This window comes from Pseudomonas sp. (assembly GCF_035554175.1).
Lineage (GTDB): Bacteria > Pseudomonadota > Gammaproteobacteria > Pseudomonadales > Pseudomonadaceae > Aquipseudomonas.
The window spans coordinates 54,468-111,287 of record NZ_DATMIV010000042.1 but is presented as its reverse complement, the minus strand read 5'-3'; the positions used below and the strand labels follow the sequence as shown (position 1 = coordinate 111,287).

Genomic DNA, 56,820 nt, shown 5'->3' with positions numbered 1-56,820 from the left:
GCGACGCTCGTTGGCGTCAGCCAGCACGTAAGCGGCACGCAGGTCGGCGAGGTAGCTCGACGGCGAACCGATGCGCACGGCTTCCGGGTGGTGGAAACGGTGACCACGGGAATCTCGGCCAGCCTTCTGCGCGAGAATCGTGCAGTCGATGACCTGGTCACCGAGCAGCATCACCAGCCACTGGGTCGGACGCACGAACTCATCCTTGCGCGCACCCCAACGCATGCGTTTCGGGATCGGCAGGTCGTTCAGCGAATCTTCGACGATGGTCGGCAGCAGGCTGGCGGTCGGCTTGCCGGCGATGTTCTGGCTGAAGCGCAGTTTCGGACCGCTCTGGTCGATTTCGCTCAGCTCGACGCCGCATTTCTTGGCAAAACCAAGGGCGGCCTGAGTCGGATTGCCGTCAGCGTCGAACGCGGCCTGACGCGGCGGGCCGTCGAGGTTGATGCTGCGATCCGGCTGCTGGGTGGCCAGCGCGGTGATCAGCACGGCCAGACGACGCGGCGCAGCGTAGACGGTTTTGCTTTCGTAGCTCAGGCCGGCGGCTTGCAGGCCTCTGTCGATACCGGCGAGGAACGCCTCGGCCAACGTGTTCAGGGCTTTGGGTGGCAGTTCTTCGGTGCCCAGTTCAACCAGAAAATCTTGCGCACTCATTGTGCAGCCTCCAGCTTGGCCAGTACTTCGTCACGCAGGTCCGGGGTCGCCATCGGGAAGCCCAGCTTGGCACGCGCCAGCAGGTAGGCTTGCGCAACGGAACGCGCCAGGGTGCGCACGCGCAGAATGTATTGCTGACGCGCAGTCACCGAGATCGCCCGGCGCGCATCCAGCAGGTTGAAGGTGTGCGAAGCCTTCAGCACCATTTCGTAGCTCGGCAACGGCAGCGGCTGGTCGAGTTCGATCAGGCGCTTGGCTTCGCTTTCATAGAAGTCGAACAGTTCGAACAGCTTGTCGACGTTGGCGTGTTCGAAGTTGTAGGTGGACTGCTCCACTTCGTTCTGGTGGAACACGTCGCCGTAGGTGACTTTGCCGAACGGACCGTCAGCCCAGACCAGGTCGTAGACCGAATCCACGCCTTGCAGGTACATGGCCAGACGCTCGAGACCGTAGGTGATCTCGCCGGTCACCGGGTAGCACTCGATGCCGCCGGCCTGCTGGAAGTAGGTGAACTGGGTGACTTCCATGCCGTTGAGCCAGACTTCCCAGCCCAGACCCCAGGCGCCGAGGGTCGGCGATTCCCAGTTGTCTTCGACGAAACGGATGTCGTGCACCAGCGGGTCGAGGCCGACATGCTTGAGCGAGCCCAGGTACAGTTCCTGGAAGTTGTCCGGGTTCGGCTTGAGCACGACCTGGAACTGGTAGTAGTGCTGCAGACGGTTCGGGTTTTCGCCATAACGGCCGTCAGTCGGACGGCGGCTTGGCTGCACGTATGCGGCGTTCCAGGTTTCCGGGCCGATGGCGCGCAGGAAGGTCGCGGTGTGGAAAGTGCCGGCGCCTACTTCCATATCGTAGGGCTGAAGTACCACACAACCTTGCTCGGCCCAGTATTGCTGGAGGGCGAGGATCAAGTCTTGGAAGGTACGCACGGCTGGCGTAGGCTGGCTCACGAAATTCACCTGTTTCTTGGGCTGCGATTTAAAGAGCGGGAGTATACCCGATTCGTTGCTGCGCACGCCCCCTGGAGCCTTATGCCACGCTGCTTTTGGTGTACCGAAGATCCGCTGTACATGGCTTATCACGATCAGGAGTGGGGCACGCCGCTACGCGATGCGCAGGGTTTGTTCGAGTTGCTTTTGCTCGAAGGGTTCCAGGCCGGGCTGTCGTGGATCACCGTGCTGCGTAAACGCGAGCATTATCGCCAGGTGCTGTTCGGCTTCGATGTGCAGCGCGTGGCGCAGATGAGCGATGCCGAGATCGACGAACTGATGCTCGATCCGGGCATCATCCGCAATCGCCTGAAACTCAACGCCGCGCGGCGCAATGCGCAGGCCTGGCTGGCGCTGGAAGACCCGGTGGCGTTTCTCTGGTCGTTCGTTGGCGACCGACCGATCATCAATCATTTCAAGGATCGCAGCGAAGTCCCGGCGATCACCCCCGAAGCGCTGGCGATGAGCAAGGCTTTGAAGAAGGCCGGGTTCACCTTCGTCGGCCCGACCATTTGCTACGCACTGATGCAGGCCTCGGGCATGGTCATGGATCACACTCAGGATTGCTACCGCTACGCGCAGCTGGCCAACGGCGGTTAGAATGGCCGCCTCGCGCACCGCACAAGATCAGGAGTGACCTGTGGAAAAGTTTAAAGGCGCCTTGCTGGTAGGCGCTCTGCGGCTGTTTGCCCTGCTGCCATGGCGGGCCGTGCAGGCCGTGGGTTCGGCGATTGGCTGGATCATGTGGAAAACCCCCAACCGTTCCCGCGACGTGGTACGGATCAACCTCGCCAAGTGTTTTCCACAAATGGATCCGGCCGAGCGCGAACGTCTGGTCGGCCAGAGCCTGAAGGACATCGGCAAATCGTTGACTGAAAGCGCCTGCGCATGGATCTGGCCGGCGCAGCGCTCCATTGATCTGGTGCGCGAAGTCGAAGGCCTCGAGGTGCTCAAGGATGCACTGGCTTCGGGCAAAGGCGTGGTTGGCATTACCAGTCACCTGGGTAACTGGGAAGTGCTCAATCACTTCTACTGCAGCCAGTGCAAACCGATCATTTTCTACCGCCCGCCCAAGCTCAAGGCTGTGGATGAATTGCTGCGCAAGCAACGCGTGCAACTGGGCAACAAAGTCGCCGCGTCGACCAAGGAAGGCATTCTCAGCGTCATCAAGGAAGTGCGCAAAGGCGGTGCAGTGGGCATTCCCGCAGACCCGGAACCGGCCGAATCCGCCGGGATCTTCGTGCCGTTTTTCGCCACTCAGGCGCTGACCAGCAAATTCGTGCCGAACATGCTGGCTGGCGGCAAAGCGGTCGGTGTATTCCTGCACGCCCTGCGCCTGCCCGACGGCTCTGGCTACAAAGTGATCCTGGAAGCCGCGCCAGAAGCCATGTACAGCACTGATACCGCCGAGTCCTGCGCAGCCATGAGCAAAGTGGTCGAGCGCTATGTCGCGGCGTATCCGAGCCAGTACATGTGGAGCATGAAGCGCTTCAAGAAACGCCCGCCGGGCGAGGCGCGCTGGTACTGAGCAGCTTCGATCGAGTGACGGTCAATGCAGACGCCTTGCGCTGTCTGTAGCTCAAGGCGCCTGGCGCTCGAGCTTCTTCAGGAACACCGTCATCTCCTTCTCGGCCTGCTTGTCGCCATGGCCGCGGGCCGCTTCCAGACCTTGCTCCCAAGCCTGACGCGCAGCGGCTTGAGCGCCCAGCGCCTGCTGCGCCTTGCCCAGCAATTTCCACGCTGCCGAGTATTTCGGGTCGAACGCGACACAGCGCTGGAAATGCTCGGCAGCCTTGGCGTTCTCGCCCAGATCCAGATAACCCTTGCCCAGGCCGAAGCGCAACAGTGCGTTATCGACACCCTTGGCGAGCATTTTTTCCAGGGATTGGAGCATCAGCGGATTCCTTCCTTTTGTTCGTCAGAGAAAATCTTCGAGGCTGTCAGACCGCTTTCGCGAGCAGGCTCGCTCCCCACATTTGCAATGCATTCCTCCTGTGGGAGCGAGCCTGCTCGCGAAGGGGCCATCACAGGCAGCGTTTCCTCAGGTCAGAAGAAGCTCAACCCCACATGAAACAGCTTCTCCACATCGCGAATATGCTTTTTATCCACAAGGAACAGAATCACATGATCGCCCGCTTCGATCACCGTATCGTCGTGGGCGATGATCACTTGCTCGTTGCGGATGACCGCGCCAATGGTGGTGCCCGGCGGCAGGCCGATCTTTTCGATCGGTTTGCCGATCACTTTGCTCGATTTCGCATCACCGTGAGCAATCGCCTCGATCGCTTCCGCCGCGCCGCGCCGCAATGAGTGCACGCTGACGATATCGCCACGCCGCACGTGGGCGAGCAAGGTACCGATGGTCGCCAGTTGCGGGCTGATGGCGATGTCGATGTCGCCGCCCTGGATCAGGTCGACGTAGGCCGGGTTGTTGATGATGGTCATGACCTTTTTCGCCCCCAGCCGTTTGGCCAAAAGCGACGACATGATGTTGGCTTCGTCATCGTTGGTCAGGGCGAGGAAGATGTCGGCGTCGGCGATGTTTTCTTCCAGCAGCAGATCGCGATCCGAGGCGCTGCCCTGCAGCACCACGGTGCTGTCGAGGGTATCGGAGAGATAACGGCACCGCGCCGGACTCATCTCGATGATTTTCACCTGATAACGGCTTTCGATGGCCTCGGCCAGGCGCTCGCCGATCTGCCCGCCACCGGCAATGACAATGCGTTTGTAGGTTTCGTCGAGACGGCGCATTTCGCTCATCACCGCGCGAATGTCCTCGCGGGCGGCGATGAAGAACACTTCGTCGTCCGCCTCGATCACCGTGTCGCCCTGCGGCAGGATCGGCCGGTCGCGACGGAAGATCGCCGCGACGCGGGTTTCAACGTTCGGCATGTGCTCGCGCAACTGCCGCAGTTGCTGACCCACCAGCGGCCCGCCGTAATAGGCGCGCACCGCCACCAGCTGCGCCGCGCCTTCGGCAAAGTCGATCACCTGCAAGGCGCCGGGATGCTGGATCAGGCGCTTGATGTAATTGGTCACGACCTGCTCGGGGCTGATCAGTACATCGACCGGAATAGCTTCGTTCTGGAACAGCTGTTCCTCGCGATTGAGGTAGGACGCTTCGCGGACCCGGGCGATCTTGGTCGGCGTGTGGAACAGCGTGTGGGCGACCTGACAGGCGACCATGTTGGTTTCGTCGCTGTTGGTCACCGCCACCAGCATGTCGGCGTCATCGGCACCAGCCTGGCGCAGCACCGACGGCAGCGAGCCACGGCCCTGCACGGTGCGGATGTCGAGGCGGTCGCCGAGGTCGCGCAGGCGCTCGCCGTCAGTGTCGACCACGGTGATGTCGTTGGCCTCGCTGGCCAGATGTTCGGCCAGCGAACCGCCGACCTGTCCCGCACCGAGGATGATGATTTTCATCCAGTCACTCCATTGAATCCGTTTAGCCGCGCGCTGCGGCGATCTTGATCAGCTTGGCGTAGTAGAAACCATCATGCCCGCCCTGTTGGGCCAGCAATTGGCGACCATGGGGCTGTTTGATCCCGGCCGCTGTGGCCAGATCCAGTTCCCGCGCACCGGGCGTGCGCTCGAGGAACGCGGCGATGACCTCTGTGTTTTCGGTCGGCAGCGTCGAGCAGGTGGCGTAGAGCAGGATGCCGCCGACCTCGAGGGTTTTCCACATGGCGTCGAGCAGCTCGCCTTGCAGTTGCGCGAGGGCGACGATGTCTTCGGGCTGGCGGGTCAGCTTGATGTCCGGGTGGCGGCGTATCACCCCGGTGGCCGAGCACGGCGCGTCGAGCAGGATGCGCTGAAACGGTTTGCCGTCCCACCACTTATCGATATCGCGACCGTCGGCGGCGATCAGTTCAGCGCTGAGGCCGAGGCGTGCAAGGTTTTCCTTCACGCGCACCAGACGCTTGGCTTCCAGGTCCAACGCCACCACGCCGGCCAGCGCCGGTTCGGCTTCGAGAATGTGGCAGGTCTTGCCGCCGGGGGCGCAACAGGCGTCGAGCACGCGTTGGCCCGGCGCCAGATCGAGCAGAGCGGCAGCCAGTTGCGCAGCTTCATCCTGCACGCTGATCCAGCCTTCGGCGAAACCCGGCAGGCTGCGCACATCAGCGGCCGCTTCGAGGACGATGCCGTCGCGGCTGTACACGCAAGGTGTCGCGGCGATCCCTGCTTCGCCCAGCAGAGCGAGGTAAGCGTCGCGGCTGTGATGGCGACGATTGACCCGCAGGATCATCGGCGGATGCGCGTTGTTCGCTGCGCAGATGGCTTCCCACTGTTGCGGCCAGAACGCTTTCAGGGATTTTTGCAGCCAGCGCGGGTGAGCGGTGCGCACCACCGGATCACGTTCCAGCTCGGCGAAAATCGTTTCGCTTTCGCGCTGGGCATTACGCAGCACAGCGTTGAGCAAACCTTTGGCCCAAGGCTTTTTCAGCTTGTCGGCGCAACCGACGGTTTCGCCGATGGCGGCGTGGGCGGGTACGCGGGTGTAGAGCAGTTGATACAGACCGACCAGCAGCAGCGCCTCGATATCGGCGTCGGCGGTTTTGAATGGTTTCTGCAGGAGCTTGTCCGCCAGGGCTGACAGGCGTGGCTGCCAGCGTGCAGTGCCGAAGGCCAGATCCTGGGTAAAGCCGCGATCGCGATCCTCGACCTTGTCCAGTTGCGTCGGCAGCGAGCTGTTCAGCGAAGCCTTGCCACTGAGCACGGCGGCGAGGGCCTTGGCGGCGGCCAGACGCGGATTCATTGTGCGTCCACCGCTGCACCCAGCACGCTGCCGACGGCGAATTTCTCGCGGCGGCTGTTGAACAGGTCGCTGAAGTTCAAGGCTTTGCCGCCGGGCAGTTGCAGGCGGGTCAGGCACAGCGCCTGTTCACCGCAGGCGATGATCAGGCCGTCCTTGCTGGCGCTGAGGATTTCACCCGGAGCGCCATTGCCTGCGGCCACTGTCGCGGCCAGCACTTTCAACGCTTCGCCATGGAGCGTGCTGTGGGTGATCGGCCACGGGTTGAAGGCGCGCACAAGGCGTTCCAGCTCAACCGCCGGACGGCTCCAATCGATTCGCGCTTCGTCTTTGTTCAGTTTGTGCGCATAGGTGGCGAGTTCATCGTTTTGCACCTCACCTTCCAGCGTGCCGGCAGCCAGCCCGGCAATCGCCCGCACCACGGCGGGCGGGCCCATCTCCGCGAGGCGATCATGCAGGGTTCCACCGGTATCTTCGGCGCTGATCGGGGTGACGACCTTGAGCAGCATCGGCCCGGTATCCAGGCCGGCTTCCATGCGCATCACGGTCACGCCGCTTTCGGCATCGCCGTGTTCGACCGCGCGCTGGATCGGCGCCGCACCGCGCCAGCGCGGCAGCAGGGATGCATGGCTGTTGATGCAACCCAGACGCGGAATGTCCAGCACCGCCTGCGGCAGGATCAATCCGTAGGCGACCACCACCATCAAGTCCGGTTTCAGCGCGGCCAGTTCCGCCTGGGCGTCGGCATTGCGCAAAGTCGGCGGCTGCAACACCTGGATATGGTTTTCCAGGGCCAGTTGTTTGACCGGGCTCGGCATCAGTTTTTGCCCGCGCCCGGCCGGGCGATCCGGCTGGGTGTAGACCGCGACGATCTCGTACGGGCTGCTCAACAGGGCCTTGAGGTGTTCGGCGGCGAATTCCGGGGTACCGGCAAAAACAATGCGCAGTGGCTCAGTCATGAAAGGCGTCTCATAAAAAGAAAAAGGCTTGCCGCAGCAAGCCTTTGAAGAGGGGCATCAAGCGTTCTGGCGGTGCAGCTTTTCCAGCTTCTTCTTGATCCGGTCGCGTTTGAGCGTGGACAGGTAATCGACGAACAATTTGCCGTTGAGGTGGTCGCATTCGTGCTGGATGCACACCGCGAGCAGACCTTCGGCGATCAGTTCATAGGGCTTGCCGTCGCGGTCCAGCGCCTTGATTCTGACCTTCTGCGGGCGGTCGACGTTTTCGTAGAAGCCCGGTACCGAGAGGCAGCCTTCCTGATACTGGTCCATCTCGTCGGTCAGCGGTTCGAACTCGGGGTTGATGAACACCCGTGGCTCGGTACGGTCTTCGGACAGGTCCATCACGACGATACGTTTGTGCACGTTGACCTGGGTCGCGGCGAGGCCGATGCCCGGCGCTTCATACATTGTTTCAAACATGTCGTCGACCAACTGACGCACTTCGTCGTCCACTACGGCCACTGGTTTGGCGATAGTGCGCAGACGTGGGTCCGGAAATTCGAGGATGTTTAAAATGGCCATAGGCTTCGATTGCTGCACACGTTGAGTAAAGTCGGGTCGATGGCCTGGCGGGTCCGAGGATGCAGGCTACCGTTGTGAAGCGTAGCTTCTGAAAAACAGAAGCGAGCCACGGGGGCTCTGACGATTCACGCGAATGCACATGATAAAGGGATTCACTGCATGAGGAAAACACTACTCGCCCTGCTGCTTCTGGCTGCGGCCGGCGCCGCACAAGGGCAAGTGCAACTCAAGGATGGTTTTCCACAGCAATACACGGTGGTTTCCGGAGACACCCTCTGGGACATTTCCGGCAAATACCTGCGCGAACCCTGGCAGTGGCCACAATTGTGGCGGGCCAACCCGCAGGTCGAAAACCCCAACCTGATCTATCCCGGCGACACGCTGACGCTCAGCTACGTCAACGGCCAGCCGCAACTGACCGTCAATCGGGGCGAGTCGCGCGGCACCATCAAGCTCTCGCCACGGATTCGCACCAGTCCGGTGGCCGAGGCGATTCCGAGCATCCCGCTGAAGTCGATCAACAGCTTTCTGCTGAGCAATCGCATCGTCGACACCGCCGAAGAATTCGACAAGGCGCCGTACATCGTCGCCGGCGATGCCGAACGCGTGCTCAGCGGCACTGGTGACCGCATCTTCGCCCGCGGCCATTTCGACCCGGAGCAGCCGGTGTACGGGATCTTCCGCCAGGGCAAGGTCTACACCGATCCGCAAACCCGGGAATTTCTCGGCATCAACGCCGACGACATCGGCGGCGGCGAGATTGTCGCCAGTGAGGGCGACGTCGCCACCCTCGCCCTCCAGCGCACTACCCAGGAAGTGCGCCTCGGCGATCGCTTGTTCGGCGGCGAGGAGCGTTCGATCAATTCGACCTTCATGCCCAGCGCGCCGAAGAGCGCCATCAACGGTCTGATCATCGACGTCCCGCGTGGCGTCACCCAGATCGGCGCGATGGACGTGGTCACCCTGAACAAGGGCAAACGCGACGGTCTGGCCGAAGGCAACGTACTGGTGGTGATGAAAACCGGCGAAACCGTACGCGACCGGGTCACCGGCCAACCGCTGAAGATTCCCGATGAACGTGCCGGCTTGCTGATGGTGTTCCGCACTTACGACAAGCTCAGCTACGGCCTCGTTCTCAACGCGTCGCGCTCGCTGGCGGTGCTCGACAAGGTGCGCAATCCGTAGCTTGCTCAACAAGTTACCAACAGAGTTATCCACAGCTTGTTCCGAATGGTTCGGGGCATAGAACGATCAAGGATGATCCATTCATGTTGTCTGTCAGTACGGCCATTTCCCCGGCGGAACTGGAGGCGCGTATGCGCCTGCACCGCATGCCGGATATCGGCCCCAAGCGTTTTGCCAAATTGCTCGAAGCCTTCGGGTCGGCATCGAAAGCCATCAGCGCGCCGGCCAGTGCCTGGCGCTCGCTGGGCTTGCCGGTGGCCTGTGCCGAGGCGCGACGCTGTCCCTCGGTGCGCGACGGCGCCAGTCACGCAATGCGCTGGCTAGAGCGCCCCGGACAACATGTGCTGATGTGGGATCAAGCGGATTATCCGGCGTTGCTGGCGCAAATCCCCGATCCGCCGCCGCTGTTATTTGTTGCCGGCGATCCGTCGATTCTGGAAAAACCGCAGTTGGCGATGGTCGGCAGCCGTCGCGCTTCGCGTCCGGGGATGGACACTGCGGCGGCATTTTCCCGCAGTCTCGCCGGGGCCGGTTTTGTCATCACCAGTGGCCTGGCGCTGGGCATCGATGCCGCTGCGCATCAGGCCGCACTGGATGTTGCCGGCTTGACCGTCGGGGTGCTTGGCACCGGGCTGGAAAATTTTTATCCACAACGCAATCAACGCCTGGCTGACGCAATGATTGCGTCTGGCAGCGCAGTGCTTTCCGAGTTTCCGCTGGATGCCGGGCCAAGCGCGGGCAACTTCCCGCGCCGCAACCGAATCATCAGCGGATTGTCCCTTGGTGTGCTGGTGGTCGAGGCCAGCGTTGCCAGCGGCTCGTTGATCACCGCGCGGCTGGCGGCGGAACAAGGGCGCGAGGTCTATGCGATTCCGGGATCGATCCATCACCCCGGCGCGCGTGGTTGCCATCAGCTGATTCGAGACGGCGCGGTACTGGTGGAAACCATCGAACACATCCTCGAAGCCCTGCGCGGCTGGCAGCAGCCGTTGTTATCCACAGCGGCGTCGGCGGTCGCTCACCCGTTGCTCTCGCTGCTTCACGCCGCGCCGCACACTAGCGAAGCGCTGGCCGCGAGCAGTGGCTGGGCCTTGTCGAAAGTGCTGGCAACTTTGACCGAGCTGGAGATCGAAGGCCGCGCCGTGTGCGAAAACGGGCGCTGGCTGGCACGCTCGAGCTAGGTTTTGCGAGGAAGATCGGTAAACTGCGCGAAACCTGTTTGTGGAGAGTTTTTTCATGGTCAACAGTTGGCGTGTGCAACAAGCTGCGCGTGAAATTCGCGCCGGCGCGGTGATTGCCTATCCAACCGAAGCCGTCTGGGGGCTGGGTTGCGACCCGTGGAATGAATACGCGGTGGATCGATTGCTGGCGATCAAGAATCGCTCGGTGAGCAAGGGCCTGATTCTGGTCGCCGACAACATTCGTCAGTTCGATTTTCTCTTCGAAGACTTCCCGCAGGACTGGATCGACCGCATGGCCAGTACCTGGCCGGGGCCGAACACCTGGCTGGTGCCGCACCAGAACCTGTTGCCGGAATGGGTGACAGGTGTGCATGACACCGTGGCGCTGCGGGTCAGCGATCACCCGCAGGTGCGTGACTTGTGCTCAATGGTCGGGCCGCTGATTTCGACATCGGCCAACCCGACGGGGCGACCGGCAGCGCGCACGCGCTTGCGGGTCGAGCAGTATTTCCGCGGGCAGGTCGACCTGGTATTGGGTGGCAGCCTTGGCGGGCGCAAGAACCCGAGTGTCATCCGCGACCTGGCCACCGGTAACGTCATCCGTCCTGAGTGACGCCACCGCTTTAATCATCTTTGCGCACTCCTCGTCAGCATGAGCGAGGAGTCTTGCGCATGCCTGCGATTAGTCCTTCAGCCGTTAAACCATTCTCCGTCGCTATTGTTCTTTTTATGTGTGGGATGAATCTCCTGGTTTGCAACATCTGTAAGTTTTCCCACGTGATTATCAGAACCCATGCAGTGGCGAGATTTTTAAAAGCATCCATTCTTTCAATGTGTTTGAAACAACTTCGAAACGTTAATGGCAGCGGAGAAGTAATGGATATTACGGATTTACACCTTAAGGATTATCTGCAGGGCTTTCAGGAAACACTCAAGAATCAACAGGCCGATTATCGCGTGGCCATTCTTGAAGCGGGAGCGGATGCCAGTGAATTTGAACGCTTCATCAATCGGCAATTTCGCCTGCGATTGCAGCATTACATGCTCACCTCCAGAGCCCGGGCACTGGAGACCCGCTTGGCGATCACCTCGCGCAGTACGCACTTTTTGCTGTATCAGCGCGATCAGCTGATTGCCGTCCTGCGAGCCACTCCCGCGCCGTTCGAGTGGGCGTCACTGGCGCAGCATCATGTTTCTCCCACCGTGGCGTTGGCGCGCCACGTCGAATTCAGTCGCCTGATAACCCATTCGCAGCAGCACCGGCCGGTGTCGATCAATGGTCTGCTCGCTACCGCCGCCGAATGGGCAATCGATAGGGGTTATGCAGGGGTGACAGCCTTGTGTCGATCACCGCAGCGGCAACTGTTCCAGCGTTTTGGCCTGTCTCCGATCGCTTCGCAATCACTGCATATCGAACAGCGCGCTCGTGGCGATTACTGGCTGTTGTCGGCAGAGTGGCGGCAAATACTCATGGCCCTTGATCAGCCTGTAAACATGAACGCGCATCAGCCGGAGTATCGAGATGAATATAACCACCCGTATTGATCCGCCCATCATTGATGAGTGGGCGGAAAAGTGGCTTGTTTTTGAGTCGAAGAAGTTTCACAGGAAGTTTGCCAGTCGTCGGCCAGGAGCGAAAAAACTTCACAGGAAGATGTATTTGATTTAGTGGCAAGGTTCTCGGCGAACTTATGGAAAGTTCGCCGAGAACAACCATTGAAACTTTACGGCAATAAAATCGTGGAGCCCGTGGTGCGCCGCGCCGACAGTTCGATTTGCGCCTTGGCGGCATCAGCCAGGGCATAACGTTGGTTGATTTCGACGTTCAGCTTGCCGCTGATGATCATCTCGAACAACTCGTCGGCCATGCGCTGCAGGTTCTCGGCGTTGTTGGCGTAGGTCGCCAGCGTCGGTCGGGTAACGTACAGCGAGCCCTTGGCGGCGAGAATGCCCAGATTGACGCCATCAACGGCGCCCGAAGCATTGCCGAAACTCACTACCAGGCCGCGTGGCGCCACACTGTCCAGGGAAGTGAGCCAGGTGTCCTTGCCGACGCCGTCATACACCACCGGGACTTTCTGGCCATCGGTCAGGGCCAGCACACGCTCGGCAACGTTTTCATGGCTGTAATCGATGGTTGCCCAGGCGCCGTTGGCCTTGGCCAGTTCGGCCTTTTCCGCGGAACTCACGGTGCCGATCAGCTTCACACCCAGCGCCTTGGCCCATTGGCAGGCCAGGGAGCCAACGCCACCGGCAGCGGCGTGGAACAGAATGGTCTCGCCGCCCTGCAGGTCGTAGGTCTGGCGCAACAGGTACTGCACGGTCAGGCCCTTGAGCATGACTGCGGCGGCGGTTTCGAAACTGATTTCATCGGGCAGATGCACCAGATTGTCTTGAGGCAGAACATGAAACTGGCTGTAGGCGCCCAGCGGGCCGCTGCCGTATGCGACGCGATCACCGACTTTGAATCGAGTGACGTCGCTACCCACCGCCTCGACGGTGCCAGCACCTTCGGAGCCCAGGCCGGACGGCAAGGCCGGTGGCGCATAGAGTCCGCTGCGGTAATAGGTGTCGATGAAATTCAGGCCGATCGCCTGGTTGGCCACACGCACCTGATTCGGCCCGGGCGCAGCGGGTTCGTAGTCAACATACTCAAGCACTTCTGGACCGCCGTGGGCGCGGAACTGGATACGCTTTGCCATCTGCCTGCTCTCCTTGGGTCGTAATCAAGCCCCCTATCCAACTCCCCTGCCTGATCTTCGTCAACTGCGGCGCGCCGGTCTGCGATGGTATGCTACGCGCCCATTTGCGCCGCCCGTCTGCCGGGGCGCCGCCCGATTCAAGGTGAAGCCATGACGACCCGCACCGACGCCGTAAAGGCCTATCTGCTCGACCTGCAAGACCGCATCTGCGCCGCGCTCGAAACTGAAGACGGCGGCAAGTGCTTCGTCGAAGACGCCTGGACCCGGCCGGCGGGCGGTGGTGGGCGCACCCGTGTGCTGGAAAACGGCACCCTTATCGAAAAGGGCGGCGTCAACTTTTCCCACGTGTTTGGCAGCGGCTTGCCACCCTCGGCCAGTGCCCATCGGCCGGAACTGGCCGGGCGGGGTTTCGAAGCGCTCGGCGTATCGCTGGTGATTCACCCGCACAACCCGCACGTGCCGACGTCCCACGCCAACGTGCGCTTTTTCATCGCTGAAAAAGAAGGCGAAGAACCGGTCTGGTGGTTCGGCGGCGGCTTTGACCTGACGCCGTACTACGGCAACGAAGAAGACTGTATCCACTGGCACCGCGTCGCCGAGCAGGCCTGTGCGCCGTTCGGTGCGGACGTCTACCCGCGCTACAAAGCCTGGTGCGACACCTACTTCCACATCAAGCATCGGCATGAACCCCGTGGCATTGGCGGTCTGTTCTTCGACGATCTGAACGAGTGGGACTTCGACACCAGTTTCGCTTTCATGCGCGCCATCGGTGACGCTTACATAGAGGCGTACCTGCCCATCGTGCAACGTCGCAAGAACGACGCCTTCACGGCTAGCCAGCGCGAGTTTCAGGAGTTCCGTCGTGGCCGCTACGTCGAGTTCAACCTGGTTTACGACCGGGGCACGCTGTTCGGTCTGCAATCGGGTGGGCGCACCGAATCGATTCTGATGTCGCTGCCACCGCAAGTCCGCTGGGGTTATGACTGGAAGGCCGAGCCGGGCAGTGAAGAAGCGCGCCTGACCGAGTACTTCCTGCAGGATCGCGACTGGCTGGCCGAGGCCTGAGGACTGGTATGGATCGTTACGTCGTTTTCGGTAACCCGATCGGCCACAGCAAGTCGCCGATGATTCACAAGCTGTTCGCCGAGCAGACCGGCCAGCGCCTCGACTACAGCACGCTGCTGGCGCCGCTCGACGATTTTGCCGGCTGCGCCACGGCGTTCTTTCAGCAAGGGCGCGGCGCCAACGTCACCGTGCCGTTCAAGGAAGAGGCCTATCGTCTGGCCAACAGCCTGACCGCGCGGGCACAGCGGGCAGGTGCGGTGAACACCTTGAGCAAACTCGACGACGGTTCACTGCTCGGCGACAACACCGATGGCGCCGGACTGGTGCGCGATCTGACAGTGAACGCCGGGTTCATCCTGACCGGCAAACGCATCCTTCTGCTCGGCGCCGGTGGCGCGGTGCGCGGCGCGCTTGAGCCTTTGCTTGCGCAACAGCCGGCGTCGGTGATCATCGCCAACCGCACGGTAGACAAGGCGGAGCTGCTGGCGGAACTGTTCTGCGACCTGGGGCCGGTGTCGGCCAGTGGTTTCGACTGGTTGCGCGAGCCGGTAGACGTGATCATCAACGCCACCTCCGCTAGCCTCAGTGGCGACGTGCCGCCGGTTGCGCCGAGCCTGATCGAACCGGGTCAGACCCTGTGTTACGACATGATGTACGGCAAGGAGCCCACCGCGTTTTGCCGTTGGGCCAATGAGCACGGCGCGGCGCTGGCGATGGATGGTCTGGGCATGTTGGCGGAGCAGGCGGCGGAGGCGTTCTGCCTGTGGCGCGGCGTGCGCCCGGATACCGCGCCGGTACTGGCCGAGTTGCGCCGCCAACTAGCGCTTTAAAACCTTCGCGAGCAAGCTCGCTCCCACAATGCAATGCGCTCGAATGTGGGAGCGAGCCTGCTCGCGAATGGCGACACCACCGATATCAGCTCAATCCTCAAACCGGATCGGGCATTTCTCCGCCCCTTCCAGCTTCCTCAATTCCTCCACTACCGGCGGCCTTGCCCGGCGCAAGGTCAGGCTGCGACCCTGGCCCAACAAACGCCGCGCCTCCTGATGGAGCATCTCCACCCCTGAATAATCGATGAAGTTGATCTGCTGCGCCTCGATCACTACCCGCGCGCCATGCAGGCGTTGCAGGCGCACTTGCAGGTAATGGCTGGCGCCGAAGAAAATCGAACCGCCAACGCGCAGCACATCGTCGTCACCGTCGCGCCAATGCTGCACCTGTGGTTGCGAGGTGCGCTTGAGGTAGAAGAACAGAGACGCCAGCACCCCGGCGTAAATCGCCGTCTGCAACTCCAGCAACAGGGTCGCGAGGCAAGTCAGGGCCATCACCACGAACTCGGCGCGGCTGACCCGCAGCAAAGCGCGAATGCCGCGGTGATCGACCAATCCCCAGGCGATCAACAGAATGCTGCCAGCCATGGCCGGGATCGGAATGTGGGCGATCAGCCCGGCGCCGAACACCGCGAACAACGCCACCCAGATCGCCGAAAACACTCCGGCCAGCGGCGAGCAGGCACCCGCCTCATAACTCAGTCCCGAGCGGGTAAACGATCCGGCTGACAGCGATCCGGAGAAAAACGCCCCGACAATATTCGACAGGCCCTGTGCGCGGACTTCCTGATTGGCATCGAGCAACTGCTGCGAGCGCGCCGAAATCGACCGGGCAATCGACAGGCTGGTGACCAGTCCGAGCATGCCCACTGCCACGGCGCTCGGCAACAGGCGCAGGATCACCTCTAGATCCAGCGACAAGGCGCTCAGCGGCGGCAAGCGTCCGACGAACGCGCTGACCAGGTGCACATGCCCGAACATCGCCGGCCACGACCACGTCAACAGGCTGGCCAGCACCAGAGTGATCAACAGCGTCGGCCAGCGCGGCAGGAGTTTTTTCAGTAACACCCCGACGATCACCGTTGCGACGCCGAGGGTCAGCGAAGGTTTATCCACAGCCCCGAGGTGTCGCGTCAAGTCCATGAGGCTGGCGAGCGCCGTAGTGTTGGCCGGCAATTCCAGCCCGAGCAGATTGGGCAACTGGCCGATGGCGATCACCACCGCTGCACCCAGGGTGAAGCCGAGCACCACCGAATGCGAAACGAAATTCACCAGCGCGCCGAACCGCAGCAAGCCAAGCAGCCACTGAAAAACCCCGGCGAGGAACGTCAGTAACAGGATCAGCGTGATGTAGTCCTCGGAGGCCGGCACGGCCAGCGGGCTGACGCTGGCGTACAGCACAATCGAAATCGCCGCCGTCGGACCGCAGATCAGATGCCATGACGATCCCCACAGGCAGGCGATCAACACTGGAATGATCGCCGCATACAGGCCGTATTCCGGTGGAAGACCGGCAATCAGTGCATAGGCAATTGACTGGGGTAAGGCGAGAATCGCACCGCTGAGGCCGACGATCAGGTCCCGTCCAACGCTGGCGCGGGTCTGCCGTGGCAGCCAGTTCAGGAAGGGGAAAAATGAGCGACGGCTGGGGAAGGCCATGGGTCCTCGCGGTTGGGGTTTTGCAAAAGAGTAACAGGCCAGCCTCCGTTATTGTGGCGAGGGAGCTTGCTCCCGCCGGGCTGTGTAGCAGCCCCCGAAAACCGGTGACCAGGTACCATCGGTTGACCTGGTCTGCCGGATGAGGAGCGCTTCGCACTCCAGTGGGAGCAAGCTCCCTCGCCACAAGAGTAAGGAGGTGAATTACAGCTTCGCTTTTATTGCCGCCAATGCATCCTTGCCATCTACCGTCTTCACCCCATCCAGCCACTTGTCCAGCACCGCCGGATTCGCCTTGATCCACGCCTTCGCCGCCTCGGTGTTGCTGACCTTCTTGTTCACCACCTCGGCCATGATGCTGTTTTCCATGTCCTGGGTGAACGCCAGATTGGTCAGCAATTTACCCACGTTCGGGCAGGCCTCAGCGTAGCCCTTGCGGGTCAGGGTAAATACGCTGCCGGTGTCACCGAAGTATTTTTCGCCACCCTTCAGATAACGCATTTTCAGCTGCACGTTCATCGGGTGCGGGGTCCAGCCGAGGAAGGTAACGAATTTCTGTTTCTTCACCGCTCGCGAAACTTCGGCCAGCATCGCCTGCTCGCTGGATTCGATCAGCTTCCATTGACCCAGGTTGAAGTCGTTCTTCTTGATGATTTCCTGCAGCGAGATGTTCGCCGGCGCGCCCGATCCGATGCCGTAAATCTTCTTGTCGAACTTGTCGGCAAACTTGTTAAGGTCGGCAAAATCATGCACACCCGCTTCCCAGACATAGTCGGGAACGGCGAGGGTAAATTCGGTGCCTTCGAGATTCTTCGCCAGTTGCGTCACCTCGCCGGTAGCGACGAACTTGTCATAGAAGCCCTGCTGCGCCGGCATCCAGTTGCCGAGGAACACGTCCACCTGACCATCCTTCAAACCACCGAAGGTGATCGGCACTGCGAGGGTGTCCACCTTGGCCTTGTAGCCCATGCCGTCCAGCAGGAACCCGGTGATGGCATTGGTAGCCGCGATGTCGCTCCAGCCCGGATCGGCCATTTTCACCGTTTCGCAACCCTGCTCGGCAAAGGCCGAAGCGCTGCTCAATGCGATCAGGCCGACGGTCACTGCTGTGGATAACTTGCGCATGGACTTCCCCTTAACGTTATTGGTTTTGGCAGGGTTGTGGATAACGGGCTTTGCGCTCCAGATCATCAAGGTCGATGTGGTTGCGCATGTACTGCTGACTGGCGTCGACCAGCGGCTGGTGATCCCAGCTCTTCAGCTTGCCGATGGTTAGTGCGTCAGCGACGAAACGGCGTCGGCGCTGGCTGGCCAGTACGTCCCGATGGATCGTCGGGATGTCCCATTTCGCCCGTGCTTCAGCGAGAAACTCGTCGAACAGCTGGCGATGATCCGGCGACTGGCTCAACTCTTCCTCTTCCCGGGGGTCGTTATCCACATCGAAGAGTAGGCACGGGTCGCTTTCGCTGTAGATAAATTTGTAGGCGCCACGGCGGATCATCATCAACGGGCTGACGGTGCCTTCGGCCATATACTCGCCGAACACCTCGTCATGCCCGCCCCGCCCTTGCAGGTGCGGCAGCAGCGAACGGCCGTCCAGCGGCAAGCCCGGCTCCAGGGTGCCGCCGGCCAGATCCACGAAGGTCGGTAGCAGATCGGCGGTAGAAACGGCGGCGCTGACCCGGCCCGCCTCGAACTGCCCCGGCGCGCTGATCAACAGCGGCACTCGTGCGGCCATCTCGAACCAGTGCATTTTGTACCAGAGGCCCTTCTCGCCGAGCATGTCACCGTGGTCACCGGAGAAGACGATGATGGTGTCGTCGATCAGCCCGGTATCCTCGAGGGTCTGCAACAATTTGCCGACGTTGGCGTCGATATAGCTGCATGCGCCGAAGTAGGCACGACGGGCATCGCGGATTTTATCCACAGGCAGTGGCTTGTTCCACAGGTCGTAAACTTTGAGCAGGCGTTGCGAGTGCGGATCGAGTTCGTCCTGGTTCAAGGCTGTGGGTAGCGGGATATCGGCATCGTCATACAAATCCCAGAATTTCTTGGGAATCGTGTACGGGTCGTGTGGGTGAGTCATTGACACGGTCAGGCAGAACGGCTGATCGCCGTCCTCGCGAATGTGATCGAACAGGTATTGCTGGGCCTTGAACACCACCTCTTCGTCGAAATCCAGCTGATTGGTGCGCACGCACGGCCCGGCCTGCAGCACTGAGGACATGTTGTGATACCAGCTCGGCCGCACATCCGGCTCGTCCCAGTTCACCGCCCAGCCATAGTCGGCCGGGTAGATATCGCTGGTCTGGCGTTCTTCATAACCGTGCAGTTGATCCGGCCCGCAGAAATGCATCTTTCCCGACAACGCGGTGCGATAGCCGAGGCGACGCAGGTAGTGGGCGTAAGTCGGGATATCGGCGGGGAAATCAGCAGCGTTGTCGTAGGCGCCGATTTTGCTCGGCAATTGACCACTGACCAGGGTGAAACGCGACGGCGCGCACAACGGGCTGTTGCAATAAGCGGCGTCGAATACCACGCCTTGGGCGGCGAGGCGGGACAGATTCGGCAGTTTGATCGGCGACGGGCGGTAGAACGGCAACATTGGCGCGGCCATTTGATCGGCCATGATGAAAAGAATGTTCTTGCGCTTCATGTGATCGCGGCATTCCATGTTGAATATTTATGCGAGAGTGCTGCGATCGAGCATGGAGTCCATGCCTGTTTCGGTAAAGCCCGCGCCGGACAATGACTAGGATAAGCACAGCTTATGTATGACGCCCTCGGTGACCTGTCCCTCGACCTGCTGCGCGCCTTTGAAGCGGCGGCGCGCCATCGCAGCTTTACCGCTGCCGCCGTGGAGCTCGGCACCACGCAACCGGCGATCAGCCAGCAGATAAAACGCTTGGAAGAACAGCTCGGCACGCGCCTGTTCGACCGGATTTATCGAGGCATTGGATTGACTGAAGTGGGCGCCCTGCTCTTCGAGCAAGTTGCCCTCGGTTTGCAGAATATCGACGCAGGCTTGAGCGCAATCAGCGCGCAGCAGCAACATGAAGTGCTGCAAGTCGCCACGGATTTCGCTTTCGCTGCCTACTGGCTGATGCCGCGTCTGCATCGCTTCCACGAGGCCAATCCGCATATCGATGTCAGCCTGGTCACCAGCGAACGTAACCACAATATGCTGCGTACCGATATCGACGTGGCGATTCTGTTTGGCGATGGCCGCTTCAAGCAAGGCGAGAGCCATTGGTTGTTCAGCGAAGAAGTATTTCCGGTGTGCAGTCCGCTATTGCTCAAGGATCGCTCGCTGCCCTTGCCTGCTCATGCGCTGCTGGAATTTCCGCTGCTGCACCTGCGCGGCGAAAACAGCAGTAATTGGTTCGACTGGAGCGGGCTGTTTCGTCAACTGGGCCTGACCACGCCGCCAGCGCCGGGCCAGTTGCGCTTCGACAATTACACGCTGCTGATTCAAGCGGCGATTGGTGGGCAAGGCGTGGCGATTGGCTGGCGCCACCTTGTGGATAACTTGCTGGTGCAGGGTTTACTGTGCCGACCGCTGGCGGAGACCACGATATCGCGGCTGGGGTATTACGTGGTATTGCCCCAACGCAAACGCCGAGGCGCATTGATTCAACAGTTCGTTGACTGGTTGATGGCCGAGCAGGCCAGCAGCGCCGAATCGCTCAACGGTCTGACTCTGCCTTCAATTGCGGTGTGAAGCGAAAAGATCGCAGCCTTCGGCAGCTCCTACAAATGGAATGCGATCTCATGTAGGAGCTGCCGCAGGCTGCGATCTTTTACGAATCAGAAGCCGCCACAAAATTCACATGCTCACCGACATGCAGATTCAGCCGCAGCTCATCGGCGATGCCCACCGCAACACGGTTCAGGCGCTCCAGCGGTTCGGCCAGGCCCGGTTCGAGATTGCCGCCGACCTGACTGAAATGCTCGATGGTCAGCCCGGCCACCCCATGCGGCGCGTTGACCAGCGTCCAGCGCAGAGAGCTGCTTTGCACAGCTTCAAGGATTTCCTCTGCGGCATGCCGTTGCAACTGGTCGTCGCTGTCAGGCTCATCGAGCACGCCGAAATTGCCCACCAGAAACAAACGCGGCACGCTCGCCAGCTGCAAACCCTCGACCAACGCGTCGACGGCCAACACCTGTTCCACCGGCCCGAGCGTCACCGAGCGCTCGACGTGGTCGCTGCTGAACGGCAGCCCCGGCGCGTCGAGCAGGCAGATCACCGCAGAACAGCCCGCGACACTCTGATTGACCCGCTCGGCATCGAACAAATCGCCGGTTTTAGTGCGTAACCCCGGGCGCGGCGCGAGAGCGGTCAGATCATCGAGAATGGCGATGACTTCGTGTTGGCGGCGCAGCAATTCAGCCATCAACGCACCGCCCAGGCTGGCCATGGCACCATAGAGCGCCACTTTCACCACTGGAGTTTCGGCATTTTTCATGGCTGTTTTCCTTATATTTGTCCTATATGGCCTGTGACGGTGGAAACAGCCAAGGGTTCGAACCGATTGAGAGGCGACACGATGCAAGGGATCAAGGGCTATCACGCCCACATCTATTTCGACGCGCAAACCATCGACCAGGCGCGGGCCTTGTGCGAGGCCGCCGCGCAATTGTTTGCCCTGACAATGGGCCGTGTTCATCAGCGCCCGGTGGGCCCGCACCCCGACTGGAGCTGCCAACTGGCCTTCGGCCCCGAACTGATTGGCGAAGTGCTGCCGTGGCTGGCGCTCAATCGCAAAGGCCTGGTGGTGTTCCTGCACCCGGACACCGGCAATGACTTGCTCGACCATACCGAACACGCCATCTGGATGGGTGCGATGCGGCCGTTGAATCTATCGGTGTTTTAATCGAGAGTTTCTCCGGCTTCGCCGGGCAGATGTTCATCCAGGTGCAGCCAGGGCAGTTGGCTTTCGGTCCAGATGTGCCGCTCGGCTGGCGCCTGCTCCGGATGGTCCAGTGTGGCGATGGTCACGTCGATACTGGACGGGCTGAGCGATGTCACCAGCGCCAGCTGCGCGCCGCAGTTCGGGCAGAAGAATCGCGTGCAGCTGGCCGATGAGTCATAGCGTGCCGGCGTTCCGGCCAGCCATTGAAAATCCACCGCTGGCACGGTGATCCAGGTGGTGACGATGCCGCCGCTGACCTTGCGGCAGATCGAACAATGACAATGTGCGATGTCGTGCAACGCGGCGCTGAACTGATAGCGGATGTGTCTGCAGTGACAGCCGCCGCTGTGTGATTTGTTCGTCTTCACTGCTCACGCTCCCGTATTTATTGGCCCTCAGTGCATCCGACCGCCGGTAGTCCATTCATGCATCGCTTTGTGCAGCGAAAGGTAGCTGAAAGCTTCCCCGATTAGGATCGCCCCACTCCCGGCAACAGACCGGTTGGCCCAAGACCTGTGATTGCTGCACAGGCCCGGCCCAATTAACAACAACAATGGTGATTCTGATGTCCTCTGCAACCCGCCTTCGCGCTGTAAATCCTCCCGTACGTCTCGTGCTCGCCGTTCTGCGCTGATCCCGCCCGATCCGCCCATTCATTAGCCGCGCTACGCCTGGAGTATTCCCATGCTGACTTTCCTTGGCTTCGCCATGGTCATCACGTTCATGTTCCTGATCATGACCAAGCGCCTGTCCGCGCTGATCGCCCTGATCATCATCCCGATCCTGTTCGCCCTGTTCGGCGGCTTCGCACCGAAAATCGGCCCGATGATGCTCGAGGGCATCACCAAACTGGCGCCGACCGGCGTGATGTTGATGTTTGCCATTCTGTATTTCGCCCTGATGATCGACTCCGGCCTGTTCGACCCGGCCGTGCGCAAGATCCTCAAACTGGTCAAGGGCGACCCGTTGAAAGTTTCGGTCGGCACCGCCGTTCTGGCGCTCGTCGTTTCCCTCGATGGTGACGGCGCGACCACTTACATGATCTGCGTGGCCGCCATGCTGCCGCTGTACAGCCGCATCGGCATGAGCCCGCGGATCATGGCCGGTCTGATCATCCTCGCCGGTGGCGTGATGAACATGACCCCATGGGGCGGCCCGACCGCCCGTGCGGCGAGTGCGCTGCATGTCGATCCGTCGGACATCTTCGTACCGATGATCCCGGCCATGGCCGCTGGTGTGGTAGCGATCCTGGTCATTGCGTACTTCTACGGCAAGCGTGAGCGTGCCCGCCTCGGCGAGCTGCACCTGGTCGGCGACGAGATCGATCACAGTGAAATCAGCGTCTCGCAATTCCCCGACGCGCGCCGTCCGAAGCTGATCTGGTTCAACGCCGCGCTGACCTTCGGCCTGATGTGCACGCTGATCGGCGGTCTGCTGCCGCTGCCGGTACTGTTCATGGTCGCGTTCAGTATCGCCATGATCGTCAACTACCCGTGCCTGCAAATGCAGAAGGATCGCGTCGCCGCGCATTCCGGCAGTGTGCTGGCAGTGGTCGGGCTGATCTTTGCGGCCGGTATCTTCACCGGTATCCTGTCGGGCACCGGCATGGTCGATGCGATGTCGAAGAGCCTGTTGGCAGTGATTCCGGAGTTCCTCGGCCCGTACCTGGCGGTGATCACGGCGCTGGTGAGCATGCCGTTCACCTTCTTCATGTCCAACGACGCCTTCTACTATGGCGTGTTGCCGGTGCTGGCCGAAGCGGCCAGTCACTATGGGATCACTGCGGTGGAAATGGCCCGTGCCTCGATCGTCGGTCAGCCCGTCCACTTGCTGAGCCCGTTGGTGCCGTCGACCTATCTGTTGGTGGCACTGGCCGGCATCGATTTCGGTGATCACCAGCGTTTCACCCTGAAATGGGCGATCCTGGTGTGTATCTGCATCCTGATTGCTGCACTGCTGTTGGGGACTTTCCCGGTGTTCAGCACTCTATAAGCCCAAGACTCACCGTTGCGGGTCCTGGCTTCGCGGTTTGAAGCCCGGACCTTTTTCGGTTTAACAATCGCTCAAAGGAATACACATGGAATGGCTGACCAACCCCGAAATCTGGGTTGCCTTCTTCACCCTGACCGCCCTGGAAATCGTCCTCGGCATCGATAACATCATCATGATTTCGATCCTGGTCAGCCGCATGCCCAAGCACATGCAGGCGCGCACGCGGATCTTCGGTCTTGGCCTGGCCATGATCACGCGGATCCTCTTGCTGCTGTCGATCACCTGGGTCATGCGCCTCACCGCCGACCTCTTCGAAGTGTTCGGCCAGGGCATTTCCGGCCGCGACCTGATTCTGTTCTTCGGTGGCCTGTTCCTGCTGTGGAAAAGTTCGCAGGAGATGTACCACGCGCTGGAAGGCGAAGACGAAAGCGACGACGCGCCATCGGGCAAGGGCGGCAACTTCCTCTACACCATCATCCAGATCGCGATCATCGACATCGTCTTCTCGCTGGATTCGGTGATCACCGCCGTCGGCATGGTCTCCCATGTGCCGGTGATGGTCGCGGCGATCATCGTCGCGGTGCTGGTGATGATGCTGGCCTCGGGCAAGATCAGCGAGTTCATCGACAAGCATCCATCGCTGAAAATGCTCGCGCTGTCGTTCCTGCTGGTGGTCGGTACCGTGCTGATTGCCGAGTCGTTCGACGTGCATGTGCCAAAAGGCTACGTCTACTTCGCCATGGCGTTCTCGCTGGCGGTGGAAGCGATCAACATCAAACTGCGCGGCGCGATGGCCAGGAAGAAACAGCAGCAGGATCCAGTGAAACTGCGCAAGGATGTGCCGGGGCAGTAACCCGGTAGTCCATCGCAAGCGATACCCCCTGTGGGAGCGAGCCTGCTCGCGAAGACGGAGCGCCAGTCGACATCAATTTTGACTGGCCCACCGCTTTCGCGAGCAGGCTCGCTCCCACATTTGTTTCTGCGTTCAGGCAGGAGGAACGAGGTTGTCGAGGACGCGGTTGACGGCCAGCTCACCCAACATGATGACTTGCTGGATCCCCAGCAGTGAATTGCGCTGCGGTCCATCAATAAACCCGGCCAGATCACTGGCCATGATGCTCGCCGACGCCAAAGATTCGCAGGCGTGCACCAGCAGCGTTTCGTTATCCACAGCCGGATCGACGAGGAAAATGGTGCTGGGCTTGCGCGCGGCGCCGGGGTCTTGTTTGAGACCGGGACAGAGGTAGAAATCGAGGGCGCGGTCGGCGGCTTGTTTGAGTCTTTGCGCTTCGAGGTCGGGGTCGTGGCGGGAGAAATCGGTATCGGGTGGATCGGGCGTTATCTTTTTCACGGGCTCTTACCTCTCAACATGAGGCTGCAACCAGCTCGCTGCTAAACGATAAGGGTGGCAGCTGTACGCAGGTTAGCAGACCGATGAGCCACGCAATCGGCGCACCCGAAGGTGCCCTGCGCACAGCCACCATCAGGTGCAGGAACGGATACCTGACTGATAGAGACTTGTGCCGCGTGGAATCATCGAGCTGCTAAACCCGATCACTGATGAGCAGTGACGGAACCAAGTTACGCAGCTAGCCCAAAGCGCACAAGCCGGCGGATTCTGGCGTAGCCGTAGGCAACGGCGCAAGGATTTGTAGCCTGTCGCCGCGTAACATGGCGTGTGCATAAACACTCCTGCGCAATCCGTGTTTAACCCCATTCAAAAAAATCACCGCAAAACCTGTGGGAGCTGGCTTGCCAGCGATAGCGGCGTGTCAGGCGACAGTCCATAACAGAAATTTCTAAGGGTGGGGGAGTACAGTGATCCAGTTGTCGAGAAAGCGCTTCGTCATAATTCTCGCTGCTGCTTTAGTTGGGGCGGCAATCGCGTATTCCACTTGGGGTACGGAGACCCTGCGAGTCCATATCGGAAAGACTTACGACACGACAGTCGCCGGCTCCACATTTAACGTGGCAGCCCATACGGTGATGTACTCCGGAAACCCTCCGCATCCCAGCTCTACCTGGATTTCTACGCCAGTAATCATTCATTTCGATGACCCGGAGCACGGCTTTACGTTGCCAGCCACCAAATTCGCCTCAATCGGATTTGACGAGGGAAAGGTTTCGAATATGACGACCTCTCCTATGCTCGAAACGTTGCCCTTCGACCAACTCATGGTGGTGCTTGATCAACTTCAGAGCCAGCTTAAAAGCGCCGGATGGGTAGAGTGGAACAGTGAGACCAATCCTTGGGTGAATACGGCTGATGAAACCAGTCGAAAGACGCTTCAGGTCGAGTTGTTTGATCACGTCAAGGTGACAGTGCTCTTGATCCCTCATAAGTACAGTCTCGCGCTCAACGTCAAATGCTACGCGCGCTGTAATGAGCGAGATCCGAAGACGGCGAAATATCTGATCGATGTCAGTGCCGGCAAGGATTACTACAGCGAATGAGCAAGCGCTGTACGGCTCGTGCCAGACGCTGGAAACTAACGCTGTTTTTCGCGCAGTTTTTTTGCATCACATCCTTCCACTATCCAATCGACGTTTTACGAGTCCATGTCGGCAAGTCTTATCCCAGCGTTGAAAGAGATTCGACCTTTGACGTTGAGGACAACACGGCGATCTATCCCGGTGATCCGCCTCACCCAAGTTCGACGTGGATCAGTAGCCCAGTGGTCATCACATTCGATGACGAACAACACGGGTTCACGTTGCCCGTTACAAAATTCGGTGCGATTGGCTGGTCTGATTTCAAAGTGATCACCCTTTCTACCTCACCAATGCTGGAAACGTTACCTTTCGAGCAGGCAGTGAATCTGCTGGGAGTGCTGCAGCAGACGTTCAAAAAGGCAGGCTGGTCGCCAGAAGCTGTTGAAGGGAATGATTGGCTCAAGACTGAAACTCAAGAAGACAAGGTGCGCCTTCAAGCCAAGCTTTTTGACCAATTGGACGGTGTCATTCTGTTGATTCCGCATAAGTACAGCCTGTTCCTCCACATCAAATGCTACGCACGTTGCGACGAACGAAATCCTGATACGGCCAAATATTTGATTGATGTGGGTTTTGGTGAAGATCACTTCAGTGATTGACCGTTTTCAATCGTCTCAGAGGAAGTCGACGGCTTTGGCAGGTAAGCATTGGCTGTCGATGGGCGCCGCTACGATTTAGCTGGGGGGTGAACCTGTTCATGACACTTTTGTTTCAATCCACGCTTTAGCTGTGCAATGCTGGCGCCCAGACCGTTGGCCAACTACAGCTTAAGTATCAAATACGTAGAAACCGCGCGGTACCGTCCACTTGCCCCTCTGGGGCGCTGCTACTCCAGGGGGTCTGCATGCTCACCCTGCTCAATCTGCTGTCTGCCGTCGCCCTGCTGATCTGGGGCACGCATATCGTCCGAACCGGCATCCTGCGGGTTTATGGCACCAATTTGCGGCATGTGATCGGCCAGAACATGTCGAAGAAATGGCTGGCGTTCGTCGCCGGTATTCTGGTCACTGCCATGGTGCAGAGCAGCAACGCCACGGCGATGCTGGTCACCTCGTTTGTCGGTCAGGGCCTGATGGCGCTGACCCCGGCGCTGGCGACCATGCTTGGCGCCGATGTCGGTACCGCGTTGATGGCGCGGGTGCTGACGTTTGACTTGTCGTGGCTGTCGCCGCTGCTGATTTTCCTTGGGGTGATTTTCTTCCTGTCGCGCAAACAGACGCGACTCGGGCAGATGGGGCGGGTGTCGATCGGCCTGGGGCTGATCATTCTCGCGCTGCAATTGATTGTCGAAGCTGCGGCGCCGATCACCCATGCGCAAGGGGTGAAAGTGATCTTCGCCTCGCTGACCGGCGATATCCTTCTCGACGCTCTGGTCGGCGCGTTGTTCGCGATGATTTCCTACTCCAGCCTTGCCGCTGTGTTGCTCACCGCGACACTGGCCGGCGCGGCGGTGATCAGTCTGCCGGTGGCAATCGGTCTGGTGATCGGCGCCAATATCGGCAGCGGCGTTCTTGCGTTCATGAGCACCAGCATGCAGAACGCCGCCGGCCGCCAGGTGGCGCTGGGCAGTCTGTTGTACAAACTGATCGGCCTGCTGCTGATCATTCCGGTGCTCGATCCGCTGGTGCACTGGATCGACAGCCTCGATTTCAGCCCGCAGGAAATGGTCATCGGTTTCCACCTGCTCTACAACACCGCACGCTGCCTGATCCTCCTGCCCAGTGTGGGGCCGATGGCAAGGCTGTGCGCCTGGCTATTGCCGGAGCGGCCGGAGGTCAACGGCACCGCCAAACCCCGACACCTTGACCCGACCGCACTGGTCACACCGAGCCTGGCGCTGGCCAATGCTGCGCGGGAAACCCTGCGTATGGGCGATCTGCTCGATAACATGCTCGACGCTTCCCTCGATGTGCTGCGCGGCAAGCAGACGGCGGTGACTCAGGAAATGCGCCGGCTCACCGATGACATCGAAGCGCTGTACAGTGCGATCAAGCTGTATCTGGCGCAGATGCCCCGCGAGGATCTTGGTGAACGGGACAGCCGCCGTTGGGCCGAGATCATCGAGCTGGCGATCAACCTGAAGCTCGCCGCCGACTTGATCGAACGCATGTTGCGCAAGATCCAGCAGCAGAAAACTTCGCAGCGGCGGTCGTTTTCCGAAGAAGGCCTGGAAGACCTCGCCGGGCTGCAACAGCAACTGATCGCCAACCTGCGGCTGGGTCTGTCGGTATTCCTCAGCGGCGATCGCGAAAGCGCCCGGCAGTTGCTGCGCGAGAAACGCCGCTTTCGTGCGCAGGAACGGCGTCTGGCCCATGCGCATGTCAGCCGCTTGCAACGCAAGATCGTTCAGAGTCTGGAAACCAGTTCGCTGCACCTGGAATTGATTGCCGACATGAAACGGCTCAATTCGCTGTTCTGCAGCAGCGCCTATGTGGTGCTGGAAACGGCGGACACCGGCGCGCTGGCGGTGGATGATATGGTCGACATCACGCATTCGCCTTGAACGTCTGGGGCTGGGGTCAGTCAGTTACAGTGGTTCAGCCGCAAGATCTTCGCGAGCAGGCTCGCTCCCACAGGGGAATGTATTTCAATTCTGGGAGCGAGCCTGCTCGCGAAGGGCGGTCTGAATAGCGACACGGATCTCCAAATCAGCCGTATGGAAGCCTGTTATGCGTTGCCTGTTGTTCGCCTGTCTGTTGCTCGGTTCCCTGCCCGCTTTTGCCCTGGATCGTTTTCAGGTCGAAGGTTATGCGCTGCCCAACGGTTTGCAGTTGCTGCTCAAGCCCGGCACCGAACGTGGGCATGTAGCGATCCGGCTGGTGGTCGGCATTGGCCTCGATGACTTCGACTGCAACGAAAAAGAGCTGCCCCATCTGCTCGAACACCTGCTGTTCAGCGGCATCGACGCCACCGGAGAAGGCGGTCTGGAAGAACGCATGCAGGCGCTGGGCGGTGACTGGAATGCGTTCACCAGCAATGCCGACACCACATTCGTCATCGAAGCCCCGGCGAAAAATCAGCGCAAGGTGCTCGACCTGCTGCTTGCGCTGCTGACCCAGACGCGCATCGATGACAATGCTATCAACGCGGCGAAACGCGTGGTCGAGCGCGAAGACGGCGGCCATTACACCAAACTGCAGCGTTTTCTCGACCGCCAGGATCTCGGTCACACCGCGAGCAATCAATTGGCCGTCGAGCTGGGGTTGAAATGCCCGCAGCGCGCCGAAGTCGGCCACCTGACCCAGGAGCAATTGGAGAAGGTGCGCAAGGCCTGGTACGCGCCGAACAACATGACCCTGATCGTCGTCGGCGAACTCGACAAACTGCTGCCGGCCTATCTTGAGCGCACCTGGGGCGAACTGCAGCCGGTCGAGCCGAGCGAGCACCGGGCGCTGCCGGACATTCGCACCAGCGCCGCCCATGAACGCACCCTCACCCGTGGCTTCATCGGCGACAGTGCCAAGCTGCACTGGCTGGTGCCGGAACCGGTGATCGACGATCAGTACGACCAGACTTTCGACATCCTCAAGGATTACCTCGACTGGGCGCTGTATCGGCAAATTCGCCTCAATCACGGCTTGTCGTACGGACCGTGGGCCGAGCGTGAAGTGTTCGGCGGTGTCGGCTTCATGAGCCTCAACGCTGACCTTGATCGCGATGACGTCGACGAAGCCATTCAAGTGCTGGAAGACCTCAAGGCCGACTTGCTGAAAAACGGCCTCGACCCGAACACCTTTGCCCGTATCAAACAAGCCGCCATCGCCCATCAGGCCTGGGCCGTGCAAGGCAACAGCGCACTGGCGGACTACTACTGGAGCGCGCTCGCCGACTATCAGGATGGCCGCTTCGCCAATCCAGCGCGAGAGTTGCAAGGGGTAACGCTGGAGGCGGCGAACAAGGCCATGCGCGAGCTGCTGTTGCAGCCGGGGTATATCAGGATCGAGAAGCCGTTGATCAGTGATGATCAGGTGTTGTGGCTGGTCGCGGGTGGAATCGGCGTATTGCTGCTGATCGTGATCGGCTGGCGCCTGCATCGCCACCGAAAACACCCGCCGACGACTGAGGCATAACCCTGTGGGAGCGAGCCTGCTCGCGAATGCGATCTGTCAGCCGACATCAATTTTGAATGTAATACCGCTATCGCGAGCAAGCTCGCTCCCACAGGGGGGTGTGTCGGTTTTAATGAGCCCAAACTCGCCACAACGCCCGGCGGACGCTACTCTGTCGGGGTATTTCCCTACCCTGCAGTGAATCGCCCACATGTCGAAAATAACCCTTCTGGTCCAGCGCATTATCGAGCTGATCAAGCGCTACCCCGGGGTTGTTGCGGCGGGTGGTTTCATTTCCGGGGTCGGCAGTTTCATGCTGGTCGACCGCCAGCAGGGGCTGGCGAGCTGGATCACCGTGATCATGCTGCTGAGCTGGATCTGGTTGATGCTGGAAAACACCCTGACAGGACTGTTCACGCGGATCTTCAAGCGCGAGATTCCCCAGCCGCTGCTGCGTTATGCGACGCAGATGATCCATCAGGAAAGCCTGTTTTTCGTTTTGCCGTTCTTTTTCATCACCACGACCTGGAACAGCGGCCAGTTGATTTTCACCGGCCTGCTCAGCGTTGCCGCTCTGATTTCCATCGTCGATCCGCTGTACTACAAATGGCTGGCGCCTCGGCGCTGGGCGTTTCTCGCGCTGCACACCCTGACCCTGTTCGCCGCCCTGCTCACGGCATTGCCGGTGATCATGCACTTGACCACGGCGCAGAGTTTCAAGTGGTCGCTGGGAATTGCCGTGCTGCTGTCGTTCCCGAGCCTGGCGTCGATCTTCCCGATCCGCACCGTGCGCAACGCACTGGCGATCCTGTTCATCACCGTCGGTATTGGCGGCGTCGGTTGGGCGCTACGCTCGTGGGTGCCACCGGCGACGCTGTGGATGACTGACGTGGCGATCAGCACGCAACTGCAGGATCGCACCCCCGGCGCCAGCCTTGATACCGTCAGCGCCGAGCAGATTCGCAGCGGCGGGCTCTACGCCTACACTGCGATCAACGCACCGCGCGGCCTCGACGAGCGGATTTATCACGTCTGGACCTTTAACGGCAAAGAGGTCGACCGCATCGCCCTCGATATCCATGGCGGGCGCAAGGAAGGTTACCGGGCGTGGACGCACAAACAGAACTTCCCTGGCAACCCGGCCGGCAAGTGGCAGGTGCGGGTGCTGACCGAGGATGGCCAGTTGATCGGTGTGCTGCGCTTCGCGATCACTGACAGCACACCGGCCAAAGAAAAGTAATCCGGTTCGTGCTATTACGTAGGATCTTGTAACGGCCGTACAAGCACGGAGCTTATGACCAGCAGCCCAACCCCCGGCAGTGCCCACCTGGACACCGCGCTCAGCCCTGCCCGCCTGCGGGTCACCGGCGACTGGACGCTCGCCCATTACACCGCGCTCAAGCAGCTGAGCGAAAAGCTCCACGGCCAGTACGACGCCAACACACCGATCGATCTGAACGGCCTCGGCGCCCTCGATACGGCTGGCGCCTCGTTGCTGGTCGAACTGCTCGGTTCCGAACGACTGGGCAAATCCGCCGAACACCCTGACTGCACCCTTTCGACGGCCGACCGCGCCTTGCTGCAAACCGTGTACTGCTCGCTGAGCGATTTCTGCGTGCCGATCAAGGAGCCGGAAATCAGCGTCAGTGTGCAACTGCTGACACGTATCGGTCGCGCGGTGGATACGGTGTGGAAAGACACGCTGCAGTTGCTCGGCTTCGTCGGCCTGATTCTCGAAGTCCTCGCCCGTGGCCTGTTCCGGCCCAGGCGCTGGCGCATCACACCGATGATCGCGCATATCGAGCAGACCGGCCTGGACGCCGCGCCCATCGTGGCCTTGCTGACGTTTCTGGTTGGCGCGGTGGTGGCGTTTCTCGGCGCCACGGTGCTGGCCAGTTTCGGCGCGACGATATTTACCGTGGATCTGGTCGGCTTCTCGTTCCTGCGCGAGTTCGGTGTGCTGCTCACCGCAATTCTGATGGCCGGGCGCACCGCCAGTGCCTTCACCGCGCAGATCGGCTCGATGAAGGCCAACGAAGAAATCGACGCGATCCGCACCCTCGGCCTCGACCCCATCGAATTGCTGGTGGTGCCGTGGGTGCTGGCGCTGCTGGTGGCGCTGCCGATGCTGACTTTTCTGGCGATGCTCTCGGGGATTGTCGGCGGCGGCGTGGTTTGCGCGGTGTCGCTGGACATCTCGCCGGCGATGTTCCTGTCGCTGCTGCAATCGGACATTGGCATTCAGCATTTTCTGGTCGGGTTGGTGAAGGCGCCGATCTTCGCCTTCCTGATCGGGGCGATTGGTTGCCTGGAAGGCTTCAAGGTCAGCGGCAGCGCCGAATCGGTCGGCGCCCACACCACGTCCAGCGTGGTGCAATCGATTTTCGTGGTTATCGTGCTCGATGCGGTGGCTGCGCTGTTTTTCATGGAGATGGGCTGGTGAGTCGTCTACCCCGCGCGCCCTCGGAGGCGGTGATCGAAGTTCGTGGCCTGTGCAACCGCTTCGGCCCGCAGAGCGTGCACGAGCACCTCGATCTGGATGTGTATAGAGGCGAAATCCTTGCCGTGGTCGGCGGCTCCGGCACCGGCAAATCGGTGCTGCTGCGCAGCATTGTCGGGCTGAACCGGCCCAGTGAAGGCGTCGTCAAAGTCTTCGGGAAAAATCTGCCGAGCCTGGCCGAGCACGAGCGTTCGCTGATCGAACGCCGTTTTGGTGTGTTGTTTCAGAAAGGCGCGCTGTTTTCGTCGCTGACTGTCACCGAGAACGTCGCCCTGCCCCTTATCGAGCACGCCGGCCTCAGTCGTCACGACGCCGAGCACCTGGCGGCAGTGAAACTGGCGCTGGCCGGGCTGCCGTTGTCGGCTGCGGACAAGTACCCGGCGTCGCTGTCCGGCGGCATGATCAAGCGCGCTGCGCTGGCGCGGGCCCTGGCGCTGGATCCGGACATACTGTTTCTCGATGAGCCCACCGCCGGCCTCGATCCGATTGGCGCGGCGCAGTTCGATCAATTGATCCTGACCCTGCGCGATGCGCTGGGCCTGAGCGTGTTTCTGGTTACCCATGACCTCGACACGCTCTACACCATCACCGACCGCGTGGCGGTGCTGGCGCAGAAGAAAGTGCTGGTCGCCGGGCCCATCGATGTCGTCTCGGAAACCGACGACGCGTGGATTCACGAATACTTCCACGGCCCGCGCGGCCGCTCGGCGCTGGACGCCGCCAAACTGCTCAACGAGGTCTGACATGGAAAGCCGAGCCCATCATGTGTTGATCGGCCTGTTCACGGTAATCGTCGTGGCCGGCGCCCTGCTCTTCGGCCTGTTTCTGGCCAAATCCAGCGTCGATACCGAGTTCAAGGATTACGAAGTGGTGTTCAACGAGGCGGTCAGTGGCTTGTCCAAGGGCAGCTCGGTGCAGTACAGCGGGATCAAGGTCGGCGACGTGGTCAGCCTGCGCCTCGACCCGCAGGACCCGCGCCGGGTGCTGGCACGGATTCGTCTGGCCGGCGACACGCCGGTCAAGGAAGACACCCAGGCCAAACTGGCGCTGACCGGCATCACCGGCACCTCGATCATCCAGCTTAGCGGCGGCACCCCCGAGAGCCCGAAATTGCGCGGCCACGACGGTCAGTTGCCAACCCTGATCGCCTCGCCCTCGCCCATTTCCCGGCTGCTCAATGACAGCAGCGACTTGATGACCGGCATCAGCGCGCTGCTGCAGAACGCCAACCACATGTTCTCCGCGGAAAACGTCGAGCGCGTGAGCAAGACCCTCGCCCATCTGGAACAGACCACCGGCACCATCAACGACCAGCGTGGCGACATCAAACAGGCCATGCAGCAACTGGCGAGCGTGGGTAAACAGGCTGGCAGCATGCTCGAGCAGACCTCGCTGTTGATGCGCAACGCCAACGGCTTGCTCAACGATCAGGGCAAACAGGCCTTGGGCAGCGCCGAGCAGGCGATGAAGTCGCTGGAACAGAGCAGCGTGACCATCAACGGCTTGCTCAGCAAAAACCAGAACTCGCTGGATAACGGCATGCAGGGTCTCAATGGCCTGGCGCCGGCGATTCGCGAGCTGCGCGAAACGCTGACCTCGCTGCGCGCCATCTCCCAACGCCTCGAGGCCAACCCCAGCGGTTACCTGCTGGGCAGCGACAAGAACAAGGAATTCACCCCATGAAACTGACCCGAATCACCCTTCTCGCCGCCGGCCTGACCCTGATCGGCGCGTGCTCGATCCTGCCCGAGTCGGAACCCTCGGATGTCTATCGACTGCCCGCCACGCCGGCACCCGCCTCGGCCAGCCCGGCAGTCGCTCAAGCGTGGTCGTTGCGGTTGAATAAATTGCAGGCCAGCGAAACGCTGAATCGGCCGAGCATTGCGGTAATCCCGCAGGGCGACGTGATCAGCAGCTACAAGGGCTCGCGCTGGAGCGATCCGGCGCCGGTGCTGATGCGTAATCGCTTGCTCGACGGTTTCCAGCGCGACGGCCGGGTAAGACTGTTGAGCACCGATGACAGCAATTTCCAGGCGGATCTGGAGTTGGGCGGCAGCCTGCAAGCGTTTCAAACGGAATACCAGGGCGCCCAGGCCGGCGTCGTCGTCAGGGTCGATGCGTTACTGGTGCGCGGTTATGACCAGCGAATCCTCGCCAGTCGCCGCTTCGAAGAGCGTCAGCCGTTGAACGATGTGCAGGTGCCGGCGGTGGTCGCCGGATTTGGCCAGGCCAGCGACCGCCTCACCGCCAAAGTCGTGGCCTGGGCGGTTGAACAAGGCCAGCAATTGGCTCCGATCAAACGCTGAAATCGCCAGGATCGCAGCCTTCGGCAGCTCCTACATGGGACGGCGTACACCTGTAGGAGCTGCCGAAGGCTGCGATCTTTTGCTTCAACCAAAGAACCAGTAGCAGACCCCGATGGCGCCCACCACACCGGCCAACTCCGCCAGCAACGCACAGCCCACCGCATGCCGCGCTCGCTGAATCCCCACCGCGCCGAAATACACCGCCAGCACGTAGAACGTGGTCTCGGTACTGCCCTGAATCGTCGCCGCGACCAGCGCCGGGAAGCTGTCGACGCCTGAGGTCTTCATGGTTTCGATCAGCATCGCCCGGGCGGCGCTGCCGGAAAACGGTTTGACCATCGCCGTCGGCAATGCGTCGACAAACCGCGTGTCCCAACCGGCCCATTCGACCAGATGACGAATGCCGTCCAGGCCGAAATCCAGTGCTCCGGAGGCGCGCAACACGCCGACTGCGCAGAGCATCGCGACCAGATACGGCAGCAGATTCTTCGCCACGTCGAAGCCTTCCTTCGCACCTTCGACGAACGCCTCGTAAACCTTGACCTTGCGCAGCGCGCCGATCAGCAGGAACAGCATGATCAAGCCGAACAGCGTGAGATTGCCGAGGATCGACGACAAACCCGCCAGCGCCGTCGCGGAAAGAGTGCCAAGCATGGCCATGAAACCGCCGAGAATCAGCGCGCCGGGCACCAGATAGGCCAGCACCACCGGATCCCAGATGCGCAGGCGCTGCATGAACGCCACCGAAAGAAAACCGATGATGGTCGAGCAACTGGTTGCCAGCAGAATCGGCAGGAACACCAGCGTCGGATCCGGTGCGCCTTGCTGGGCGCGGTACATGAAGATGGTCACTGGCAGCAGGGTCAGCGACGAAGCGTTGAGCACCAGGAACAGGATCTGCGCGTTACTGGCGATGGTGGCGCTGGGGTTGAGCTCCTGCAGCGCTTTCATGGCCTTCAGACCGATGGGCGTGGCGGCGTTGTCCAGGCCCAGAGCGTTGGCGGCGAAGTTCAGGGTGATCAGGCCAAGGGCAGGGTGGCCGGCCGGGACTTCCGGCATCAGCCGCAGAAACAGCGGGCCGAGCACCTTGGCCAGCCATTCGACGATCCCGGCCTTTTCAGCGATGCGCAGAAAGCCCAGCCACAGAGTGAGGGTGCCGAACAGCAGCACCATGACTTCGACCGAGAGCTTGGCCATGGCGAAAATGCTCTCCACCATCGCCGCGAAGATTCCGGCGTTGCCGCCGATCAGCCACTGCGCCAGCGCCGACACGGCAGCCACGATGAAAAAGCCAAGCCACAGGCCATTGAGCATCAGTCAAATCCCCCAAAGAATGCGCCGAATGATAGCGGGGTCGCCAGAAACGACAAACCCCGGATTGCTCCGGGGTTTGTCTGGATCTGCCAGCGCCCATCTATGGGCTGGCATTGATCCCTTGTAGGAGCTGCCGAAGGCTGCGATCTTTTGATTTTGTTTTTAAAGCAAGATCAAAAGATCGCAGCCTTCGGCAGCTCCTACAGGGTTTTGCATTACGGCTTGGAGATCTCGCCCGCCGGCAGTTTGTCCTTGCTGCGCCAGTGCGGCAGGGAGTTCCAGTAGCGCTCGCCCTTGGCGTCGTCGTACATGCCTTCCCAGCGCGCGATAACCAGCACCGCCAGGGCATTACCGATCACGTTGAGCGCGGTACGGGCCATGTCCATGATGCGGTCGACACCAGCGATGAACGCCAGACCTTCCAGCGGGATACCGACGCTGCCCAGAGTTGCCAGCAGCACCACAAACGATACGCCCGGCACGCCAGCGATGCCTTTGGAGGTGACCATCAGGGTCAGCACCAGCAGCAGTTGCTGGCTGATCGACAGGTCGATGCCGTACAGCTGGGCAATGAAGATCGCCGCGATCGACTGGTACAGGGTCGAACCGTCGAGGTTGAATGAATAACCGGTCGGTACCACGAAGCTGCAGATGGCTTTCGGCGCACCGTAGGCTTCCATCTTCTCGATCACCCGTGGCAGCACGGTTTCCGAGGAAGCGGTGGAGTAGGCCAGCACCAGCTCATCCTTGAAGATGCGCATCAGCTTGAGCACCGAGAAGCCGAACAGCTTGGCGATCAGACCCAGCACGACGAAGGCGAAGAAGGCGATGGCGACGTAAACCAGGATCACCAGTTTCGCCAGCGGCAGCAGCGAGGCGAAGCCGAAGTTGGCGACGGTCACCGCGATCAGGGCGAACACGCCGATAGGGGCGTAGTTCATGATCATGTGGGTGACTTTGAACATGCTTTCCGAGACGCCCTGGAACATCTTCACCAGCGGCTCGCGCAGGTCCGACTGCAGGCTCGACAGACCGAGGCCGAACAGCACGGAGAAGAAGATGATCGGCAGCATTTCGCCGCGAGCCATGGCGGCGAAGATGTTCGACGGGATCAGGTTGAGGAGGGTCTCGATGAACGCATGTTCATGCTGCACTTCGGCGGCGGTCGCCTGGTACTTGGAGATATCCACCGTGCCCAGGGTGCTCATGTCGATGCCGGTGCCCGGGTGGAACACGTTCGCCAGCACCAGGCCGACGACGATGGCGATGGTGGTGACGATCTCGAAATAGATGATCGTCTTCAGACCGATACGCCCCAGCTTCTTGGCGTCGCCCACGCCGGCGATGCCGACGATCAGCGAGGAAATGACGATCGGGATCACGATCATCTTGATCAGACGGATAAAGATATCGCCTGCCGGTTGCAGGACGTTGCTGATCCACCAAGCCTTCTCGGCGCTGAAATGGTTGAGCAACGCACCCAGTGCAATCCCCAGAACCAGACCGATGAGGATCTGCCAGGCGAGGCTGATTTTTGCCTTCTTCATTATCTTTACCCTTACTTGCGTTTGACTCAGGCACATGCAGGAACTGGAACGCTCATCAGCGGAAAAGTCTGTGCATCTGCCTCCGTATAAGGTGCCCCGAAGCGCGTATTTACGGCTCTTCGGCAGGCGAAAAAAGGCGCAACTATTCCGATGCAAGGTGGCGCCGTCTAATGCCGTAAACGCCTACCCTATGCCGAATCGGCATGAGCTTTTTCATTTGAAACTGGCGTCCCAAGCGGTTCGATTGTGACATTTCGGCCGGCATAAGTGCCGTGAACCGGCCATTACAGCGTCGGCCGATTAAATTTTGCACAGAGAAAATCAACGGAAATTTGCGGAAAAAGCCTGACTCGCAAGACTAGAAGTCACTCGGATCGAGCGCGATCTTTGTCGATATACGGTCGTCAGGAAACACCGCGAAATGTTTTCCCGCGCAGTGTCGACGATTCATGGGAGGAGATGTACGTACTGGATCAATGTTCCAGGTAATTTCGAAGCCCAGCGCAGATTCGTCAGACCATCGGGTCGACGAACCTGCGGCGCAGCTTCCACCCTGACCCGGCCCTTGCGCAGGTACTCCCTGTACCCGTAGGTCACTCCGACCCTGTATCAGTCAGAACGTCCCGGCCCCCTGGTCATGCACCGGCCCTCATCGGGTGGTGCAATGGAAAGCAGCAGGGCGCTGCTTTCGTGTTCGCAAACCTTACGCGTGCTGCGTCAGTACCACTTCGGATCTTTCTTCAGGGTTTCCATCAGCAAGTCCTGCATGCCCTGATCGGGTTTACCGAAGAAGCGATAAGTCGCATGTCGCGTTGGCGACTTGTCCTGCGGCAGACCTTCCGGTACATCGACCAGCATGGCGTAGGCGTCATCCTTGTCAAAGCTGAAGGCGACGATCAGACGATGATTCAGGCACTTGTCCTGACTCTCGCAGAGCGGCCCGACCAGATACTTGTCGCCATCTTCGGTGACAGCGTGCATCTGTTGTTCGGAAGTACCTGACAGGTTGGTCACCCATTCCGGTACGCGCTCTTCCTTTTTGATCACGCCTTCCCAGGTTTCACGGTACTGTTCGTCGGAAGCGAGCAGTTCGTTGACCCGGGTCTGGCCGTCATTGGCCGCCATGGCCATGGCACTGCCGCCCAGAAGCAGGGCGGCGGCCAATGTCTTGAGACCGGTCATCGTTAACCTCGGCCGCGACGGCCAAAGAAGAAGGATGCGATGAACATCACCAGGAACACGACAAACAGAATCTTGGCGATACCCGTGGCGGTGCCCGCGATACCACCGAAGCCCAGTACGGCAGCGATGATGGCAATGATCAAGAATGTAATTGCCCAGCTCAACATGGTGATTCTCCTTACTTCTCTATTTAGGGGTGTTACCGGTTTCCGACGCTATGCGTCCGAATGTGTTTAACGGGTCAGAAAATCCAGCGTTCTTGCTGTGGCAGCTGATCCAGCGGCTGCTCCTGGTCAACATCGATCATGCGCATCGAAGCGCTCTCGACCTGGCTGTTGCTCACGGCACTGAAATGCTTCTGGGTGCTGTGTTGCATCGAAATCAATGGCTCGGGTTTACGGCTGTTTTCCCAGCTCAGGTATTGCTGGCAAACGATCAGGGTGATCAACAACGCCAGTACACCGAACAGACCTTGCTGGATCTGCAGTGGCGAAATACGTACTTGGGCGGCGATTGGGCGAGTCATCCTGTGTTCCTCACACTTGTTCGGTTGGGGCAGTGCTGATCTGCCCGGGCTGAGTGAGGTATTGCAGCCTGCATGCCAGTTTTTTTCCGTCAATAAAAATCAGTAAAATCAATAACTTGCGATTGATTAAGAATTTTCCTGAGACGCATCCTGCACGATGGCTCCTCTGCAGTCGTGCGCAATGCACGATTATTTCGTGGGAAATTTCGTTGATATGGAATTGCTACCGGTACGCAGATGTCAGAAGAGGACGCAGGATCTGCCCTGCAAATCGCCGAATGTTTTAAAACTCAACGAAATCAATGAATTGGCCGTTATGGCAGTAGAGAGCTACCCTCCTATGGCTGGTATCGTTCAGAATCAACCATGCAACTTGCCCGATTTTTCCGGGACTAACCCAAGACTAATCACTATGGAGCGTAGGAAAAATGGAATCTGCCACTGAGCAACAAGGCCGCATTCTGCTGGTGGACGATGAATCCGCCATCCTGCGTACGTTTCGTTATTGCCTCGAAGACGAAGGCTACACGGTAGCCACGGCCAACAGCGCCGCCCAGGCCGAGGCATTGCTGCAGCGCCAGGTCTTCGACCTGTGTTTCCTGGATTTGCGCCTTGGCGAGGACAACGGTCTCGATGTACTGGCACAGATGCGCATTCAGGCGCCGTGGATGCGTGTGGTGATCGTCACGGCCCACTCGGCGGTCGACACCGCAGTGGACGCCATCCAGGCGGGCGCCGCCGACTATCTGGTCAAGCCTTGCAGCCCCGATCAATTGCGTCTGGCCACCGCCAAGCAACTGGAAGTGCGCCAGCTCTCCGCTCGCCTCGAAGCGCTCGAGGGCGAGATTCGTAAACCCAAAGACGGACTTGACTCCCACAGCCCGGCAATGAAAGTCGTGCTGGAGACGGCCCGTCAGGTGGCGAGCACCGACGCCAACATTCTTATCCTCGGCGAATCCGGTACCGGTAAAGGTGAACTGGCCCGCGCGATCCACGGCTGGAGCAAGCGCGAAAAGAAGTCCTGCGTGACCATCAACTGCCCGTCGCTGACCGCTGAATTGATGGAAAGCGAACTGTTCGGCCACAGCCGTGGCGCCTTTACCGGCGCCAGCGAAAGCACACTGGGCCGGGTCAATCAGGCTGACGGCGGTACGCTGTTCCTCGACGAGATCGGCGATTTTCCCCTGACATTGCAACCAAAATTGCTGCGTTTCATTCAGGACAAGGAATACGAGCGGGTAGGCGATCCTGTGACGCGCCGCGCCGATGTGCGCATCCTCGCAGCGACCAACCTGAATCTGGAAGACATGGTTCGCGATGGCCGTTTCCGCGAAGACCTGCTCTACCGCCTCAACGTCATCACCCTGCACCTGCCGCCATTGCGTGAGCGCGCCGAAGACATCCTGACCCTTGCCGACCGCTTCCTGGCGCGCTTCGTCAAAGAGTACGCGCGTCCGGCGCGTGGATTCAGCGATGAAGCCCGGGAAGCGCTGCTCGGTTATCGCTGGCCGGGCAATATTCGCGAGCTGCGCAACGTAGTCGAGCGGGCGAGCATCATCTGCCCGCAGGAGCGTGTGGAAATCAGCCATTTGGGTATGGCTGAACAACCGGCCAACAACGCGCCACGGGTCGGCGCGGCGCTGAGCCTGGATGAGCTGGAGAAAGCGCATATCGGCGCGGTACTGGCCACCGCCGGAACACTGGATCAAGCGGCGAAAACCCTCGGCATCGACGCCTCAACCCTGTATCGCAAACGCAAGCAGTACAACCTGTGAGCGCCGCGCGATGAAACTGGCGATCAAGCTGCGCACGCGCCTGTTCCTCAGCATCTCCGCGTTGATCACCGTGGCCTTGCTCGGGCTGTTGCTCGGGCTGGTCAGCGTGATGCAGATGGCCAGCTCACAGGAAGCGCTGGTGCGCAGCAACTTCGTCACCCTTGATCTGGGGCTCAAGCTGCGCCAGAGCCTGGGCGATCAGCTGATCATCATGCTTGCGCAGAACCCCGATCCCGTGGCGTTCGAGGCATCCAAGCAGCACTATTTCCAGTTGCTCGACCAAGGCATCGCGCTGCAGCAGGAGGGTGATGACCAGCCTTATGGTTTCCGTCAGGCCAAAGCCGATTACCTGAATTTCCTCGCTTCATTCGATGTGACCGCTGAAGCGGCCAGGGCCGCCAGCACCAGCGCGGATTTTCGCGAGCGTTTCAATATCCTGCGCAATGGCTTGATCACTGAGCACAAGCATGCGCTGGACAGTATCAACTCCGTGCAACATGCCGCTCGCGAACGTGCCCTGCTGATTGCCGGGCTGCTGGGCCTGGTCGGACTGGCGGTGCTGATCATCGGTTTCGTCACCGCTCAAGGCATCGCCCGGCGCTTTGGCGCGCCCATTGAGGCCTTGGCCAAAGCCGCCGACAACATCGGCCAGGGCAACTACGACGTGACCTTGCCGATCTCCACGGCCATGGAAGTGAATCTGCTGTCGCGGCGTTTCGGCCTGATGGCCGAGGCGTTGCGTGAGCATCAGGCGATGAATGTCGATGAGCTGTTGGCGGGTCAGCAACGCCTGCAAGCGGTGCTCGACAGCATCGACGACGGTTTGTTGATGATCGATCGCCAAGGCCAGCTGGAACACCTCAACCCGGTGGCTCAGCGTCAGTTGGGCTGGGAGGACGATCGGCTCGGTCAAGGGTTGGGCACCGCATTGGGCCGCCCCGAACTGGACGCGCAACTGCAGCTGGTCCTGCGCGGCGGCACGCTGGAGCGGGCGCCGGAAGACCTGAGCATCGAAGTCGATGGCGAATCGCGCCTGCTGACTTACAGCCTGACGCCGGTCAGCCACACTCAAGGGCATATTCTCGGCGCGGTCATGGTGTTGCACGACGTCACCGAACAGCGTGCTTTCGAGCGCGTGCGCAGCGAATTCGTCTTGCGCGCTTCCCACGAGCTGCGCACCCCGGTGACGGGCATGCACATGGCGTTCGGGCTGTTTCGCGAGCGGGCGAAGTTTCCGGCGGAGTCGCGCGAGGCCGATCTGCTCGACACGGTCAACGAAGAAATGCAGCGGCTGATGCAGTTGATCAACGATTTGCTCAATTTCTCGCGCTACCAGAACGGTCTGCAGAAACTGACGCTGGCGCCATGCTCCATTGAGGATCTGCTGGAACAGGCGCAGCTGCGCTTTGCCGACGCAGCTGCCGCTAAAGGTGTCGCCCTGAATGTCGAAATTCAAGGCCCGTTGCCGCGTTTGCAGGCCGATCAGGCGCAACTCGATCGCGTCCTCGACAACCTGATCGACAATGCCCTGCGCCATACGGGGCGCGACGGTCAGATCCGTTTGCAGGCGCGCCGCCATGGCGAGCGGGTGATCATCAGCGTTGAAGACAACGGCGAAGGCATTGCTTATGGCCAACAAGGTCGGATCTTCGAGCCGTTCGTACAGGTCGGGCGCAAGAAGGGCGGCGCCGGCCTCGGCCTCGCACTGTGCAAGGAAATCGTCCAGTTGCACGGCGGACGCATGGGCGTTTATTCACGGCCGGGGCAGGGCACCCAGTTCTACATGGCGCTGGCGGTTTAAGCCTCGTCATCCAGACGCCGTCCTGCAAGGCGTCGTCCGCGAGTGATCAGTTCGATGAACTGCACGGCGCTCAGCGCATGGGCGAACAGCCAGCCCTGTCCGAACTTCACCCCCTCGCTGCTCAGCAAGGTGGCCTGGGATTCCAGCTCGATGCCCTCGGCAATCACTTTCAAATCCAGCGCCTGCGCCATGTGAATGATGTGCGGAGCGACGCCGCTGCTCGCCGCGTCATGCCCCAGTGCATCGATAAATGCCTTGTCGATTTTCAGGCAGTCCACCGGCAAGGTTTGCAGGTAGGCGAGGCTGCAATAACCGGTGCCGAAATCGTCGATCAGCACTTGATGGCCGACATCGCGCAAGGCTTGCAGGTTTTCCCGGGCCACTACCACATCGATCAGACCGCGCTCGGTGACCTCGAAGGCAATCTGCCGCGCGGCGACCCGGTGCAGCGCCAGCAGGCGTGCCATGACCTGGCCGATGCGCGGCACCATGACGTCGCAGGCAGCAAGGTTCACCGAGATGTACAGCTGCGGGTTGGCGCGCAGTAATTGCCCCAGTTGCTCGAGCAGACGCTGCAGCACAAAGTCGGTCATCTGGCGGATCTGCCCGGTGTTTTCAGCCATAGGAATGAACAGGTCGGGACTGGTCAGCGTACCGTCCGGGCGCCGCCAGCGCAGCAAGGCTTCGGCGCCAACGCAATTGCGGCTGTCGAGGTCGAAGATCGGTTGGTACAGCACCTGCAATTCACCGCGGCGGATCGCCCCGTGCAGCTCGGCATCCAGCGACTGCCGCTGGCGTACCAGGAGAAAAGTCAGAAAGCCGACGATGGCCCCGGCGATCAGGCACACCGGCAACAGCCACCACCACACTGCGGGGATATGCGCGCCGCTGCGCGGGGTGATCAATACCAACTGGTATTCCGGGTTGTCGGTGGGCATGCGATAAACCAGGCGCGTTTGCGTGACTTGCAGCGCGTCGCGGCTTTTCGGTGGCCAGGGTTCGGTCGGCGGCCAGGTTTGGGCCGTGCCGAGTACCGGGATGGCACGGGTGCCGTGGTCGAGCACCACCAACAGGCTGCTGCCCGGCGACAGGTCGACCATGTCGGTCAGGTGCCCGCGCGAAGTGGCGACGCGAAAGTTGCCGCGACCCAGCATCAGCGCCGCGCGGTTTTCATCAGGTTCGGTGGTGGTGTTCAGCCAATAGCTGTAGGTCGGACCCTGGATGTCCGGTGCTCGCACCCAGGACAGGCCGTCCTGGCGTGGTCTGTTGGAACAGAACCGCGAAGCATCCATGTACGCGGCTTCGTAGACGAAGCGATAGTTGAAGGTGACTTGCTGCAAGGTCGCGATCATTTCCTCGTCGCAGCCGCGCAAGGGCTGCGCTTCGAGGTCGTCGAGGCTTTCGCGCAACTGGCCGAACAATTGTTCGAGCCGGGCCAGAAAACGCTCGCCCTGGGCATTCATTTCCTGACTCTCACGCGATTCCATCTGACGCATCGCGGCGAACATGCCGCCTGCGATCAGCAGGCCGGCACTGAGGACAGCCGCGATCATCGCCAAAAAACCGGGGCGATAAAACCAGCTACGCAGCGTCTCTCGGGTAGCAGCCATCAAGGAATATCCGAAGAATTACCATGAGTTATAGCTGCTGATTGCGATTTCGCCCTGACCGTCGGGCGGGCGTCATTATTTTGTCTGGTTGAGCACCAGCAACAGGGCCGCGGTTTGCGCATCCGGCGTGCCGTCGAAGCGGGCAGGGCGGTAGTGCATCTGGAACGCGGCGAGGACATGGCGCGTGGCGACATCCAGTTCGCCGGTCTGCGGCGTGTCGTAGCCCAGACGCGCGAGTTGCGCCTGGAACCAGCCGATCTCCGGGAGCGCGCTGTTGTTGAACAGCGCCTGCTGACGCGCCACCGCCTGTTCATTCGGCCATAAGCCCAGGCCTTCGGCGGCGAGTCGTTTCCACGGGAACAATGGCCCGGGATCGAGTTTGCGCAGCGGCGCGATATCGCTGTGGCCGATGATGTGACGGGGACTGATGCCGTTGCGCCGGCTGATGTCCTTGAGCAGGACGATCAGCGATTGAATCTGCGCTTCGCTGTACGGATACCACAGGCGCCCGGTCGGGGTGTCCTTGTAGCCCGGATTGACGATCTCGATGCCGATGGAGCTGGAGTTCAGCCAGGTGCGGCCCTGCCACTGGCTTTCGCCGGCATGCCAGGCACGCTGGTGCTCGTCCATCAGCTTGTAGACGGTGCCGCTCCGGTCATCGCCAATCAGGTAATGGCTGCTGACGTCGCCATGGGTCAGCAATTGCAGTGAGCGTTCCAGCGATGCCGAGGTGTAGTGCACAACGACGAATTGGATGCGGCTGTCGTAATTGGCCGAAGGGTGACTGGTGTCGTAACGCGGGCCGCTGGTGCAACCGATGAGAACGAGCAGAGAGGCAACAAGGGCAAAAAATTTCATGGCGAAATACGATACGCAGAAGACGATAATGCAACAGTGTAACGTACGGCGTTGCGCGAAAATCGCCAGCGAGCGGAATTAAACAAAATGGAACAATTGCCTCAGCCCAGTTCGATTCGATTGCGCCCGGCGTTTTTTGCCCGGTACAGCGCTTGATCGGCTCTTTTCAACACCAGATCGCTATGTTCTCCAGCCCGGAATGACGCAAGTCCCATGGAAATGGTGATCGTCACCCGTTCGCCCTTGAAATGAAACGGGCAGGCCTGGATCGCTGCACGAAGGCTTTCCAGCAATTTCGCGCCGACTGCCGGCGGCGTTGCCGGCAGCAACAACACGAACTCTTCACCACCGAAGCGGGCTATGAAATCCGAACCACGCAGGCGTTTGCGCAGCACCGTGGAGATGATCTTCAGCACTTTATCGCCGGCCAGATGGCCGTAGTTGTCATTGATGTGCTTGAAGTGATCGAGATCGAGCATGGCCAGGCTCAGGGTGTTGCCGTGTTGCTGCCATTGCTGGATTTCATGCTCCAGGCGTTCACTCCACGCCGCGCGATTGGGCAGGCCGGTCAGCGGGTCGATCAGGGCTTTCTGGCGTTGTTCCTCAAGATGATCGCGCAAGCCCAGAGCTTCCTGCTCCATGTGCGCAACGCGCTCCGACAGGCTTTTCAGTCTGGAGGCAACTTCCTGCTCGCGGGCGTTGCGCTGTTTCTGGTGTTGATCCATGGTGCCGAGCAGGCCTTCGAGGTGATTCTCCAGCACATGCTTGAGATCCTCCAGATCCGCCGCTTGCTGGACGCTGCTCTGCAAACCGTCGACCTGCTCACGGATCTGCGTGTCCATGGCCCGCGCCGCCGAGCTATTGTCGGCGTGCCCTGCGCTGGCGGCTTGCAGGTTGCTTTGAAAGGCTTCGAGGCGTTCGTTGAGCTGTTGCAGGTAGGCTTCGAATTCATGCTGACCGCTGTCGGTGATCGCCAGCATCAAGGTCGCCAGATCGTCGAGGATCGGCAGCAGTTCGTACCAGTTCAAACCGTGCTTGAGCCGTTCGCGCATGGCCTCGGCTTGCGGGCGGTGGCGTTCTGGCAGGGTCAGGTCGTCGAGCAGGCCGATCAGGGTGTCTTCGATGTGCCTGGCCACCGAGCTGTACGATGGCTCCGGCGAATCCGGCAGGGCGAAAAGGATGTCGTGCTCGGACTGCTCCGGGTCAATCGCTGCCAAGGCCTGGGCGATCGGTTCGGGCAAGGGCAGGCTGTCGAGGATCAGCGGCGCCGGGTCACCGGGGTGGCCCAATTCGTCGGGATCGACTATGCCGGTGGGGATCGCCGAAGCGGCAGGGCTTGGCGCGGGGGGAGCGGGCGGCTCAACCTGCGCTGGCTCGGCTTCACCGTCGACGGTGGGCGTAGCGAGCGCAACAGGCTCGGGTTGGGGCGGCGTTCGAGCTGGCGGCTCGACGATTGCGTCGCAAACTGTTATCGCCGGCTCAGCGTTGGCGACCGGCTCCGTTTGCGCAGGCGCCGGTTCGGGCTGCGCGGTGGCGATCGGCTGCGGCGCTGGCGCTACCTGAGTGCCTGCCCCCGGAGCAGCGGCTTCTTCTGTGTCACGGCTGCCGAACAAACGCTGCAACAAACCCGGGCGGCCCGGCTCGGCCGGCGTCTCCAATAGGCTCAATGCCTTGCCCTGCAAGCCACTGAGTTCGCTCAGCAGCAGCGGCATTTCCCGCGCCTGGCCGACGCGGCTGTCCAGCTGTTTGGCGAATTTCTTCAGGGGTTGCGCCACTTCGCGCGGCAGCGGTAGAGCCTGCAACTGAGTGACCAGGGCAGTCAGCGCGGTGCTGACCTGATCGATGCGGGTTTCGCGGCGCTGCTCGGAGTCGAGCACGGCTTTTTCCAGGCGCGGCAGGAGCGCGGCGAGACCGGCGTCCATGTCATCGGTGCGCACCACTTCGCGCATTTCCTTCATGCACTGATCGACGGCCTTGTCAGTACCTTCGGCGGCCAGCGTACTGCGCACCAGTCCGCGTCGCAGCAAGTCGAGCCGTGCGGCCCAGCGACGTTCGAGCTTGTCCTGTTGTTCGATGCTCTTGAGGTATTTCTCTTTCCAGCGCTGGGCGTCGTCGCTCATTCACAGATTCCGCGAGGGGCAGGGCTCAACGCGGGCAGGGCGTCGGCCGTGAGCGAACCCGGCAGACGAATCTCCACCGCGACCGGCAGGTGATCGGAAATAGGCTGGGCCAGCACCTGGACCTTTTCCAGGGTCAGGGTCGGGCTGAGCAGAATATGATCGAGGCAACGCTGTGGGCGCCAGCTGGGAAAGGTCGCTTCCACCTGCGGGGCCAGCAGGCCGAGATCACGTAACGGCGAGTGTTCGAGCAGATCGCTGGCATGGGTGTTCATGTCGCCCATCAGCACCTGGTGCTTATAGCCACCGATCAAATCACGAATGTAGGCCAGTTGCAGGCTGCGCGCTCGCGCGCCGAGGGCCAGGTGCATCATCATGACTACCAGCGCCTGCGGGCCTTCGCCGAAACGCAACAGGATCGCGCCGCGACCTTTCGGGCCTGGCAGCGGATGGTCTTCGATCGCCCACGGTTTCAGGCGACTGAGCACGCCATTTCTGTGCTGGGCCAGGCGGCCGAGGTTGCGATTGAGTTGTTGATACCAGTAGGGGAAGGCGCCGAGGTGGGCCAGGTGTTCGACTTGATTGACGTAGCCTGAGCGCAGGCTGCCGCCATCGGCTTCCTGCAGGGCGACCAGATCGAAGTCGCCGAGCAGGTCGCCGATCTTTTGCAGATTGCCTGAACGCCCGGTATGCGGCAGCAGGTGCTGCCAGCTGCGGGTCAGGTAATGCCGATAGCGCTCGGTGCTGATGCCGACCTGGATATTGAAGCTGAGCAAGCGCAGACGCTGGTCTGCCGGCAAGCCCGTGGATGCCAGGTGATGCTCGTTGACCTGCGGATCATGCAGGCCAACGGTGCGGTGAGTCTGCCAGCGGCGCATGGCGAGTGCCGCGCTTAGTTGGCAGCCGCCTTGGTTGCCGCTCGCTCTTTGGCAACCAGTTGGTCAGCCAGTTTCAGCGCCTGTTCCGCACCGCCGGCGGAACCGATGTCGAAACGGTATTTACCGTTGACGATCATGGTTGGCACGCCAGTGATTTCGTACTTCTTGGCCAGCTCGCGGGCCTTGACGATCTGACCTTTGATCGCAAACGAGTCAAAGGTGGCGAGGAACTTGTCCTTGTCCACGCCCTGGGTGGCGAGGAAGTCAGCCATGTCGTTCTTGTCGGTCAGTTTCTTGTGTTCTTTCTGGATCGCGTTGAACACCGCTGCGTGAACCTTATGCTCGACGCCCATGGCTTCGAGGGTCAGGAACATCTGGCCGTGAGCGTCCCATGGGCCGCCGAACATGGCGGGAATGCGCACGAAGTTGACGTCGGAAGGCAGTTTTTCAACCCATGGATTGATCACCGGCTCAAACGCGTAGCAATGCGGGCAGCCGTACCAGAACAGCTCGACCACTTCGATCTTGCCAGGCACGGCAACCGGGACCGGGTTGGCCAGTTCGACATAAGGGGCGGCAGGGGTTTCAGCGGCCTGAGCGGTAACGCCGAACAGGCTGGCAGCGACGAGGGCGGCGCTGATGATCAGATTACGCATGCTTTACTCCTGGACAAATTGGGTCGCCTCGCTCGACCTGTTTCGACACAGATCCTGGCGGGCATGAGTGCTGTAGTGTAACGGCAGCGGCCACAAAAAAGGGCGGCCAAAGCCACCCTTTTTATACTTGCTGCGAAGGATTAATCGAGCGTTAACGTGGCAGGCGTTGCGCGCCTCGCTCAACGCTCGGACCATGGCCTCAGTGCAGGCCCTGGATGTAGCTGGAGACCGCGGCGATGTCTTCGTCGCTCAGCTTGCGCGCGATGGTGCGCATGGTCATCGCATCGCCGTCGTTGTTGCGTCCGGCCTCTTCCTTGCGGAAATCGGTCAGTTGCTTGGCGATGTATTGAGCGTGCTGGCCACCGAGGTGCGGGAAGCCGGCCGGCGCATTGCCGGCGCCGTTCGGTGAATGGCAGCCGGTGCAGGCCGGCAGGCCTTTTTCCAGGTTGCCGCCACGGAACAGGGCTTCACCGCGTGCGACGATCTTCGGATCGGCGGCGCCGACGCTACCTTTCTGGCTGGCAAAATACGCGGAAATATCGGCCAGATCCTGATCATTCAGGTTGGTCAGCAGGCCGGTCATTTCCAGAACAACGCGTTTGCCCGACTTGATGTCGTGCAATTGCTTGTTCAGGTAGCGTTCACCCTGACCCGCCAGTTTCGGAAAATTTGGCGCCATGCTGTTGCCCTCCGGGCCATGGCAGGCCCCGCAAACGGCGGCTTTCGCCTGACCTGCTGCGGCATCGCCGGCAGCATGGGCGATGCCTGAAATTCCCACGGTTAACAGCAGACTCACGATCAATTTGTTCATCAGCTAATCCAACTACGGCTAAGGGTTAAGTTATGAACCGGGCTTACTCTCGCTCATCCACAGGATGATGGCCTGGTAATCCTCGGCACTGCAGTCCATGCACAAACCACGCGGCGGCATCGCCTTGAAACCCTGGGTCACGTGTTGCACCAGCGTCTCCATCCCTTTCGCCAGCCTCGGCGTCCAGGCTTGCTGATCACCTCTGGCGGGCGCCATGGGGAGCTGGCCGGAATGACAGGCACCACAAACACGGTTGTACACGGCTTCCGGATCCTGTGTAGCCTGTGCGCTGTAAAGCGGCATCAAGACTCCGGCAGCCAGCAGCCATTTCGTCATAAAACGACCTTTTCAGGGTTGAGAGCGTTCTGCGTTCTAATGCGCAATCAAAGTCTGGTGCTCTCGTGAACTTCATCCTTCGCTGGGACAAAGCACACACAAAATCTGCGGCATTATATACTGGCGTCACTGAAACGGAAGCGACACCGCGTTCCGCGCCCATTCCCGGCGCCGCCCACATCGGAAATCCCATGCAACTCAAGAATCCCATCCTCGGCCTGTGCCAACAGTCCACGTTCATGCTCAGTGCCGCCAAGGTCGATCAATGCCCTGACGACGAAGGCTTCGAAGTGGCGTTTGCCGGGCGTTCCAACGCCGGCAAATCCAGCGCGCTGAACACCCTGACCCACGCCAGCCTCGCGCGCACCTCGAAAACTCCGGGTCGCACACAGCTGTTGAACTTCTTCAAGCTAGACGATGATCGCCGTCTGGTCGACCTGCCGGGCTACGGTTATGCAAAAGTACCGATCCCGCTCAAGCAACACTGGCAGCGCCACCTCGAGGCGTACCTCGGTGGCCGGGAAAGTTTGAAGGGTCTGATTCTGATGATGGACATCCGCCATCCGATGACCGACTTCGACCTGCTGATGCTCGACTGGGCCGTTGCCGCCGGCATGCCGATGCACATCCTGCTGACCAAAGCCGACAAGCTCACCTACGGCGCTGCCAAGAACACGCTGCTGAAAGTCCAATCGGAAATTCGCAAGGGCTGGGGCGACTCGATCACCATCCAACTGTTCTCCGCGCCAAAACGCATGGGCCTTGAAGAGGCCTACACCGTACTGGCCGACTGGATGGAACTCGCAGACAAAGGCGCCGAACCGGCAGCCGAGTAAGACAATTTCAAAACTGACTGTGGTGCTGTCAGGCAAGGCGAAAGCACCGCTAAAAAGCGGAGTTTAGGGTACCTAAATGAGCATTTTTAGCGGTGCTTTTAACGCAGCATGACGGCATCACAGCCAGTTTTGGGGCAAAAAAAGCCCCGGACTTCATTGGGGAGGGAGAAGTTCCGGGGTTTAAGTTCCGAACCGCTAGGGCGGGGTTCAGATATCTGCCAACACTTAACACAACATAGGAGCATCGAAGGGCTTCACCAGCCATTCAGTACCTCTGAGTGTCCAGCCGCCAGATTAGTTCAGATTTTTTTCAAAAAGCTTTGGAATAATCTCAAGCGTTTTTCGATCTAAGCCGATTTCAAGCGTTGCCGCGGCGGTTCGCCGCGGCAGAAGTCAGCTCAATGTCTTAGTGCGCCTCATCCCAGTTATTGCCCACTCCGACCTCCACCAGCAGCGGCACGTCGAGTTTCGCCGCTTCGCTCATGTGCACACGGATCTCTGCACTTACCTGCTCGACCAGAACCTCGCGAACTTCCAGCACCAATTCATCGTGTACCTGCAGGATGACCCGGGCATCGAGCCCTGACGTCGCCAGCCAATTGTCTACTGCGACCATGGCTTTCTTGATGATATCCGCCGCCGTGCCCTGCATCGGCGCGTTGATCGCGGTGCGCTCGGCGGCGGCGCGTTCCTGCGGCTTGTTCGAGTTGATTTCGGGCAGGTACAGACGACGACCGAAGAAGGTTTCGACATAACCCTGATCCGCTGCCTGCGCCCGGGTGCGATCCATGTATTCGCGAACGCCCGGGTAACGGGCGAAGTAGGTGTCGATGTAGGCCTTGGCGGTCTTGGTGTCGACGCCGATATCCTTGCCGAGCTTTTGCGCGCCCATGCCGTAGATCAAACCGAAGTTGATCGCCTTGGCGCTGCGGCGCTGGTCAGACGTCACCTCGTTGAGCTCGACCTTGAACACCTCGGCAGCGGTCGCGGTGTGCACATCGAGGTTGTTGCGGAACGCGTTCATCAGCCCTTCATCGCGAGACAGGTGCGCCATGATCCGCAATTCGATCTGCGAGTAGTCCGCTGCCAGCAGTTTGTAGCCTTTCGGCGCGACGAAGGCCTGACGAATGCGCCGGCCTTCGGCGGTACGCACCGGAATGTTCTGCAGGTTCGGATCGCTGGAGGACAAGCGCCCGGTCGATGCCACCGCTTGGTGATACGAAGTATGGATGCGCCCGGTGCGCGGGTTGATCTGCTCCGGCAGGCGATCGGTGTAAGTGCTTTTCAGCTTGCTCATCGAGCGGTGCTCCATCAGCACCTTGGGCAAGCGATGTTCGTCTTCGGCGAGTTTCGCCAGCACTTCTTCTGCGGTGGACGGCTGGCCTTTGGCGGTTTTCTTCAGCACCGGCAAGCCAAGTTTTTCGTAGAGGATCACGCCCAGTTGCTTCGGTGAGCCGAGGTTGAATTCTTCTCCGGCAATCTCGAAAGCTTCGCGCTCCAGCGCGACCATCTTGTTGCCCAGCTCGATGCTCTGGATGCCAAGCAGTTCGGCATCGACGAATGCACCCTGGCGCTCGATGCGCGCCAGCACTGGCACCAGTGGTATCTCGATGTCGGTGAGTACGCTGGCCAGGCTCGGAATCGCGCTGAGTTTTTCGAACAGGGTCTGATGCAGACGCAGGGTGATGTCAGCGTCTTCGGCGGCATACGGCCCGGCCTGCTCCAGCGCGATCTGGTCGAAGGTCAGCTGTTTGGCACCTTTGCCGGCGATGTCCTGGAAGCTCACCGTGGTGTGATCCAGATACTTCTGCGCGAGGCTGTCCATGTCGTGACGGGTCGCGGTGGAGTTGAGTACGTAGGACTCAAGCATGGTGTCGAAGGCAATGCCGCGCACCGTAATGCCGTCGTTCTGATCACCACCGATGGCGCAGTTGGCGAGGATGTTCATGTCGAACTTGGCGTGCTGGCCGACCTTGAGCTTGCTCGGGTCTTCCAGAATCGGTTTGAGCGCGCGCAGCACGGTATCGCGATCCAGTTGCTCCGGCACGCCGATGTAGGAGTGGGTCAGCGGAATGTACGCGGCTTCATTGGCCTGCACGGCGAACGACAGACCGACCAGTTGCGCCTGCTGCGCGTCGATGCCGGTGGTTTCGGTGTCGAAGGCGATCAGGCTGGCGTTGCGCAGTTTTTCCAGCCAGAGGTCGAAGCGTGCCTGATCGAGGATGGTTTCGTACGCGGCTTCAGCAGGGGTCGCAGGTGCCTCGTCTTGTGGCGCGCTGAACAGATCATGAGCGGGCGCAGGTTCGGCGGCCGCGCTCAGCTCCAGACGCTTGGCGTCGCGATCAAGGTCGTTCAGCCAGCTCTTGAATTCCAGCAGGGTGTACAGCTCATAGAGCTTGGCCGGATCTTCCGGGCGCATCTGCAGCTCATCGAGACCGATATCCAGCGGCACGTCGATTTTGATGGTTGCCAGTTGATAGGAGAGGAAGGCCATCTCCTTGTGCTCTTCGAGCTTGGCCGGCAGAGCTTTCGCGCCACGAATCGGCAGGGTTGGCACGAGGTCGAGGTTGGCGTACAGCTCGGTCAGACCGCCGTTGACGCCGACCAGCAGGCCGGACGCAGTCTTCGGGCCAATGCCCGGCACGCCCGGAATGTTGTCGGAGGAATCGCCCATCAGCGCCAGATAATCGATGATCTGCTCCGGTGCGACGCCAAATTTCTCCTTCACGCCTTCCACATCCATCGAGCTACCGGACATGGTATTGACCAAGGTAATGTGGCCGTCGACCAGTTGCGCCATGTCCTTGTCGCCGGTAGAGATGATTACCGGGCGGTCGGCTGCGGCGCTGCTGCGGGCGAGGGTGCCGATCACGTCGTCGGCCTCCACGCCGTCCACGCACAGCAGCGGAAAGCCGAGGGCGATCACGCTCTGGTGCAGCGGCTCGATCTGCACGCGCATGTCATCGGGCATGCTTGGGCGATTGGCTTTGTATTCGGCGTACATCTCATCGCGAAATGTCCCGCCCTTGGCGTCGAATACCACGGCAAACGGGCTGTCCGGGTACTGCTTGCGCAGACTCTTGAGCATGTTCAGCACGCCTTTGACCGCACCGGTCGGCAGGCCTTTGGACGTGGTCAGTGGTGGCAGCGCATGAAAGGCGCGGTACAGGTAAGACGAACCGTCCACCAGGACGAGGGGGGCTTGGCTCATGAGCAGGATCAACCTTTTCGGCGGGTCCGGGGCTAGAATAGCGGGACCGTTGACGACAAAGGGACAAGGTTATCATGCGTACGTTAAATCGCTTGCTGCTGGTCGGTTTGATCGCTGTCTCACCACTGGCCGCGATGGCGGCGGATGATGCGCCGGGTGGCGAACCTGAGGTGACCATCCGCACGGAGGGCGACAAAACCATTCAGGAGTACCGCCAGAACGGTTTCCTGTATGCGATCAAAGTCACGCCTAAGGGCGCGCCGCCGTACTTTCTGGTGCGCGCGGACGGGACGGATGCCAACTTCATCCGCTCGGATCAGCCGGATATGCTGATTCCGTCATGGAAGATTTTCGAATGGAAGTAAGTTTTTAATTCACCCGGCGCCGCCATTGCGGTGCCCGTACTGGCAGTCAAGACATGTCTGTGTTCACTCCCCTGGCTCGGCCCGAGCTGGAAACCTTTCTCGCCCCTTACGGGCTTGGCCGCCTGCTTGATTTCCAGGGGATCGCCGCCGGCAGCGAAAACACCAATTTCTTCATCAGCCTGGAGCAGGGTGAGTTCGTCCTGACCCTGGTCGAGCGCGGCCCGGTGCAGGAAATGCCTTTTTTCATCGACCTGCTGGATGTGCTGCACGAAGCCGACCTGCCGGTGCCGTATGCCCTGCGCACCACCGACGGCGTGGCATTGCGGGAACTCAAAGGCAAGCCAGCACTGCTGCAACCGCGCCTGTCGGGCAAGCACATCAAGGTAGCCAATGCCCAGCATTGCGCCCAGGTTGGCGAATTGCAGGCACATCTGCATCTGGCGACCCAGGGCGAGTGCATGATCAAGCGCAAGACCGATCGCGGCCTGGACTGGATGCTGGAAGAGGGCGGCGAATTGTTGTCCCACCTGAGCCACGAGCCGCAGGCCTTGCTGCAAAAGGCCCTGGACGAAATCACCGCGCAGAAGGACAGGATCCTTGCGCTGCCGCGGGCGAACATTCACGCCGATCTGTTTCGTGACAACGCCATGTTCGAGGGCACCCACCTTACCGGGCTGATCGACTTCTACAACGCCTGCTCGGGGCCGATGCTGTATGACGTCGCAATCGCCTTGAATGACTGGTGTTCGGATGAGCACGGTGTGATCGATGGCCCGCGTGCCCGGGCATTTCTCGGGGCCTACGCGGCGCTGCGACCGTTCACTGCGGCGGAATCCGAATTGTGGCCGACGATGCTGCGCGTAGCGTGTGTGCGGTTCTGGCTGTCACGCTTGATCGCCGCAGAGCAGTTTGCCGGGCAGGATGTGTTGATTCACGATCCGCAGGAGTTCGAGCAGCGTCTGGCGCAGCGGCAGAAGGTCAGCACGCCGTTGCCTTTTGCCCTTTAAGATCAAAAGATCGCAGCCTTCGGCAGCTCCTACATGGGATTGACGTATATCCTGTAGGAGCTGCCGAAGGCTGCGATCTTTTTCTATGGGGCTACAGAGATTCCAGACACCCGGCCAGATCATTGCCCAGCTTTTCCAGCACTTGCTCATAACCCTGAGCCGTCGCCGGCGTATAACCACCCAGCGCATCCAGCTCAGCCAGTTTTACCGGCAGGCCAGCGACCAGGGTTTCTGCCAGACGCGGACGCAACGGCGGTTCGCTGAACACACAGGTCTTGCCCACTTCCTGCAAACGCTGGCGCATTGCCGCGACATGTTGCGCGCCGGGCTGCACCTCAGCGGCCACGGCGAACACCCCGGCGTGCTTCAGACCGTAAGCGTCTTCGAAATAATCAAACGCTTCGTGAAACACGAAGTAGGGCTTGCCTTCAACACTGGCCAGACGCTGCTTCAGGCGTGAATCCAGCGCATCCAGACGCTCATCGAAGGCCTTGGCGTTGCGCTGATAGCGCTCGGCATTGGCCGGGTCGGCGACGCTCAGGTCGGCGGCCATTTTGTCGGCGATTACCCGTGCATTGACCGGTGACAGCCACAAGTGTGCATCCAGCGAGCCGGGACGGTGATCGTGATCATGCTCGTCGGCTTCTTCGGCGTGAGAATGGTTGTCCTCAGCGAAATGCCGCAGTTTGAGCCCCGGCAGATCCTGCACCGCGACGCTCGGCAGGCTGCGACCGTTGAGCACGCGCGGCAGGAAACTTTCCATATCCGGACCGATCCAGTAGAGCAGATCGACCGATTGCACCTTCCGTACGTCGGACGGGCGCAGTGCGTAATTGTGCGGCGATGCGCCCGGTGGCAGCAGCACCTCGGGAATCGCCACGCCGTCCTGCACGGCAGCGGCAATCAGCTGCAACGGTTTGATACTGGTCAGCACCTTGACCTCGGCCTGAGCCGTACCGATCAGCAGAAAACTGCCAACAAAAGCCACAAAAACAGAAAAAAGTCGGGACACGATGACCACTCAAGGAAGCGAGAACGGGTAACATAATAACGTCTCTATCAAATCTCGTCGCCGCCCATGCCTATTACACCGATTGCCAGCCGTCCCCACGACCACTCACATTGCGTGCACAGCGCACTGTCCGAGGCCGATACCTTGTGCGCTCAGAAAGGTTTGCGCCTGACTGCCCTGCGCCGCC

General features: G+C 60.6%; 55 protein-coding genes (2 of these 55 running past the window's edge). 27 read left to right on the top strand and 28 right to left on the bottom strand.

Annotation, left to right across the window (positions count from 1 at the left end):
• Positions 1–654, bottom strand: partial view of a glycine--tRNA ligase subunit beta gene (glyS, locus tag VNV36_RS19055; protein ID WP_325719428.1) — the 5' portion only. The gene continues 1,401 nt to the left of window position 1, outside the view; 654 of the gene's 2,055 nt are visible here — the first part of the coding sequence; it begins with the start codon at positions 652–654; its stop codon lies off the left edge, out of view.
• Positions 651–1,604, bottom strand: coding sequence for a glycine--tRNA ligase subunit alpha (gene glyQ / locus VNV36_RS19050; RefSeq protein ID WP_003187265.1), 954 nt, complete (start codon positions 1,602–1,604; stop codon positions 651–653). Before glyQ ends, glyS begins: the two co-directional genes overlap by 4 nt.
• Before the next feature lie 81 nt (positions 1,605–1,685).
• On the opposite strand from glyQ, the gene tag reads away from it, so the two are divergent.
• Together tag and VNV36_RS19040 are read left to right on the top strand one after the other, a co-directional pair.
• Positions 1,686–2,243, top strand: coding sequence for a DNA-3-methyladenine glycosylase I (gene tag / locus VNV36_RS19045; RefSeq protein ID WP_325719427.1), 558 nt, complete (start codon positions 1,686–1,688; stop codon positions 2,241–2,243).
• A gap of 40 nt (positions 2,244–2,283) precedes the next feature.
• A complete protein-coding gene (locus VNV36_RS19040; protein ID WP_325719425.1) occupies positions 2,284–3,171 on the top strand; it encodes a lysophospholipid acyltransferase in 888 nt (295 codons plus the stop codon).
• Positions 3,172–3,222: 51 nt separating this feature from the next.
• On the opposite strand, the gene VNV36_RS19035 is transcribed toward VNV36_RS19040, so the two are convergent.
• From VNV36_RS19035 to def, 5 genes are all read right to left on the bottom strand, one after another.
• A complete protein-coding gene (locus VNV36_RS19035) occupies positions 3,223–3,540 on the bottom strand; it encodes a tetratricopeptide repeat protein (RefSeq protein WP_325719466.1) in 318 nt (105 codons plus the stop codon).
• Between the two features lie 149 nt (positions 3,541–3,689).
• Complete coding sequence (gene trkA / locus VNV36_RS19030; RefSeq protein ID WP_090287869.1) at positions 3,690–5,066, bottom strand: Trk system potassium transporter TrkA; 1,377 nt, start codon at positions 5,064–5,066, stop codon at positions 3,690–3,692.
• Between the two features lie 22 nt (positions 5,067–5,088).
• Complete coding sequence (rsmB, locus tag VNV36_RS19025) at positions 5,089–6,399, bottom strand: 16S rRNA (cytosine(967)-C(5))-methyltransferase RsmB (RefSeq protein WP_325719422.1); 1,311 nt, start codon at positions 6,397–6,399, stop codon at positions 5,089–5,091.
• Entirely contained in the window at positions 6,396–7,355 is a 960-nt protein-coding gene (gene fmt / locus VNV36_RS19020; RefSeq protein WP_325719420.1) for a methionyl-tRNA formyltransferase, read from the bottom strand. The genes rsmB and fmt overlap by 4 nt, the downstream gene beginning before the upstream one ends.
• 57 nt (positions 7,356–7,412) lie before the next feature.
• Positions 7,413–7,919: a peptide deformylase gene (def, locus tag VNV36_RS19015; protein WP_186531296.1), complete on the bottom strand. Its 507-nt coding sequence runs from the start codon at positions 7,917–7,919 to the stop codon at positions 7,413–7,415.
• A 159-nt stretch (positions 7,920–8,078) separates the two neighbouring features.
• On the opposite strand from def, the gene VNV36_RS19010 reads away from it, so the two are divergent.
• The 4 genes from VNV36_RS19010 to VNV36_RS18995 all read left to right on the top strand — a co-directional run bounded on the left by VNV36_RS19010 (position 8,079) and on the right by VNV36_RS18995 (position 11,830).
• Positions 8,079–9,104 (top strand): LysM peptidoglycan-binding domain-containing protein, encoded by a 1,026-nt coding sequence (locus VNV36_RS19010; RefSeq protein WP_325719415.1) that lies wholly within the window; start codon positions 8,079–8,081, stop codon positions 9,102–9,104.
• Positions 9,105–9,187: 83 nt separating this feature from the next.
• Positions 9,188–10,285: a DNA-processing protein DprA gene (gene dprA / locus VNV36_RS19005; RefSeq protein ID WP_325719413.1), complete on the top strand. Its 1,098-nt coding sequence runs from the start codon at positions 9,188–9,190 to the stop codon at positions 10,283–10,285.
• A gap of 55 nt (positions 10,286–10,340) precedes the next feature.
• The gene (gene tsaC, locus VNV36_RS19000) at positions 10,341–10,898 is read left to right on the top strand and encodes an L-threonylcarbamoyladenylate synthase type 1 TsaC (RefSeq protein ID WP_325719411.1); all 558 of its coding nucleotides are present in this window, start codon (positions 10,341–10,343) and stop codon (positions 10,896–10,898) included.
• Positions 10,899–10,957: 59 nt separating this feature from the next.
• Entirely contained in the window at positions 10,958–11,830 is an 873-nt protein-coding gene (locus tag VNV36_RS18995; RefSeq protein ID WP_325719409.1) for a hypothetical protein, read from the top strand.
• 179 nt (positions 11,831–12,009) lie between these two features.
• Here the strand turns inward: VNV36_RS18995 and VNV36_RS18990 are convergent, their stop codons facing one another.
• The gene (locus VNV36_RS18990) at positions 12,010–12,987 is read right to left on the bottom strand and encodes a quinone oxidoreductase family protein (RefSeq protein ID WP_325719407.1); all 978 of its coding nucleotides are present in this window, start codon (positions 12,985–12,987) and stop codon (positions 12,010–12,012) included.
• A gap of 150 nt (positions 12,988–13,137) precedes the next feature.
• Here VNV36_RS18990 and hemF point away from each other — a divergent pair, with 150 nt between their 5' ends.
• Together hemF and aroE are read left to right on the top strand one after the other, a co-directional pair.
• On the top strand, positions 13,138–14,052 hold the full coding sequence (gene hemF, locus VNV36_RS18985) for an oxygen-dependent coproporphyrinogen oxidase (RefSeq protein WP_325719405.1): 915 nt from the start codon (positions 13,138–13,140) through the stop codon (positions 14,050–14,052).
• Positions 14,053–14,060: 8 nt separating this feature from the next.
• The gene (gene aroE, locus VNV36_RS18980) at positions 14,061–14,882 is read left to right on the top strand and encodes a shikimate dehydrogenase (protein ID WP_325719403.1); all 822 of its coding nucleotides are present in this window, start codon (positions 14,061–14,063) and stop codon (positions 14,880–14,882) included.
• 90 nt (positions 14,883–14,972) lie between these two features.
• Here the strand turns inward: aroE and VNV36_RS18975 are convergent, their stop codons facing one another.
• The 3 genes from VNV36_RS18975 to betC form a co-directional block, all read right to left on the bottom strand.
• Positions 14,973–16,541: a SulP family inorganic anion transporter gene (locus VNV36_RS18975; protein WP_325719401.1), complete on the bottom strand. Its 1,569-nt coding sequence runs from the start codon at positions 16,539–16,541 to the stop codon at positions 14,973–14,975.
• A 201-nt stretch (positions 16,542–16,742) separates the two neighbouring features.
• Positions 16,743–17,663 (bottom strand): choline ABC transporter substrate-binding protein, encoded by a 921-nt coding sequence (gene choX / locus VNV36_RS18970; RefSeq protein ID WP_325719399.1) that lies wholly within the window; start codon positions 17,661–17,663, stop codon positions 16,743–16,745.
• Positions 17,664–17,679: 16 nt separating this feature from the next.
• Complete coding sequence (betC, locus tag VNV36_RS18965) at positions 17,680–19,194, bottom strand: choline-sulfatase (RefSeq protein ID WP_325719397.1); 1,515 nt, start codon at positions 19,192–19,194, stop codon at positions 17,680–17,682.
• Between the two features lie 114 nt (positions 19,195–19,308).
• Between betC and VNV36_RS18960 the strand changes: the two genes are divergently transcribed.
• Positions 19,309–20,259, top strand: a complete 951-nt coding sequence (locus VNV36_RS18960; RefSeq protein ID WP_325719395.1) for a choline sulfate utilization transcriptional regulator — start codon at positions 19,309–19,311, stop codon at positions 20,257–20,259.
• A gap of 79 nt (positions 20,260–20,338) precedes the next feature.
• On the opposite strand, the gene VNV36_RS18955 is transcribed toward VNV36_RS18960, so the two are convergent.
• Positions 20,339–21,004: an NAD(P)-dependent oxidoreductase gene (locus VNV36_RS18955; RefSeq protein ID WP_325719393.1), complete on the bottom strand. Its 666-nt coding sequence runs from the start codon at positions 21,002–21,004 to the stop codon at positions 20,339–20,341.
• An 81-nt stretch (positions 21,005–21,085) separates the two neighbouring features.
• Here VNV36_RS18955 and VNV36_RS18950 point away from each other — a divergent pair, with 81 nt between their 5' ends.
• Entirely contained in the window at positions 21,086–21,412 is a 327-nt protein-coding gene (locus VNV36_RS18950; protein WP_325719391.1) for a DOPA 4,5-dioxygenase family protein, read from the top strand.
• Here the strand turns inward: VNV36_RS18950 and VNV36_RS18945 are convergent.
• Positions 21,409–21,819 carry a GFA family protein gene (locus VNV36_RS18945; protein WP_325719389.1) on the bottom strand — a complete coding sequence of 137 codons (411 nt, stop codon included), beginning with the start codon at positions 21,817–21,819 and terminating at the stop codon, positions 21,409–21,411. The two genes, VNV36_RS18950 and VNV36_RS18945, sit on opposite strands and share 4 nt — an antisense overlap.
• Positions 21,820–22,135: 316 nt before the next feature.
• Here VNV36_RS18945 and VNV36_RS18940 point away from each other — a divergent pair, with 316 nt between their 5' ends.
• On the top strand, positions 22,136–23,443 hold the full coding sequence (locus tag VNV36_RS18940; RefSeq protein ID WP_325719387.1) for a CitMHS family transporter: 1,308 nt from the start codon (positions 22,136–22,138) through the stop codon (positions 23,441–23,443).
• An 85-nt stretch (positions 23,444–23,528) separates the two neighbouring features.
• Positions 23,529–24,296 (top strand): TerC family protein, encoded by a 768-nt coding sequence (locus tag VNV36_RS18935; RefSeq protein ID WP_325719385.1) that lies wholly within the window; start codon positions 23,529–23,531, stop codon positions 24,294–24,296.
• A 132-nt stretch (positions 24,297–24,428) separates the two neighbouring features.
• On the opposite strand, the gene VNV36_RS18930 is transcribed toward VNV36_RS18935, so the two are convergent.
• The gene (locus VNV36_RS18930) at positions 24,429–24,794 is read right to left on the bottom strand and encodes a DUF6124 family protein (protein WP_252875369.1); all 366 of its coding nucleotides are present in this window, start codon (positions 24,792–24,794) and stop codon (positions 24,429–24,431) included.
• Positions 24,795–25,261: 467 nt separating this feature from the next.
• On the opposite strand from VNV36_RS18930, the gene VNV36_RS18925 reads away from it, so the two are divergent.
• From VNV36_RS18925 to VNV36_RS18885, 9 genes are all read left to right on the top strand, one after another.
• Positions 25,262–25,897: a hypothetical protein gene (locus VNV36_RS18925; protein WP_325719381.1), complete on the top strand. Its 636-nt coding sequence runs from the start codon at positions 25,262–25,264 to the stop codon at positions 25,895–25,897.
• Positions 25,894–26,535 (top strand): hypothetical protein, encoded by a 642-nt coding sequence (locus tag VNV36_RS18920; protein WP_325719379.1) that lies wholly within the window; start codon positions 25,894–25,896, stop codon positions 26,533–26,535. The genes VNV36_RS18925 and VNV36_RS18920 overlap by 4 nt, the downstream gene beginning before the upstream one ends.
• Positions 26,536–26,780: 245 nt before the next feature.
• Entirely contained in the window at positions 26,781–28,439 is a 1,659-nt protein-coding gene (locus tag VNV36_RS18915; protein ID WP_325719377.1) for a Na/Pi cotransporter family protein, read from the top strand.
• 166 nt (positions 28,440–28,605) lie between these two features.
• A complete protein-coding gene (locus tag VNV36_RS18910) occupies positions 28,606–30,006 on the top strand; it encodes a M16 family metallopeptidase (protein WP_325719375.1) in 1,401 nt (466 codons plus the stop codon).
• A 190-nt stretch (positions 30,007–30,196) separates the two neighbouring features.
• Positions 30,197–31,225 (top strand): DUF5924 family protein, encoded by a 1,029-nt coding sequence (locus VNV36_RS18905; RefSeq protein ID WP_325719373.1) that lies wholly within the window; start codon positions 30,197–30,199, stop codon positions 31,223–31,225.
• A 54-nt stretch (positions 31,226–31,279) separates the two neighbouring features.
• Positions 31,280–32,428 (top strand): ABC transporter permease, encoded by a 1,149-nt coding sequence (locus VNV36_RS18900; protein WP_325719371.1) that lies wholly within the window; start codon positions 31,280–31,282, stop codon positions 32,426–32,428.
• Positions 32,425–33,228 carry an ABC transporter ATP-binding protein gene (locus VNV36_RS18895; protein WP_325719369.1) on the top strand — a complete coding sequence of 268 codons (804 nt, stop codon included), beginning with the start codon at positions 32,425–32,427 and terminating at the stop codon, positions 33,226–33,228. The genes VNV36_RS18900 and VNV36_RS18895 overlap by 4 nt, the downstream gene beginning before the upstream one ends.
• A gap of 1 nt (position 33,229) precedes the next feature.
• The gene (locus VNV36_RS18890) at positions 33,230–34,168 is read left to right on the top strand and encodes an MlaD family protein (protein ID WP_325719367.1); all 939 of its coding nucleotides are present in this window, start codon (positions 33,230–33,232) and stop codon (positions 34,166–34,168) included.
• Entirely contained in the window at positions 34,165–34,791 is a 627-nt protein-coding gene (locus VNV36_RS18885; protein WP_325719365.1) for an ABC-type transport auxiliary lipoprotein family protein, read from the top strand. Before VNV36_RS18890 ends, VNV36_RS18885 begins: the two co-directional genes overlap by 4 nt.
• Positions 34,792–34,875: 84 nt before the next feature.
• Here VNV36_RS18885 and VNV36_RS18880 read toward each other — a convergent pair whose 3' ends face one another.
• The 5 genes from VNV36_RS18880 to VNV36_RS18860 all read right to left on the bottom strand — a co-directional run bounded on the left by VNV36_RS18880 (position 34,876) and on the right by VNV36_RS18860 (position 39,360).
• Positions 34,876–36,105 carry a spore maturation protein gene (locus VNV36_RS18880; protein WP_325719363.1) on the bottom strand — a complete coding sequence of 410 codons (1,230 nt, stop codon included), beginning with the start codon at positions 36,103–36,105 and terminating at the stop codon, positions 34,876–34,878.
• 215 nt (positions 36,106–36,320) lie between these two features.
• The gene (gene gltP / locus VNV36_RS18875) at positions 36,321–37,652 is read right to left on the bottom strand and encodes a glutamate/aspartate:proton symporter GltP (protein WP_325719361.1); all 1,332 of its coding nucleotides are present in this window, start codon (positions 37,650–37,652) and stop codon (positions 36,321–36,323) included.
• A gap of 717 nt (positions 37,653–38,369) precedes the next feature.
• Complete coding sequence (locus VNV36_RS18870) at positions 38,370–38,834, bottom strand: inhibitor of vertebrate lysozyme family protein (RefSeq protein ID WP_325719359.1); 465 nt, start codon at positions 38,832–38,834, stop codon at positions 38,370–38,372.
• A gap of 2 nt (positions 38,835–38,836) precedes the next feature.
• Entirely contained in the window at positions 38,837–39,001 is a 165-nt protein-coding gene (locus VNV36_RS18865; RefSeq protein ID WP_003177151.1) for a DUF1328 domain-containing protein, read from the bottom strand.
• A gap of 74 nt (positions 39,002–39,075) precedes the next feature.
• The gene (locus tag VNV36_RS18860; RefSeq protein ID WP_325719356.1) at positions 39,076–39,360 is read right to left on the bottom strand and encodes a hypothetical protein; all 285 of its coding nucleotides are present in this window, start codon (positions 39,358–39,360) and stop codon (positions 39,076–39,078) included.
• Positions 39,361–39,788: 428 nt separating this feature from the next.
• Between VNV36_RS18860 and algB the strand changes: the two genes are divergently transcribed.
• On the top strand, positions 39,789–41,135 hold the full coding sequence (algB, locus tag VNV36_RS18855; protein ID WP_039757147.1) for a sigma-54-dependent response regulator transcription factor AlgB: 1,347 nt from the start codon (positions 39,789–39,791) through the stop codon (positions 41,133–41,135).
• Between the two features lie 10 nt (positions 41,136–41,145).
• Positions 41,146–42,936: an ATP-binding protein gene (locus tag VNV36_RS18850; protein ID WP_325719353.1), complete on the top strand. Its 1,791-nt coding sequence runs from the start codon at positions 41,146–41,148 to the stop codon at positions 42,934–42,936.
• On the opposite strand, the gene VNV36_RS18845 is transcribed toward VNV36_RS18850, so the two are convergent.
• The 7 genes from VNV36_RS18845 to VNV36_RS18815 form a co-directional block, all read right to left on the bottom strand.
• Complete coding sequence (locus VNV36_RS18845) at positions 42,933–44,546, bottom strand: EAL domain-containing protein (RefSeq protein ID WP_325719350.1); 1,614 nt, start codon at positions 44,544–44,546, stop codon at positions 42,933–42,935. The genes VNV36_RS18850 and VNV36_RS18845 overlap by 4 nt on opposite strands.
• 75 nt (positions 44,547–44,621) lie before the next feature.
• Positions 44,622–45,404: an N-acetylmuramoyl-L-alanine amidase gene (locus VNV36_RS18840; RefSeq protein WP_325719348.1), complete on the bottom strand. Its 783-nt coding sequence runs from the start codon at positions 45,402–45,404 to the stop codon at positions 44,622–44,624.
• Between the two features lie 101 nt (positions 45,405–45,505).
• Positions 45,506–47,524 (bottom strand): GGDEF domain-containing protein, encoded by a 2,019-nt coding sequence (locus tag VNV36_RS18835; protein WP_325719346.1) that lies wholly within the window; start codon positions 47,522–47,524, stop codon positions 45,506–45,508.
• Positions 47,521–48,399: an endonuclease/exonuclease/phosphatase family protein gene (locus VNV36_RS18830; protein ID WP_325719344.1), complete on the bottom strand. Its 879-nt coding sequence runs from the start codon at positions 48,397–48,399 to the stop codon at positions 47,521–47,523. The genes VNV36_RS18835 and VNV36_RS18830 overlap by 4 nt, the downstream gene beginning before the upstream one ends.
• Positions 48,400–48,413: 14 nt before the next feature.
• Positions 48,414–49,055 (bottom strand): thiol:disulfide interchange protein DsbA/DsbL, encoded by a 642-nt coding sequence (locus tag VNV36_RS18825; protein ID WP_325719343.1) that lies wholly within the window; start codon positions 49,053–49,055, stop codon positions 48,414–48,416.
• 199 nt (positions 49,056–49,254) lie between these two features.
• Entirely contained in the window at positions 49,255–49,866 is a 612-nt protein-coding gene (locus VNV36_RS18820; protein WP_325719341.1) for a c-type cytochrome, read from the bottom strand.
• 30 nt (positions 49,867–49,896) lie between these two features.
• Positions 49,897–50,202 (bottom strand): c-type cytochrome, encoded by a 306-nt coding sequence (locus tag VNV36_RS18815; protein ID WP_325719339.1) that lies wholly within the window; start codon positions 50,200–50,202, stop codon positions 49,897–49,899.
• Between the two features lie 191 nt (positions 50,203–50,393).
• Here VNV36_RS18815 and yihA point away from each other — a divergent pair, with 191 nt between their 5' ends.
• Entirely contained in the window at positions 50,394–51,038 is a 645-nt protein-coding gene (yihA, locus tag VNV36_RS18810) for a ribosome biogenesis GTP-binding protein YihA/YsxC (RefSeq protein ID WP_325719337.1), read from the top strand.
• A 406-nt stretch (positions 51,039–51,444) separates the two neighbouring features.
• On the opposite strand, the gene polA is transcribed toward yihA, so the two are convergent.
• Complete coding sequence (polA, locus tag VNV36_RS18805) at positions 51,445–54,249, bottom strand: DNA polymerase I (protein ID WP_325719334.1); 2,805 nt, start codon at positions 54,247–54,249, stop codon at positions 51,445–51,447.
• 74 nt (positions 54,250–54,323) lie between these two features.
• On the opposite strand from polA, the gene VNV36_RS18800 reads away from it, so the two are divergent.
• Both VNV36_RS18800 and VNV36_RS18795 read left to right on the top strand, forming a co-directional pair.
• On the top strand, positions 54,324–54,614 hold the full coding sequence (locus tag VNV36_RS18800; RefSeq protein ID WP_325719332.1) for a DUF2782 domain-containing protein: 291 nt from the start codon (positions 54,324–54,326) through the stop codon (positions 54,612–54,614).
• A 53-nt stretch (positions 54,615–54,667) separates the two neighbouring features.
• Positions 54,668–55,621 (top strand): homoserine kinase, encoded by a 954-nt coding sequence (locus VNV36_RS18795; protein WP_325719330.1) that lies wholly within the window; start codon positions 54,668–54,670, stop codon positions 55,619–55,621.
• Positions 55,622–55,712: 91 nt separating this feature from the next.
• Here the strand turns inward: VNV36_RS18795 and VNV36_RS18790 are convergent, their stop codons facing one another.
• Complete coding sequence (locus tag VNV36_RS18790) at positions 55,713–56,642, bottom strand: zinc ABC transporter substrate-binding protein (protein WP_325719328.1); 930 nt, start codon at positions 56,640–56,642, stop codon at positions 55,713–55,715.
• 57 nt (positions 56,643–56,699) lie between these two features.
• On the opposite strand from VNV36_RS18790, the gene VNV36_RS18785 reads away from it, so the two are divergent.
• On the top strand, positions 56,700–56,820 hold the start of the coding sequence (locus VNV36_RS18785) for a Fur family transcriptional regulator (protein WP_042608298.1). 362 nt of this gene lie beyond the right edge of the window; 121 of the gene's 483 nt are visible here — the first part of the coding sequence; the start codon lies at positions 56,700–56,702; the stop codon falls past the right edge of the window.

Coding starts and splice junctions, on each gene's coding strand:
- tag (WP_325719427.1), top strand. CDS start 1,686: ATGCCACGCTGCTTTTGGTGTACCGAAGATCCGCTGTACATGGCTTAT.
- trkA (WP_090287869.1), bottom strand. CDS start 5,066: ATGAAAATCATCATCCTCGGTGCGGGACAGGTCGGCGGTTCGCTGGCC.
- rsmB (WP_325719422.1), bottom strand. CDS start 6,399: ATGAATCCGCGTCTGGCCGCCGCCAAGGCCCTCGCCGCCGTGCTCAGT.
- fmt (WP_325719420.1), bottom strand. CDS start 7,355: ATGACTGAGCCACTGCGCATTGTTTTTGCCGGTACCCCGGAATTCGCC.
- def (WP_186531296.1), bottom strand. CDS start 7,919: ATGGCCATTTTAAACATCCTCGAATTTCCGGACCCACGTCTGCGCACT.
- VNV36_RS19010 (WP_325719415.1), top strand. CDS start 8,079: ATGAGGAAAACACTACTCGCCCTGCTGCTTCTGGCTGCGGCCGGCGCC.
- dprA (WP_325719413.1), top strand. CDS start 9,188: ATGTTGTCTGTCAGTACGGCCATTTCCCCGGCGGAACTGGAGGCGCGT.
- tsaC (WP_325719411.1), top strand. CDS start 10,341: ATGGTCAACAGTTGGCGTGTGCAACAAGCTGCGCGTGAAATTCGCGCC.
- VNV36_RS18995 (WP_325719409.1), top strand. CDS start 10,958: ATGCCTGCGATTAGTCCTTCAGCCGTTAAACCATTCTCCGTCGCTATT.
- VNV36_RS18990 (WP_325719407.1), bottom strand. CDS start 12,987: ATGGCAAAGCGTATCCAGTTCCGCGCCCACGGCGGTCCAGAAGTGCTT.
- hemF (WP_325719405.1), top strand. CDS start 13,138: ATGACGACCCGCACCGACGCCGTAAAGGCCTATCTGCTCGACCTGCAA.
- aroE (WP_325719403.1), top strand. CDS start 14,061: ATGGATCGTTACGTCGTTTTCGGTAACCCGATCGGCCACAGCAAGTCG.
- VNV36_RS18975 (WP_325719401.1), bottom strand. CDS start 16,541: ATGGCCTTCCCCAGCCGTCGCTCATTTTTCCCCTTCCTGAACTGGCTG.
- choX (WP_325719399.1), bottom strand. CDS start 17,663: ATGCGCAAGTTATCCACAGCAGTGACCGTCGGCCTGATCGCATTGAGC.
- betC (WP_325719397.1), bottom strand. CDS start 19,194: ATGAAGCGCAAGAACATTCTTTTCATCATGGCCGATCAAATGGCCGCG.
- VNV36_RS18960 (WP_325719395.1), top strand. CDS start 19,309: ATGTATGACGCCCTCGGTGACCTGTCCCTCGACCTGCTGCGCGCCTTT.
- VNV36_RS18955 (WP_325719393.1), bottom strand. CDS start 21,004: ATGAAAAATGCCGAAACTCCAGTGGTGAAAGTGGCGCTCTATGGTGCC.
- VNV36_RS18950 (WP_325719391.1), top strand. CDS start 21,086: ATGCAAGGGATCAAGGGCTATCACGCCCACATCTATTTCGACGCGCAA.
- VNV36_RS18940 (WP_325719387.1), top strand. CDS start 22,136: ATGCTGACTTTCCTTGGCTTCGCCATGGTCATCACGTTCATGTTCCTG.
- VNV36_RS18935 (WP_325719385.1), top strand. CDS start 23,529: ATGGAATGGCTGACCAACCCCGAAATCTGGGTTGCCTTCTTCACCCTG.
- VNV36_RS18920 (WP_325719379.1), top strand. CDS start 25,894: ATGAGCAAGCGCTGTACGGCTCGTGCCAGACGCTGGAAACTAACGCTG.
- VNV36_RS18915 (WP_325719377.1), top strand. CDS start 26,781: ATGCTCACCCTGCTCAATCTGCTGTCTGCCGTCGCCCTGCTGATCTGG.
- VNV36_RS18910 (WP_325719375.1), top strand. CDS start 28,606: ATGCGTTGCCTGTTGTTCGCCTGTCTGTTGCTCGGTTCCCTGCCCGCT.
- VNV36_RS18905 (WP_325719373.1), top strand. CDS start 30,197: ATGTCGAAAATAACCCTTCTGGTCCAGCGCATTATCGAGCTGATCAAG.
- VNV36_RS18900 (WP_325719371.1), top strand. CDS start 31,280: ATGACCAGCAGCCCAACCCCCGGCAGTGCCCACCTGGACACCGCGCTC.
- VNV36_RS18890 (WP_325719367.1), top strand. CDS start 33,230: ATGGAAAGCCGAGCCCATCATGTGTTGATCGGCCTGTTCACGGTAATC.
- VNV36_RS18885 (WP_325719365.1), top strand. CDS start 34,165: ATGAAACTGACCCGAATCACCCTTCTCGCCGCCGGCCTGACCCTGATC.
- VNV36_RS18880 (WP_325719363.1), bottom strand. CDS start 36,105: ATGCTCAATGGCCTGTGGCTTGGCTTTTTCATCGTGGCTGCCGTGTCG.
- gltP (WP_325719361.1), bottom strand. CDS start 37,652: ATGAAGAAGGCAAAAATCAGCCTCGCCTGGCAGATCCTCATCGGTCTG.
- VNV36_RS18870 (WP_325719359.1), bottom strand. CDS start 38,834: ATGACCGGTCTCAAGACATTGGCCGCCGCCCTGCTTCTGGGCGGCAGT.
- VNV36_RS18865 (WP_003177151.1), bottom strand. CDS start 39,001: ATGTTGAGCTGGGCAATTACATTCTTGATCATTGCCATCATCGCTGCC.
- VNV36_RS18860 (WP_325719356.1), bottom strand. CDS start 39,360: ATGACTCGCCCAATCGCCGCCCAAGTACGTATTTCGCCACTGCAGATC.
- algB (WP_039757147.1), top strand. CDS start 39,789: ATGGAATCTGCCACTGAGCAACAAGGCCGCATTCTGCTGGTGGACGAT.
- VNV36_RS18850 (WP_325719353.1), top strand. CDS start 41,146: ATGAAACTGGCGATCAAGCTGCGCACGCGCCTGTTCCTCAGCATCTCC.
- VNV36_RS18845 (WP_325719350.1), bottom strand. CDS start 44,546: ATGGCTGCTACCCGAGAGACGCTGCGTAGCTGGTTTTATCGCCCCGGT.
- VNV36_RS18840 (WP_325719348.1), bottom strand. CDS start 45,404: ATGAAATTTTTTGCCCTTGTTGCCTCTCTGCTCGTTCTCATCGGTTGC.
- VNV36_RS18835 (WP_325719346.1), bottom strand. CDS start 47,524: ATGAGCGACGACGCCCAGCGCTGGAAAGAGAAATACCTCAAGAGCATC.
- VNV36_RS18830 (WP_325719344.1), bottom strand. CDS start 48,399: ATGCGCCGCTGGCAGACTCACCGCACCGTTGGCCTGCATGATCCGCAG.
- VNV36_RS18825 (WP_325719343.1), bottom strand. CDS start 49,055: ATGCGTAATCTGATCATCAGCGCCGCCCTCGTCGCTGCCAGCCTGTTC.
- VNV36_RS18820 (WP_325719341.1), bottom strand. CDS start 49,866: ATGAACAAATTGATCGTGAGTCTGCTGTTAACCGTGGGAATTTCAGGC.
- VNV36_RS18815 (WP_325719339.1), bottom strand. CDS start 50,202: ATGACGAAATGGCTGCTGGCTGCCGGAGTCTTGATGCCGCTTTACAGC.
- yihA (WP_325719337.1), top strand. CDS start 50,394: ATGCAACTCAAGAATCCCATCCTCGGCCTGTGCCAACAGTCCACGTTC.
- polA (WP_325719334.1), bottom strand. CDS start 54,249: ATGAGCCAAGCCCCCCTCGTCCTGGTGGACGGTTCGTCTTACCTGTAC.
- VNV36_RS18800 (WP_325719332.1), top strand. CDS start 54,324: ATGCGTACGTTAAATCGCTTGCTGCTGGTCGGTTTGATCGCTGTCTCA.
- VNV36_RS18795 (WP_325719330.1), top strand. CDS start 54,668: ATGTCTGTGTTCACTCCCCTGGCTCGGCCCGAGCTGGAAACCTTTCTC.